This is a genomic window from Pseudomonas sp. JBR1 (assembly GCF_028198185.1).
Classification (GTDB): domain Bacteria; phylum Pseudomonadota; class Gammaproteobacteria; order Pseudomonadales; family Pseudomonadaceae; genus Chryseomonas; species Chryseomonas oryzihabitans_E.
Map to the genome: position 1 here is coordinate 4633501 of NZ_CP116340.1, position 56465 is coordinate 4689965.

Annotated in this window: 51 protein-coding genes (2 of these 51 only partly in view); 26 read left to right on the forward strand and 25 right to left on the reverse strand. The window is 66.7% G+C overall.

All coding sequences use genetic code 11. The annotated features are described in order from the left end of the window. The 8 genes from mrdA to lipA all read left to right on the forward strand — a co-directional run. On the forward strand, positions 1-289 hold the 3' portion of the coding sequence (mrdA, locus tag PJ259_RS21425; RefSeq protein WP_059313889.1) for a penicillin-binding protein 2. It extends 1619 nt beyond the left edge of the window; 289 of the gene's 1908 nt are visible here — the last part of the coding sequence; its start codon lies beyond the left edge, outside the window; it ends in the stop codon at positions 287-289. Positions 290-333: 44 nt separating this feature from the next. Next, positions 334-1437 (forward strand): rod shape-determining protein RodA, encoded by a 1104-nt coding sequence (rodA, locus tag PJ259_RS21430; RefSeq protein WP_271655909.1) that lies wholly within the window; start codon positions 334-336, stop codon positions 1435-1437. A gap of 20 nt (positions 1438-1457) precedes the next feature. Beyond that, positions 1458-2480, forward strand: coding sequence for a lytic murein transglycosylase B (mltB, locus tag PJ259_RS21435; RefSeq protein WP_059313891.1), 1023 nt, complete (start codon positions 1458-1460; stop codon positions 2478-2480). Then, positions 2480-3469, forward strand: a complete 990-nt coding sequence (locus PJ259_RS21440) for a septal ring lytic transglycosylase RlpA family protein (protein ID WP_271655910.1) — start codon at positions 2480-2482, stop codon at positions 3467-3469. The genes mltB and PJ259_RS21440 overlap by 1 nt, the downstream gene beginning before the upstream one ends. Positions 3470-3595: 126 nt before the next feature. Beyond that, positions 3596-4756, forward strand: a complete 1161-nt coding sequence (locus PJ259_RS21445) for a D-alanyl-D-alanine carboxypeptidase family protein (RefSeq protein ID WP_059313893.1) — start codon at positions 3596-3598, stop codon at positions 4754-4756. A gap of 73 nt (positions 4757-4829) precedes the next feature. Further along, positions 4830-5105 carry a DUF493 domain-containing protein gene (locus PJ259_RS21450; RefSeq protein WP_271654106.1) on the forward strand — a complete coding sequence of 92 codons (276 nt, stop codon included), beginning with the start codon at positions 4830-4832 and terminating at the stop codon, positions 5103-5105. Beyond that, positions 5105-5761: a lipoyl(octanoyl) transferase LipB gene (gene lipB, locus PJ259_RS21455; protein WP_271654107.1), complete on the forward strand. Its 657-nt coding sequence runs from the start codon at positions 5105-5107 to the stop codon at positions 5759-5761. The genes PJ259_RS21450 and lipB overlap by 1 nt, the downstream gene beginning before the upstream one ends. 1 nt (position 5762) lies before the next feature. Then, a complete protein-coding gene (gene lipA, locus PJ259_RS21460) occupies positions 5763-6764 on the forward strand; it encodes a lipoyl synthase (protein WP_271654108.1) in 1002 nt (333 codons plus the stop codon). 131 nt (positions 6765-6895) lie between these two features. Here lipA and pgm read toward each other — a convergent pair whose 3' ends face one another. Together pgm and PJ259_RS21470 are read right to left on the reverse strand one after the other, a co-directional pair. Continuing rightward, positions 6896-8560, reverse strand: coding sequence for a phosphoglucomutase (alpha-D-glucose-1,6-bisphosphate-dependent) (gene pgm, locus PJ259_RS21465; protein ID WP_271654109.1), 1665 nt, complete (start codon positions 8558-8560; stop codon positions 6896-6898). Between the two features lie 158 nt (positions 8561-8718). Continuing rightward, entirely contained in the window at positions 8719-9468 is a 750-nt protein-coding gene (locus PJ259_RS21470) for a TSUP family transporter (protein WP_271654110.1), read from the reverse strand. A gap of 28 nt (positions 9469-9496) precedes the next feature. Here PJ259_RS21470 and PJ259_RS21475 point away from each other — a divergent pair, with 28 nt between their 5' ends. Continuing rightward, entirely contained in the window at positions 9497-10480 is a 984-nt protein-coding gene (locus PJ259_RS21475) for a LysR family transcriptional regulator (protein ID WP_271654111.1), read from the forward strand. 46 nt (positions 10481-10526) lie between these two features. Here PJ259_RS21475 and PJ259_RS21480 read toward each other — a convergent pair whose 3' ends face one another. From PJ259_RS21480 to leuS, 5 genes are all read right to left on the reverse strand, one after another. After that, a complete protein-coding gene (locus tag PJ259_RS21480; RefSeq protein ID WP_271654112.1) occupies positions 10527-11849 on the reverse strand; it encodes a lytic murein transglycosylase in 1323 nt (440 codons plus the stop codon). Positions 11850-11922: 73 nt separating this feature from the next. Beyond that, positions 11923-12084 carry an alternative ribosome rescue factor ArfA gene (gene arfA, locus PJ259_RS21485; RefSeq protein WP_059313899.1) on the reverse strand — a complete coding sequence of 54 codons (162 nt, stop codon included), beginning with the start codon at positions 12082-12084 and terminating at the stop codon, positions 11923-11925. A gap of 83 nt (positions 12085-12167) precedes the next feature. Continuing rightward, entirely contained in the window at positions 12168-13211 is a 1044-nt protein-coding gene (gene holA, locus PJ259_RS21490) for a DNA polymerase III subunit delta (protein ID WP_059313900.1), read from the reverse strand. 48 nt (positions 13212-13259) lie between these two features. Beyond that, on the reverse strand, positions 13260-13874 hold the full coding sequence (locus PJ259_RS21495; protein ID WP_059313901.1) for an LPS-assembly lipoprotein LptE: 615 nt from the start codon (positions 13872-13874) through the stop codon (positions 13260-13262). 25 nt (positions 13875-13899) lie between these two features. Beyond that, on the reverse strand, positions 13900-16563 hold the full coding sequence (leuS, locus tag PJ259_RS21500) for a leucine--tRNA ligase (protein WP_271654113.1): 2664 nt from the start codon (positions 16561-16563) through the stop codon (positions 13900-13902). A gap of 177 nt (positions 16564-16740) precedes the next feature. Between leuS and PJ259_RS21505 the strand changes: the two genes are divergently transcribed. Then, a complete protein-coding gene (locus tag PJ259_RS21505; protein ID WP_237140571.1) occupies positions 16741-17064 on the forward strand; it encodes a hypothetical protein in 324 nt (107 codons plus the stop codon). A gap of 41 nt (positions 17065-17105) precedes the next feature. After that, positions 17106-17867: a YdcF family protein gene (locus tag PJ259_RS21510; RefSeq protein ID WP_271654114.1), complete on the forward strand. Its 762-nt coding sequence runs from the start codon at positions 17106-17108 to the stop codon at positions 17865-17867. On the opposite strand, the gene lnt is transcribed toward PJ259_RS21510, so the two are convergent. From lnt to PJ259_RS21540, 6 genes are all read right to left on the reverse strand, one after another. Beyond that, positions 17858-19405: an apolipoprotein N-acyltransferase gene (gene lnt, locus PJ259_RS21515; RefSeq protein WP_059313905.1), complete on the reverse strand. Its 1548-nt coding sequence runs from the start codon at positions 19403-19405 to the stop codon at positions 17858-17860. The genes PJ259_RS21510 and lnt overlap by 10 nt on opposite strands. Before the next feature lie 322 nt (positions 19406-19727). Further along, a complete protein-coding gene (locus tag PJ259_RS21520) occupies positions 19728-20567 on the reverse strand; it encodes an HlyC/CorC family transporter (RefSeq protein WP_059313906.1) in 840 nt (279 codons plus the stop codon). Between the two features lie 7 nt (positions 20568-20574). After that, complete coding sequence (gene ybeY, locus PJ259_RS21525) at positions 20575-21030, reverse strand: rRNA maturation RNase YbeY (protein WP_271654115.1); 456 nt, start codon at positions 21028-21030, stop codon at positions 20575-20577. After that, positions 21020-22036 carry a PhoH family protein gene (locus PJ259_RS21530; protein ID WP_271654116.1) on the reverse strand — a complete coding sequence of 339 codons (1017 nt, stop codon included), beginning with the start codon at positions 22034-22036 and terminating at the stop codon, positions 21020-21022. Before PJ259_RS21530 ends, ybeY begins: the two co-directional genes overlap by 11 nt. 100 nt (positions 22037-22136) lie before the next feature. Beyond that, a complete protein-coding gene (miaB, locus tag PJ259_RS21535) occupies positions 22137-23510 on the reverse strand; it encodes a tRNA (N6-isopentenyl adenosine(37)-C2)-methylthiotransferase MiaB (RefSeq protein ID WP_156428991.1) in 1374 nt (457 codons plus the stop codon). 86 nt (positions 23511-23596) lie between these two features. Next, the gene (locus PJ259_RS21540) at positions 23597-24001 is read right to left on the reverse strand and encodes a RidA family protein (RefSeq protein WP_059313910.1); all 405 of its coding nucleotides are present in this window, start codon (positions 23999-24001) and stop codon (positions 23597-23599) included. Between the two features lie 120 nt (positions 24002-24121). Between PJ259_RS21540 and PJ259_RS21545 the strand changes: the two genes are divergently transcribed. Both PJ259_RS21545 and PJ259_RS21550 read left to right on the forward strand, forming a co-directional pair. After that, positions 24122-25045: a LysR family transcriptional regulator gene (locus PJ259_RS21545; protein ID WP_271654117.1), complete on the forward strand. Its 924-nt coding sequence runs from the start codon at positions 24122-24124 to the stop codon at positions 25043-25045. A 51-nt stretch (positions 25046-25096) separates the two neighbouring features. Next, entirely contained in the window at positions 25097-25432 is a 336-nt protein-coding gene (locus PJ259_RS21550) for a DUF1820 family protein (RefSeq protein ID WP_059313912.1), read from the forward strand. Positions 25433-25483: 51 nt separating this feature from the next. Here the strand turns inward: PJ259_RS21550 and PJ259_RS21555 are convergent, their stop codons facing one another. The 4 genes from PJ259_RS21555 to PJ259_RS21570 form a co-directional block, all read right to left on the reverse strand. After that, the gene (locus PJ259_RS21555) at positions 25484-26029 is read right to left on the reverse strand and encodes a tetratricopeptide repeat protein (protein WP_059313913.1); all 546 of its coding nucleotides are present in this window, start codon (positions 26027-26029) and stop codon (positions 25484-25486) included. 197 nt (positions 26030-26226) lie between these two features. Beyond that, positions 26227-27513 (reverse strand): glutamate-1-semialdehyde 2,1-aminomutase, encoded by a 1287-nt coding sequence (gene hemL / locus PJ259_RS21560; RefSeq protein ID WP_271654118.1) that lies wholly within the window; start codon positions 27511-27513, stop codon positions 26227-26229. Between the two features lie 20 nt (positions 27514-27533). Next, positions 27534-28163 (reverse strand): thiamine phosphate synthase, encoded by a 630-nt coding sequence (thiE, locus tag PJ259_RS21565; RefSeq protein ID WP_271654119.1) that lies wholly within the window; start codon positions 28161-28163, stop codon positions 27534-27536. Continuing rightward, positions 28160-28957: a bifunctional hydroxymethylpyrimidine kinase/phosphomethylpyrimidine kinase gene (locus PJ259_RS21570; protein ID WP_271654120.1), complete on the reverse strand. Its 798-nt coding sequence runs from the start codon at positions 28955-28957 to the stop codon at positions 28160-28162. The genes thiE and PJ259_RS21570 overlap by 4 nt, the downstream gene beginning before the upstream one ends. A gap of 179 nt (positions 28958-29136) precedes the next feature. Here PJ259_RS21570 and PJ259_RS21575 point away from each other — a divergent pair, with 179 nt between their 5' ends. The 7 genes from PJ259_RS21575 to PJ259_RS21605 all read left to right on the forward strand — a co-directional run bounded on the left by PJ259_RS21575 (position 29137) and on the right by PJ259_RS21605 (position 41629). Beyond that, positions 29137-30870, forward strand: a complete 1734-nt coding sequence (locus PJ259_RS21575) for an ABC transporter ATP-binding protein (protein WP_271654121.1) — start codon at positions 29137-29139, stop codon at positions 30868-30870. Next, positions 30867-32612, forward strand: coding sequence for an ABC transporter ATP-binding protein (locus PJ259_RS21580; protein WP_271654122.1), 1746 nt, complete (start codon positions 30867-30869; stop codon positions 32610-32612). Before PJ259_RS21575 ends, PJ259_RS21580 begins: the two co-directional genes overlap by 4 nt. Before the next feature lie 72 nt (positions 32613-32684). Next, a complete protein-coding gene (amn, locus tag PJ259_RS21585; protein WP_059313919.1) occupies positions 32685-34157 on the forward strand; it encodes an AMP nucleosidase in 1473 nt (490 codons plus the stop codon). A 676-nt stretch (positions 34158-34833) separates the two neighbouring features. Continuing rightward, complete coding sequence (locus PJ259_RS21590; protein ID WP_059313920.1) at positions 34834-35997, forward strand: type III PLP-dependent enzyme; 1164 nt, start codon at positions 34834-34836, stop codon at positions 35995-35997. 180 nt (positions 35998-36177) lie between these two features. After that, positions 36178-38394 carry a TonB-dependent receptor gene (locus PJ259_RS21595; RefSeq protein WP_271654123.1) on the forward strand — a complete coding sequence of 739 codons (2217 nt, stop codon included), beginning with the start codon at positions 36178-36180 and terminating at the stop codon, positions 38392-38394. Positions 38395-38456: 62 nt separating this feature from the next. Then, entirely contained in the window at positions 38457-39140 is a 684-nt protein-coding gene (locus PJ259_RS21600) for a Fe2+-dependent dioxygenase (RefSeq protein ID WP_271654124.1), read from the forward strand. Then, positions 39125-41629 carry a sulfite reductase flavoprotein subunit alpha gene (locus PJ259_RS21605; protein WP_271654125.1) on the forward strand — a complete coding sequence of 835 codons (2505 nt, stop codon included), beginning with the start codon at positions 39125-39127 and terminating at the stop codon, positions 41627-41629. Before PJ259_RS21600 ends, PJ259_RS21605 begins: the two co-directional genes overlap by 16 nt. A gap of 2 nt (positions 41630-41631) precedes the next feature. Here PJ259_RS21605 and PJ259_RS21610 read toward each other — a convergent pair whose 3' ends face one another. Beyond that, the gene (locus PJ259_RS21610; RefSeq protein ID WP_271655911.1) at positions 41632-42081 is read right to left on the reverse strand and encodes a DMT family transporter; all 450 of its coding nucleotides are present in this window, start codon (positions 42079-42081) and stop codon (positions 41632-41634) included. A 192-nt stretch (positions 42082-42273) separates the two neighbouring features. Further along, a complete protein-coding gene (locus tag PJ259_RS21615) occupies positions 42274-43137 on the reverse strand; it encodes an MBL fold metallo-hydrolase (RefSeq protein ID WP_059313924.1) in 864 nt (287 codons plus the stop codon). Positions 43138-43353: 216 nt separating this feature from the next. Between PJ259_RS21615 and PJ259_RS21620 the strand changes: the two genes are divergently transcribed. Together PJ259_RS21620 and PJ259_RS21625 are read left to right on the forward strand one after the other, a co-directional pair. Then, positions 43354-43716 carry a GtrA family protein gene (locus PJ259_RS21620; RefSeq protein ID WP_271654126.1) on the forward strand — a complete coding sequence of 121 codons (363 nt, stop codon included), beginning with the start codon at positions 43354-43356 and terminating at the stop codon, positions 43714-43716. After that, positions 43713-44654: a glycosyltransferase family 2 protein gene (locus PJ259_RS21625; protein WP_221433793.1), complete on the forward strand. Its 942-nt coding sequence runs from the start codon at positions 43713-43715 to the stop codon at positions 44652-44654. Before PJ259_RS21620 ends, PJ259_RS21625 begins: the two co-directional genes overlap by 4 nt. Here the strand turns inward: PJ259_RS21625 and zapE are convergent. Continuing rightward, complete coding sequence (zapE, locus tag PJ259_RS21630) at positions 44651-45751, reverse strand: cell division protein ZapE (RefSeq protein WP_271654127.1); 1101 nt, start codon at positions 45749-45751, stop codon at positions 44651-44653. The genes PJ259_RS21625 and zapE overlap by 4 nt on opposite strands. 160 nt (positions 45752-45911) lie before the next feature. On the opposite strand from zapE, the gene PJ259_RS21635 reads away from it, so the two are divergent. Beyond that, on the forward strand, positions 45912-47132 hold the full coding sequence (locus PJ259_RS21635; RefSeq protein WP_271654128.1) for a pyridoxal phosphate-dependent aminotransferase: 1221 nt from the start codon (positions 45912-45914) through the stop codon (positions 47130-47132). Here the strand turns inward: PJ259_RS21635 and PJ259_RS21640 are convergent, their stop codons facing one another. The 5 genes from PJ259_RS21640 to PJ259_RS21660 all read right to left on the reverse strand — a co-directional run bounded on the left by PJ259_RS21640 (position 47133) and on the right by PJ259_RS21660 (position 53155). Next, positions 47133-47912, reverse strand: a complete 780-nt coding sequence (locus PJ259_RS21640) for a hypothetical protein (protein ID WP_271654129.1) — start codon at positions 47910-47912, stop codon at positions 47133-47135. A 153-nt stretch (positions 47913-48065) separates the two neighbouring features. Then, entirely contained in the window at positions 48066-49403 is a 1338-nt protein-coding gene (locus PJ259_RS21645) for a sigma-54-dependent transcriptional regulator (protein WP_271654130.1), read from the reverse strand. Then, entirely contained in the window at positions 49388-50833 is a 1446-nt protein-coding gene (locus tag PJ259_RS21650) for a sensor histidine kinase (protein WP_271654131.1), read from the reverse strand. The genes PJ259_RS21645 and PJ259_RS21650 overlap by 16 nt, the downstream gene beginning before the upstream one ends. A 72-nt stretch (positions 50834-50905) precedes the next feature. Further along, entirely contained in the window at positions 50906-52057 is a 1152-nt protein-coding gene (locus tag PJ259_RS21655; protein ID WP_271654132.1) for an L-talarate/galactarate dehydratase, read from the reverse strand. A 63-nt stretch (positions 52058-52120) separates the two neighbouring features. Then, the gene (locus PJ259_RS21660; protein ID WP_271654133.1) at positions 52121-53155 is read right to left on the reverse strand and encodes a LacI family DNA-binding transcriptional regulator; all 1035 of its coding nucleotides are present in this window, start codon (positions 53153-53155) and stop codon (positions 52121-52123) included. A 150-nt stretch (positions 53156-53305) separates the two neighbouring features. Here PJ259_RS21660 and PJ259_RS21665 point away from each other — a divergent pair, with 150 nt between their 5' ends. The 3 genes in view from PJ259_RS21665 to PJ259_RS21675 are tightly spaced (at most 17 nt apart) and all read left to right on the forward strand, a layout consistent with a single transcriptional unit that may run on beyond the window. Continuing rightward, the gene (locus PJ259_RS21665) at positions 53306-53905 is read left to right on the forward strand and encodes a LysE family translocator (protein WP_271654134.1); all 600 of its coding nucleotides are present in this window, start codon (positions 53306-53308) and stop codon (positions 53903-53905) included. 17 nt (positions 53906-53922) lie between these two features. Continuing rightward, on the forward strand, positions 53923-54858 hold the full coding sequence (locus PJ259_RS21670; protein WP_271654135.1) for an AraC family transcriptional regulator: 936 nt from the start codon (positions 53923-53925) through the stop codon (positions 54856-54858). 15 nt (positions 54859-54873) lie between these two features. Continuing rightward, positions 54874-56465: the 5' portion of a BCCT family transporter gene (locus PJ259_RS21675; protein ID WP_271654136.1), read on the forward strand. 382 nt of this gene lie beyond the right edge of the window; the window shows 1592 of its 1974 coding nt (coding positions 1-1592); its start codon is at positions 54874-54876; the stop codon falls past the right edge of the window.

Genomic DNA, 56465 nt, shown 5'->3' on the forward strand with positions numbered 1-56465 from the left:
TACCGCCCAGGTGGTCGCCATTCGCCAGAACGAGAGGTACAACTCGGCGGCGCTCAAGGAGCGGCACCGTGACCACGCCCTGTTCGTGGCCTTCGCCCCGGCGGACAATCCGCAGATCGCCGTGGCGGTGATGGTCGAGAACGGCGAGTCGGGTAGTGGCGTAGCCGCCCCGGTGGTGCGCCAGGTCCTCGACGCCTGGCTGCTCGATGACCAGGGCCATCTCAAGGCGGAATACGCCAAGCCCAGTACCGCTGCAGCCACTGCCGCCGCGACCAAGGTGCAGCCATGAGTCTTGCCCCCAACTTTGATCGCACCATCCCCGAAGGGGACGTGATGAAGCGGCGCGCCACCCTGCTGCAGCGCCTGCATATCGACGGTCCCCTGTTGATCCTGCTGCTGATGCTGGGCGCGACGGGCCTGTTCGTCCTCTACTCCGCAGGCGGTCGCAGCCTCGACTTGCTGTTCAAGCAGGCCAGCTCCTTTGGTCTCGGCCTGGTGGCCATGGCCATCGTCGCCCAGCTGGAGCCGCGTTTCATGGCGCGCTGGGTGCCGCTGGGCTACGTGATTGGCGTGGCCCTGCTGGTGGTGGTGGACGTCATGGGCCACAACGCCATGGGCGCCACTCGCTGGATCAACATTCCCGGGGTGATCCGCTTCCAGCCGTCGGAATTCATGAAGCTGCTGATGCCCATGATGATGGCCTGGTACCTGTCCAAGCGCAGCCTGCCACCGAACTTCAAGCACAGCCTGATCAGCCTGTCGCTGGTGGTGGTGCCCTTCGTGCTGATCCTCGACCAGCCCGACCTCGGTACCGCCATGCTGGTGCTGGCCTCGGGTGGCTTCGTGCTGTTCGTTGGCGGCCTGCAATGGCGCTGGCTGATCGGTGCGGTGAGCGCCGCGGTCCCCCTGGCGGTGGCCATGTGGTTCTTCGTCCTGCACGACTACCAGAAGCGCCGGATCCTGACCTTCCTCGATCCGGAAATGGATCCGCTGGGGGCCGGCTGGAACATCATCCAGTCCAAGGCCGCCATCGGCTCGGGTGGGGTGTTCGGCAAGGGCTGGCTGCTGGGTACCCAGTCTCATCTGGATTTTTTGCCGGAAAGTCACACGGACTTTATCATTGCCGTGCTCGGTGAAGAGTTCGGCATGGTGGGCGTCTGCCTGCTGCTGGTGCTCTATCTGCTGCTCATCGGTCGCGGGCTGACCATCACGGTGCAGGCCCAGACGTTGTTCGGCAAGTTGCTCGCCGGCGGCGTGACCATGACCTTTTTCGTCTATGTCTTCGTCAACATCGGCATGGTCAGCGGGCTCTTGCCCGTGGTGGGCGTACCGCTGCCTTTCATCAGTTATGGCGGCACCTCGGTGGTTACCTTGTTCACCGGGTTCGGAGTTTTGATGTCGATCCACACGCACCGCAAGTGGATCGCCCAGGTTTAACACGCAACACAGAGGGTTAGATGCCGACAATGGGATGGATGCATCGCTGCCTGCAGAGCCTGGGGCTCGCGGCGGCGATGGGCGTGACGACCGGTGTCGTCGCGGGTGACTACGACACGGCACCGCTGACGCGCGACTTCATCGCCGAGATGAGTCAGAGTTACGGCTTCGCCCCGGAACAGCTGCAGGCGCTGTTCGGCGAGGTCGAGCGCAAGCAGGCCATTCTCGACGCCATCTCGCGACCGGCCGAGCGGGTCAAGCCCTGGAGCGAATACCGGCCCATCTTCATCACCGACCGTCGCATCGCTCAGGGCGTCGAGTTCTGGAAGGCCCACGAAGAGGCGCTGGCCCGTGCCGAGCGCGAGTACGACGTACCGGCCCAGTTCATCGTCGCCATTATCGGCGTGGAAACCTTCTATGGGCGCAACACCGGTAACTACCGGGTGCTGGATGCGCTCTCGACGCTGGCCTTCGATTATCCGCCGCGTGCACCTTTCTTCCGCAGCCAGCTGCGGGAATTCCTGTTGCTCGCCCGCGAACAGCAGGTCGATCCCCTCAGTCTCACCGGCTCCTATGCCGGTGCCATGGGGCTGCCGCAATTCATGCCGGGCAGCTTCCGCGCCTATGCGGTGGATTTCGACGGCGACGGCCACATCAACATCTGGTCCGACCCCACCGATGCCATCGGCAGCGTGGCCAACTACTTCAAGCGCCACGGCTGGTCCGGCCGCGGGCCTACTGCCATCCGTGCCCAGGTCAGCGGTGACCGGGTGGAGGAGGGCGTGGTGGCCGGGATCGAGCCGGTCAAGAGCGTCGCCGAGTTGCGCGCCCTGGGCTGGAACGCCCAAGACCCTGCCCTGCGTGACGATTTGCGTGTAACCTCGTTCCGCCTCGACGGAGACAAGGGACCGGAGTACTGGATGGGCCTGCCCAATTTCTACGCCATTACCCGATACAACCGCAGCGTCATGTACGCCATGGCGGTGACCGATCTGGCGACCGCCATTGCCGAGCGCCATGCCGCGGAGGGTGCCAAGCCGTGATGCGTCTGACTGCCATGGCGCGCCTGGCCGGCTGCCTGGGCCTCGGCCTGCTGCTGGTGAGCTGCTCCAGCCAGGCGCCCAAGTCGACCAGCAAGGGCGTCGCGGGGCCGGGTGGCTACCTGCGTCCGCACCGTGACGGCGCACCCTGGTGGGACGTGGACGTCAGCCGCATTCCCGATGCCGTGCCCATGCCCTACAACGGGCCGCTGAAGAACAACCCCTACACCGTGTTGGGCAAGACCTACTTCCCGCTGACCGACTCGCGCAACTACCGCGCGACCGGTACGGCTTCCTGGTATGGCACCAAGTTCCACGGCCAGGCCACCGCCAACGGCGAGACCTACGACCTCTATGGCATGACCGCTGCGCACAAGACCCTGCCGCTGCCCAGCTATGTACGGGTCACCAACCTGGACAATGGCCGCAGCGTCATCCTGCGCGTCAACGACCGCGGTCCCTTCTACTCCGACCGGGTCATCGATCTGTCCTTTGCCGCCGCCAAGAAGCTCGGCTATGCCGAGATCGGTACCGCGCGGGTCAGCGTCGAGGGTATCGATCCGCAGCAGTACTGGGCCCAGCGCGGTCAGGCGGTGCCCATGGTGCTGGCGCAACCGCGCCAGGCGCCGGTGGCCCAGAAAACTACCGAGACGCAGACCTTCGGCGCCATCGAGACCTATACGCCACCGGTCAACCAGCACGCCGAGCCGGTGACCCCGGCCATCGTCGACGCAAAAAAAAACGTTTCTGTCCCAGCCGCTGGGCTCTATCTGCAGGTGGCGGCCTTCGCCAATCCGGACGCTGCGGAACTGCTCAAGGACAAGCTCAGCGACCTGACCGGTGCCCCGGTGTTCATCAGTTCGACGGTGCGCAACCAGCAGACCTTGCATCGGGTCCGTCTCGGACCGGTCCAGCCGGCTGAGGTCGCCCAGCTCCAGAACAGCGTACGCGTGGCCCGGCTGGGTCAGGCGTCTCTCGTGCAACCGGATTGAAGCAAGGATGCTTCATGACGCCCAGTCGCCGACCCCTGCCTTCGTTATCCGCCCCGTGCGGATCGAGGTGGGCCTGGTGTCCTGGGTCCGCTGCTCCTGCCATACCCCAACCTTTCAGAGATTCGGATGACAATCGCAAAAATCGCTCGACGCCTGCTCCTCCTAGTAACGATCGCCTGTGTCCCGGCCGTCTGGGCGGCCGAGACAATGGTCCCGGCAGCGCCCCAGCTGGCCGCCAAGGCCTGGATTCTCATGGATGCCAACAGCGGCGCCGTGCTCACCGAATCCAATTCCGACCAGCGCCTGCCGCCGGCCAGCCTGACCAAGCTGATGACCGCCTATATCGCCACCCTGGAAATCGACCGGGGGCGCATCAAGGAATCCGACATGGTCACCGTCAGCGAGCACGCCTGGCGTACCGGCGGTTCGCGGATGTTCATCAAGGTCGGTACCCAGGTGTCGGTCGGTGACCTGCTGCACGGCATCATCATCCAGTCCGGCAACGACGCCAGCGTCGCCCTGGCCGAGCACATCGCCGGCAGTGAAGATGCCTTCGCGGACATGATGAATACCACCGCGCAGAAGCTGGGCATGCAGAATACCCACTTCATGGACGCGACCGGTCTGCCGGACCCGAACCACTATTCCTCGGCCCATGACATGGCCATCCTGGCGCGCGCCATCATCAATGCCGATGCCCAGCACTACGCCATCTACTCCCAGAAGGAATTCTTCTGGAACAACATCAAGCAGCCCAACCGCAACCTGCTGCTGTGGCGCGACAAGACCGTCGACGGCCTGAAGACCGGCCACACCGACGAAGCCGGCTACTGCCTGGTGGCTTCGGCCGTACGCGACGGCATGCGTCTGGTCGCCGTGGTGTTCGGCACCAACAGCGAACAGGCCCGCGCCGCCGAGACCCAGAAGCTGCTGACCTACGGCTTCCGCTTCTTCGAGACCCAGTCCTTCTACAAGAAGGGCACCGAGCTGGCCAAGGCGCCGGTCTGGAAGGGCGACGCCCGCGAGGTCCAGGCCGGTCTGGCCAATGACCTGACCATGACCCTGCCGCGCGGCCAGGCCAAGAAGCTGCATGCCGAGATGGTGCTCAATCCGCAGCTGACCGCTCCCATCGCCCAGGGCCAGGTGATCGGCAAGGTCGAGGTGAAGCTGGATGACAAGGTGGTGCACACCGCCGACCTGGTCGCCTTGCAGCCGGTCGAGGAGGGTGGCCTCTTCCGTCGCCTGTGGGATAGCATTCGCCTGTTCTTCTACGGATTGTTCAACTGATCCGTTGTTCTGGAAAGGCCCGCGCTCGCGGGCCTTTCGCCCCCTGCCGACAGCGGTCGGCCTGGAAGTCCGCATGACCGAAGACGTACAACCCCCCAAGATCGAATTTCCCTGCCCGCGTTATCCCATCAAGGTGATCGGTGATGCCGCTGCCGATTTCGCCGAGCTGGTGCTTGATATTGTCCAGCGCCATGCGCCGGATCTCGACCGTGGCACCCTGGTGACCCGCGATAGCCGCAATGGTCGCTTCCTGTCGGTGCAGGTACTGATCACCGCTACCGGCGTAGATCAGCTGCAGGCCATTCACCAGGATCTGCGCGCCACCGGCCGCGTACACATGGTGATCTGATGACCATTCCCGCCCCGGTAAGCCTGGGCGTGCGCCGCTGGGGCCTGCGGCCCTACGAGGCGACCCTGGAGGCCATGCGCCGCTTCACCGATGAGCGCAGCGCCCAGACGGTCGATGAACTCTGGCTGCTCCAGCACCCCGCGGTCTTCACCCAAGGTCAGGCCGGCAAGCCCGAGCATCTGCTCGCCGTGGGCGACATTCCGGTGGTGCAGGTCGATCGTGGCGGCCAGGTCACGTACCATGGTCCCGGTCAGCTCATCGCCTATGTGCTGCTGGATGTTCGCCGCAAGGGCCTGGGCGTGAGAGAATTGGTCAGCGCCATGGAAGACAGCCTGATCGCGCTGCTCGCCGATTGGGGTGTGCAGGCCGAGGCCCGGGCCGATGCGCCGGGTGTCTATGTGGACGGCGCCAAGATCGCCTCGCTGGGGCTGCGCATCCGTAATGGGCGTTCCTTCCACGGACTGGCGCTCAACGTTGACATGGATCTGGCGCCCTTCCGCCGGATCAACCCCTGCGGTTATGCCGGCCTGGCCATGACCCAGCTCCGCGATCTGGTGACCGGGCCACTAGCTTTCGACGACGTCCGCGAGTCTCTGGTCCGTCACCTGAGTCTGCGCCTGGGCTACCCCGAACCGATCACCCTGGAATCGGATTGACATGACCACTACAGTACAAGACAGCGTCCAGACCCTTACCCCGCCCGCCCGCCCCAACAAGGTGGAAGCTGGCGTCAAGCTGCGCGGTGCCGAGAAGGTCGCACGCATCCCGGTAAAGATCATTCCTACCGAGGAGCTGCCGCGTAAGCCGGACTGGATCCGCGTGCGCATCCCGGTTACCCCCGAGGTCGAGCGCATCAAGCAACTGCTGCGCAAGCACAAGTTGCACAGCGTCTGCGAAGAGGCCTCTTGCCCAAACCTGGGCGAGTGCTTCTCCGGCGGCACCGCCACCTTCATGATCATGGGTGACATCTGCACCCGTCGCTGCCCCTTCTGTGACGTCGGCCACGGCCGGCCGAAGCCGCTGGACGTGGACGAGCCGAAGAACCTGGCGGTGGCCATCGCCGATCTGGGCCTCAAGTACGTGGTGATCACCTCGGTGGACCGCGACGACCTGCGTGACGGCGGTGCCCAGCACTTCGTCGACTGCCTGCGCGAGATCCGCAAGCTCACGCCCGGCATCCAGCTGGAGACCCTGGTGCCCGACTACCGCGGCCGCATGGACGTCGCCCTGGCGATCACCGAGCAGGAGCCGCCGGATGTCTTCAACCACAACCTGGAGACCGTCCCGCGCCTGTACAAGGCCGCGCGCCCCGGTTCGGACTTCGAGTGGTCGCTCGACCTGCTGCAGAACTTCAAGAAGCGCGTGCCCCACGTGCCGACCAAGTCCGGCCTGATGCTGGGCCTGGGCGAGACCGACGAGGAAGTCATCGAGGTCATGCAGCGCATGCGCGAGCACGAGATCGACATGCTGACCCTCGGCCAGTACCTGCAGCCCTCGCGCAACCACCTGCCGGTGCAGCGCTTCGTCCACCCGGATACCTTCGCCTGGTTTGCCGAGGAAGGCGCCAGGATGGGCTTCAAGAACGTCGCTTCCGGTCCGCTGGTGCGCTCGTCCTACCACGCCGACCAGCAGGCGCACGGCGCCAAGAAGATCAGCTGATCCTCGCGTCGTAATAGAGAAGGGCAGCCACTGGCTGCCCTTTTTCATGCTGGCTGCGCAGCCAATCCCTCACCGACCCGCTTTTAGCGTCCTCTCCCTGAGGGAGAGGGTTGGGGTGAGGGCGCGCGCCATCAGCCGCGCAGCACGCCGTCCACCAGCGCCTTGGCTTCTTCCTGGATGCGGCCCAGGTGGGCTTCGCCCTCGAAGCTTTCCGCGTAGATCTTGTAGACGTCTTCGGTGCCCGAGGGGCGGGCGGCGAACCAGCCGTTCTCGGTGACCACCTTGAGGCCGCCGATGGCGGCGCCGTTGCCGGGAGCCTCGGTGAGGATCGCGGTGATTGGCTGGCCGGCCAGCTCCTTGGCCGTCACCTGGGCCGCGGACAGCTTGCCGAGGCGGGCCTTCTGCTCACGGTCGGCGGCGGCGTCGATGCGCTGGTAGACCGGCGCGCCGACGCGCTCGGTCAGGGCCTGGTAGCGCTCGCCCGGGTCCTTGCCAGTCACGGCGGTGATTTCCGCCGCCAGCAGGCCGAGGATGAGGCCGTCCTTGTCGGTGGACCAGGCGCCGCCAGCCTTGCGCAGGAAGGACGCGCCAGCGGATTCCTCGCCACCAAAGCCCAGGCTGCCGTCCAGCAGGCCGTCGACGAACCACTTGAAGCCTACCGGCACTTCCACCACCTGGCGGCCGATGCCCTGGGCCACCCGGTCGATCATCGAGGAAGACACCAGGGTCTTGCCGATGCCGGCCTGCTGGCTCCACTGGGGTCTATGGGTGAACAGGTACTCGATGGCCACCGCCAGGTAATGGTTGGGGTTGAGCAGGCCCACCGAGCGGGCGACGATGCCGTGGCGGTCATGGTCGGTGTCGCAGGCGAAGGAGACGTCGAATCTGTCCTTGTTCTCGATCAGGCCGGCCATGGCATGGGGCGAGCTGCAGTCCATGCGGATCTTGCCGTCCCAGTCCAGGCGCATGAAGCGGAAGGTCTGATCGACACGGGTCGACAGCACTTCCAGCGGCAGGCCATAGCGCTCGGCGATGCGCGGCCAGTAGTGCACCCCGGCGCCGCCGAGGGGGTCGACGCCAAAGGTCAGGCCGGAGCCACGGATGGCGTCCAGGTCGATGACCTGGCCCAGCCCGCTGACATAGCTGTCGAGGAAGTCGAATCTCTGGGTAGTGGCAGCCTTGAGCGCCTGGCGATAATCCATGCGCTGGACACCTTCCAGACCGTTCGCCAGCAGGGCATTGGCACGGTCCTGAATCCATTTGGTGACGTTGGTGTCGGCCGGACCGCCATTGGTGGGGTTGTACTTGAAGCCGCCATCGGCCGGCGGGTTGTGCGACGGGGTGATGACGATGCCGTCGGCCAGGCCCGAGGTACGGCCGGCGTTGTATTCGAGGATGGCATTGGACAGCGCCGGGGTGGGCGTATACCCCGGCTCACCGTTGGTCTCGGCGCAGCCCGCGTCGATACGGACGTCCACGCCGTTGGCGGCTAGGACTTCCAGGGCGGAGATGAAGGCCGGCTCGGACAGCGCATGGGTGTCCATGCCCATGAACAGCGGACCGTCGACGCCCTGTGCCTTGCGGTACTCGCAGATGGCCTGGGTGATGGCGAGGATGTGCCACTCGTTGAAGCTGCACTTGAGCGAGGAGCCGCGGTGCCCGGAGGTGCCAAAGGCCACCTGCTGACCTGGATCGCTGGGCTCGGGGCGATCGCTGTAGTAGCGCGCCACCAGGCGCGGCAGATGGGTCAGGGTGTTCTCGTCGGGAAGGCGTCCTGCGTTGGGAGCGAGCGTCATGAAAGCGTCCTGTATACGTCGGAAAGAGGCAGCGGTCGGGCATATGGCCTGGTCTGAACGGTAACCGCGGCTAGGTGGTTTTCAGCCAAGCCCATAGACCGTGGCACCGGCCGAAGGTGCAGCCTACACCGGCTGACCCGCATGGCACTGTGACGCGCTCAGCCAAGATAGCCCAAGCGCAGCAGATAATGCAGGACGGCGTAAGCACCCAACAGCAGCAAACCACCAAAGAACAGACGACGGAACAGGTGTTCGTCCAGGCATAGGCGCACGCGCTGGCCCAGCCACATGCCTGCCAGGGCCGGTAGCAGCAGGAGGCTGGAGCCGCCCAGGCGTTCCACGGCCAGCGCGTCCTGCCACCAAAGGCCCATCAACAGCGCCAGGGTGGCCACGGTGAAGGTCAGCCCCAGGGCTTCGACCAGCCGCTCCTTGTCCAGGGCCAGGCTTTGCAGATAGGGCACCGCCGGCAGTACGAAGACGCCGGTCATGCCGGTGATCAGGCCGGTGACGAAGCCTACCAGCGGAGCGATCTTGCCTTCATGGCGACCCGGGGTGGGCGGGCGCCAACCCGTCCAGCCGATCACGCCATAGGCGACCAGTACCGCGCCTAGCCCGGCGGCGAGTCCGGCGCCGTCGCCGCGGGTCAGCAGCGGGATGCTGAGCAGGGTGCCTGGCACCAGTGCCAGTTGCAGCGGCAGCAGGCGCCTGAAGCTCTGCCAGGGGGCCGGACCGGCGCAGAATTGCCAGACATTGGTAAGCAAGGAGGGGATCAACAGCAGGGCAGCGGCTTCGGTCGGGGTCATCAGCAGCGCCAGCAGACTCATGGCGACGGTGGGCAGGCCCAGGCCGAGCAGTCCCTTGGTCAGCCCTGCCAGCAGAAAGATCAGGGTGCAGAGCAGCAGGGTCATGGTCGTCTCCGTGGGTGGAGGCGTTACCATGCTGCCCAGGACCGTGGGTGAGAAGCCGGGATTGGCGAAGGCTGCCTATGGTCGCGACAGAGGCTTCCTCGCCATGCGCTACGACCTGCTAGATCTCCGTCTCTTCGCCAATGTCGTCGCGGCGCGCAGCATCACCCTGGGCGCCGAGCGCACCCACCTGGCGTTGCCCTCGGCCAGCGCTCGTATCAAGGGCCTCGAAGAAAGCCTAGGTACGCCGCTGTTGATACGTCACGCTCGCGGTGTACGACCCACGCCCGCCGGCCTGACCCTGGAGCGCCATGCCCGGGCGATCCTGCAGCGGTTGGACGAGATGACCCAGGATCTCGTCGGCGCGGTGGCGGACAGCCGTACGCAGGTGCGGCTGCTGGGAAATGGCACGGCGGTGATGGAGCACCTCGATGAGCCGTTGGCGAAGTTCCTTCAGGCGCAGCCCACGGTGGATGTGGAGGTCGAGGAGCTTTCCAGCCCACGCATCGTGCTGGCGCTACGCGAAGGCCGCGCTGACCTGGGAATTTTCGTCGCGGCACCGGGTTTGGAAGATCTGCAGGTCCGGCCCTTCAGGACGGACCCGCTGATGCTGGTCGCCGCTCCAGGTAGCCTCCCCTTCAGGGAAGGGGAGGCGGTCGACTTCGCGCGACTACTCGAGCAGCCCTTCGTAGGCCTGTCCCGTGGCAATGCCTTGCAGCTCCATGTGGAGGCCCAGGCAGCGCAATGGGGCCGGGAGCTGGCGATCCGTATCCGGGTGCCGAGTCCGGCCCAGGCCTGTGCGCTGGTCGCGCTCGGTCTAGGCGTGACTATCCTGCCGGCCGCGAGCCTGACGCGGGTGGCGAGGGGATCGGCGCTGATCAGTCATCCGCTGAGCGATGCCTGGGCGCGCCGCGAGCTGGTGGCGGGCTGTCGGGATTTCGCCGAGCTGTCGTCGGCAGCGGCAGCCTTGCTGGAGACGTTGGTGCAGGGGCAAAGCGACAAGGCCGAAGACTGATGATCGACGACCCGACCTCGGTTGAGGTGCGGGTCGTCGCCAGGCTCTAGCCGCGCAATTTTTCCAGCAGCTGATGATTGGGATAGCCGTCTGCGGGCCAGCCCTGGGACTGCTGATAGGCGCGGATGGCCTTGCGGGTGTTGGCGCCGATAATGCCATCGGCGCTGCCCGGGTCCAGGCCGAGCGCGGCCAGGCGCTGCTGCAGTTCGACACGCTCGCTGCGGCTCAGCGGCAGGTCGTCGGTGGGCCAGCTGCCAGCGATCTGGCCGGCGTCGCGATAGCGCTCCGAGAGCAGCGCCACGCCCAGGGCGTAGGAGCTGGAGTTGTTGTACCTGAGGATGGTGCGGAAGTTGTTGAACACCAGGAAGGCCGGGCCGCGATGGCCGGCGGGCAGCAGCAGCGAGGCGCTGTCGCTCGGCAGGGCCGCCGGTTGCGGCAGGCCGAGGCCCTGGACGCCCAGGGCGTTCCACTCGGCCAGGGTCTTGCGCACGCCCATGTCGGCCAGGCTGTAGTCGAAGTTGGTGGGCACCCGCACCTCGTAGCCCCAGGGCTTGCCATCCTGCCAGCCGGAGGCCTTGAGGTAGTTGGCGGTGGAGGCCAGGGCGTCGGCAGTGGAGCCCCAGATGTCGCGGCGACCGTCGCCGTCGAAGTCCACCGCGTACTGGTCGTAGGTGGTGGGAATGAACTGAGTCTGGCCCATGGCGCCCGCCCAGGAGCCGATCATGCGGTCGGCGGTGACGTCTCCGTGCTGCAGGATGCCGAGGGCGGCGATGAGCTGGTCCTGGGCGAAGTCCGGGCGGCGACCTTCGTAGGCGAGGGTCGCCAGGGAGCGGATGACGCCCTTGTTGCCCATGTTGTTGCCGTAGTTGCTCTCCATGCCCCAGAAGGCCACCAGACGCGCGGGCTCGATGCCGTAGCGGGCTTCCAGGGAGGCAAGCAACCCTGCTTGTTGAATGAGCAGGCTCTTGCCATTGCGCACGCGCAGCGGCGAGACGGCGGATTCCAGGTATTCCCAGACCGGCTTGGTGAATTCGGGCTGGCTGCGATCGGCGGCGATCACCGCCGGATCGGGCTCGACGCCGGCAAAGGCCTGGTCGAAGGTCGCTGCCGAGACGCCACGGCCCAGCGCCAGGGTGCGGAAACGGCTACGCCACTGCTCGAAGCTCTCGTCCGGCTGGGGCATGGCCTCGGCCGCGTTGGCGGAGGCGTTCGCCGCAGGGGCGGGACTGGGTGAGGTCGGAGAGGAGGACGCCGTGGTGGGCGCCGTCTGAGTCTGGGCGCAGGCGGCCAGGGCGGCGGTCAGCAGGGTGACCAGGGTTCCGGCGAGGAGGCCGCCGGTCTTGAATCCGCGGGTTTTCCCGAATTGCATCTGTCTCCACCGGACGTCTAGGCAGGAAGCCTCACCTTAGCACGGCCCGGGTCCTGGCGTCTGGGCCTAGCTTTCAGGCGGCCAGAAAGACCGAAGCCTTCTCGTCTTGCAACGAGAAGGCTTCGCGGCGGTAGCTGCCTTTGCCCTTGGCGGGTCGCTCCTGGCGTGAGCGAAAACAGGGATCGCTGACGAGGACCTTGGCCTTGTTGGGGCCGCGGCTGTATTTCTTGGCCATGCGTGCGTACTCCGAAGGAGGAATGTCACCCCTTGATGGGGGCATGCCAGTCTATTGCAAGGGCCGGGGATTACAAGGAGCGGCTATGGCGAGGGCTTGGTCAGCGTCAGCCGCTTGCCAGCAAGCATCAGGGCGAGGCTGGCGAGGGTCAGCCAGACATCGCCAGGTGCCTGTCCCTTGATCTGTTCGTCGGCGACCTGGGCGTCCCGCAGCAGGGCTTCCAGACGACGTGCGCCCTGGCGCTGCAGGGCCCGACTGACCAGGGGACGGCGCTTGTCCCACACCGGCGGCTTCACCTGGGTGAAGGCGCGCTCCAGGGGCGTGCCGCTTTCCTGCAGGTAGGCCAGGTTGGCCAGCAGGCGTAGTTCGCGGGCCAGGGCCCAGAGCACCACGGCCGCTTCCACGCCTTCACCGCGCAGGCCTTCGAGGATGCGCACTGCATGCTCGGCATCACCGGCCAGGGCAGCGTCGAGCAGGCCGAAGACGTCGTAGCGGGCGCTGTCGGCCACCGTGGCGCGTACCGTCTCGGCGTCCACCTGGGAGCCCTCGGTGAGCAGGCGGAGCTTTTCGATTTCCTGGGCAGCGGCCAGCAGGTTGCCTTCCACCCGCTCGGCGATCAGCTCGACGGCTTCAGGGGTAGCGGCCAGGCCCAGACGCGACAGACGCTGGTTGATCCACTGCGGCAACTGCGCCAGTTCCACCGGCCAGATCTGCACGAATTGCGCCTGCTCGTGCTCCAGCAGGGCCTTGGCCCACTTGGTCTTCTGGGCCGCGGCATCGAGCCGCGGCAGACTGATCAGCAGCAGGGTGTCTTCGGCGGGGCGGGCCAGGTAGTCGAGCAGGGCGGCGGAGCCCTTGTCGCCGGGCTTGCCGGTGGGCAGGCGCAATTCGAGGATGCGTTTCTGGGCGAACAGCGAAAGGCTGGCGCCGGCCTCGTAGAGACGGCCCCAGTCGAACCCGGCATCGACGTCGAAGACCTCGCGTTCGTCGAAACCCTGGGCGCGGGCCGCGCCACGAATGGCGTCGCTGGCTTCCTGGCAGAGCAGGGGCTCATCGCCGCTGACGGCATAGACGGCGGCCAGCGAGCCCTGGAGCTGCTTGCCCAGCTGGTTGGCGTTGAGTTTCATGGTGAACCGGGATGGCAAACCGGAGCCTTGCGGCTCCGGGTGCGGCGCTTAGCGCGCAGGGGTGGGGATTTCGATGGGCGACTGCTGCGGCGGGGCGGACTCGCGGGCGCGGCGGTCGGCTTCGGCCTTGGCGGCGGCGCGGGCGTCGGCGTCGCGTTGCAGCTTGTCCAGACGCTCGGGCGTCAGGGCCTGCAGGCGAGCGGCCAGCTGCTGCACCAGTTCGCGGCGCATCTCGCGGCGCAGCTGGTCCTTCTGCTGTTCGGAACCGACGATGTTGTTCTGGTCGGTCACGTAATAGCGCTGGGTTTCCAGGTAGTCGCTGACCAGCACCGCCTGGTTCTTGCCGACGATGGTGTAGGGCTGACGGGTAGTCAGCTCCACTTCGGCACTGCGGGCGCCGCTGGTGTAGCTGGCCGTGCGCTCGCTCTGGGCTTCGCCACCCAGATCCAGGGTGTAGGGCGCACCCGAGGTGATCCGGACATGGGCGTCTTCGAGCATGTCGCGCACGTCCTTGACGGTCTGGCCGTAGGCGTCGCGCGCCGTCAGGTTCAGCTCGTTCACGGTCAGGCGCGTTTCACCGGTGCCGCGCAGCTGGAAGCCGCAGGCCGTGAGCAAGGTCGCCAGGCCGACTACCGCAAGGCCGGGGAGAATCCGTTTCTTCATCTGTTGTCTGCTCCGTTCGCGTGTCTTAGTTGGCGACGATGTTGACCAGTTTACCCGGGACCACGACGACCTTGCGGATGGTCAGGCCCTCGGTGAAGCGCGCCACGTTCTCGTTGGCGCGGGCGGCGGCCTCGATGGCCTCGCGGCTGGCGTCGGCCGGTACTTCGATCTGGCCGCGCAGCTTGCCGTTCACCTGGATGACGATCTGCAGGCTGTCCTGCACCAGGGCGCTTTCGTCCACCTGCGGCCAGCGGGCATCGATGACCGCGTCGCTGTGGCCCAGCTGCTGCCAGAGACCGTGGGCGATGTGCGGGGTGATGGGCGCCAGCAGCAGGGTGACGGCCTCCAGGCCTTCCTGCAGCAGACGGCGATCGGTATCGCTGTCCTGGGCGGCCTTTTCCAGCACGTTCATCAGGGTCATGACCGCGGCGATGGCGGTGTTGAACTTGTGATGCTGACCGATATCCTGGCTGGCCTGGCGGATGGCCAGGTGGATGGCACGGCGTACGTCCTTCTGGGCGGGCGACAGCTCGCCGAGGGCGCCGGCGCTCGGCAGCCCCTGGCCCACATGGGCCTGGGCCAGACGCCAGACACGACGCAGGAAACGGCTGGCGCCTTCGACGCCGGAGTCGGACCATTCCAGGCTCATGTCCGGCGGCGAGGCGAACATCATGAACAGGCGGCAGGTGTCGGCGCCGTACTGGTCGATCATCGCCTGAGGGTCGACGCCGTTGTTCTTCGACTTGGACATCTTCTCGACGCCGCCGATTTCCACCGGCTGGCCATCGCTCTTCAGGCGCGCGCCGATCACCTTGGCCTTGGCATCGCGCTCCACCTCGACATCGGCCGGGTTGAACCAGTCCTTGCTGCCGTTGGGATTGGTGCGGTAGTAGGTCTCGGCCACCACCATGCCTTGGGTCAGCAGGTTCTCGAAGGGCTCGTCGGAATCGATCAGGCCCTGGTCACGCATCAGCTTGTGGAAGAAGCGCGAGTAGAGCAGGTGCAGGATGGCGTGCTCGATGCCGCCGATGTACTGGTCGACCGGCAGCCAGTAGTTGGCTTCTTCCTTGTCCAGCATGCCGCCGGTGAAATTGGGCGAAGCATAGCGGGCGAAGTACCAGGAGCTTTCGACGAAGGTATCCATGGTGTCGGTTTCGCGGCGGGCCGGCTGGCCGTTGCGCGGATCGACGGTCTCGTAGAACTCGGGCATGCGCGCCAGGGGCGAGCCGGCGCCATCGGGTACCACGTCTTCGGGCAGCACCACCGGCAGCAGATCGGCGGGCACCGGGATGTCGACGCCGTCGTCACCGTGGATGATGGGGATCGGGCAGCCCCAGTAGCGCTGGCGGCTGATGCCCCAGTCGCGCAGGCGGAACTGGGTGCGCGGCTGACCCAGGCCCTTGGCCTGCAGATCGGCGCCGATGGCGTCGAAGGCGGCGTCGTAGGCGAGGTTGTCATAGGCGCCGGAATTGATCAGGAAGCCTTCCTTGCTGCCGTACCAGTCCTTCCATTGCACCGGGTCGAACTGGTAGCGCTCGTATTCCGCCGGGCTGTAGTCGTCCGGATTGGCCAGCACACGGGTGGCCTCTTCGGTATCCACCACCTGGACGATGGGCAGCTGGTACTTGTTGGCGAATTCGAAGTCACGTTCGTCGTGACCGGGAACGGCCATGACCGCACCGTCGCCGTAGTGCATCAGCACATAGTTGGCGACCCAGACCGGCAGGCGGGCATCGGTCAGCGGATGACGGACGAACAGGCCGGTATCCAGGCCTTTCTTCTCCTGAGTGGCGATGTCGGCCTCGGCGACGCCGCCGCGCTTGCACTCGTCGATGAAGTCCTGCAGCTGGGCATTGCCCTGGGCGGCCTGGGTGGCCAGCGGGTGTTCGGCGGCCACGGCGACATAGGTGGCGCCGAGCAGGGTGTCGGGGCGGGTGGTGAAGACCTTCAGGGTGCCTTCGGCGCCGATGCTCTCCTGGTCATAGGGGAACTGCACCTCCATGCCGCGGGACTTGCCGATCCAGTTGCGCTGCATGGTCTTGACCTGCTCGGGCCAGCCGGGCAGGCCATCGAGGGAGGTCAGCAGCTCTTCCGCATAGTCGGTGATGCGGAAGTAGTACATGGGGATCTCGCGCTTCTCGATCAGCGCACCACTGCGCCAGCCGCGGCCGTCGATGACCTGCTCGTTGGCCAGTACGGTCTGGTCCACCGGGTCCCAGTTCACCGTACCGTTCTTGCGGTAGATGATGCCCTTCTCGAACAGCTGGGTGAACAGCCACTGCTCCCAGCGATAGTAGTCGGGCTTGCAGGTGGTGACCTCACGGGACCAGTCGATCGCCAGACCCAGGCTCTGCAGCTGGGACTTCATGTAGGCGATGTTCTCGTAGGTCCACTTGGCCGGGGCCACGCCGTTCTTCATGGCGGCGTTTTCGGCGGGCATGCCGAAGGCGTCCCAACCCATGGGCTGCAGGACGTTCTTGCCCAGCATCCGCTGGTAGCGGGCAATGACGTCGCCGATGGTGTAGTTGCGCACGTGCCCCATGTGCAGCTTGCCGCTGGGGTAGGGGAACATCGACAGGCAGTAGAACTTCTCCTGGCCCGGGCGCATGGTGGCCTTGAAGGACAGATTCTGGTCCCAGAAGGACTGGGCGGCGGCTTCTATTTCGCGGGGCTGATAGTGTTCTTGCATGGGCGTGTCGAGGGCTGCAGAGGCGTTTGATCGAGCCGCCAAGCATACATGACCCCCCGAGCGCGGGGAAATGTCCCGGTCCGCCGCTTGTTTCGCATTCCGGGGGAGGCAGGGTCCAGAGGGCCGTACTAGGCTATTCGAACGCCTGTTCAATTATCCGGGAGGATGATCGCCATCATGGGAAAGTTTCGACGCGAGTCCGAAAAGCTGCCCGTCGACGTACGCCTGCAACGCCGCCTGGCCCTGGCGCTGGATGAGGCCGCCACCCAGGAGCGCCTCTACGACAGCGCTGACGGGGAAATAGAGGTGCAGGGCCTGAGTCCGGCCGAGTATGCCCTGATCAGGCGCTGGCTGGAACGTCACCAGGCGACGGAGGCGGCCATGGCCTGCTGCCTGGGCTGCGGACGGGTACAGCCGGTGGGATCCTTCTGCAGTCACTGCCAGGGACGCCAGGTCCTGGTCGAGAGTCCTTCTGCTCGGGTTCGCGCTCCCCTACACTGAGCGCCGCCGCGACCTGGAGGTCGCCACCGACCGGAGGGACCATGGGTCTGCGTTATTTCTTCAAGCAACTGCTGCTGCCACCGGGCGGCCTGCTGTTGCTCCTGCTCTGTGGCTGGTGGCTGCGTCGTCGTCATCCGCGACTGGGGCTGGCCTGCTTCCTTTGCGGTCTGCTAGGCCTCTGGGCCAGTACCCTGCCGGCCATGGTGGAGTTCGGCGGTCGTCTGCTGGAACGCGATGCCGCCCTGCCCGAAGCCCGCTGGGCGGGCCTGGCGCAACAGGCGGATGCCATCGTGGTACTTGGCGCTGGCCGCGAGGTGGACGATCCCGGCTGGGGAGGCGATGCCGCCAGTCACCTGGCGGTGGAGCGACTGCGCTATGCGGCGCGCCTGGCCAAGGCCAGTGGCCTGCCGGTACTGATCACCGGTGGTTCGCCCCATGATCGCCCGCTGAGCGAGGCGGCGCTGATGATCGAGGTGATGGAGCGCGACCTGGGGGTTCCGGTGCGCTGGCAGGAAGGGGCCAGCCGTACCACCTGGGAGAACGCCACCCTGAGCGCGCCGCTGCTGCGCGAGGCCGGGGTCAAGCGGGTGGTGCTGGTGACCCAGGCCTACCACATGGCCCGTTCGCGCTGGTGCTTCGAGCGCCAGGGCTTCCAGGTGGTCGCCGCGCCCATGGGCTTCATCGGCATCCCCAACGGCCGGCCCTTTGGTGGCTGGTTGCCGGAAGCCAAGGCGGTCGAGCAGACCGCCCAGTTGCTCAACGAGACTGCCGGGCTCTTGCTCTATCCGCTCGCCTATCGCTGAGTCACCACCAGCGGTGCTTCTTCCGGACGATCCTGCCGCCGCAACAGCAGGCCCCACAGCAGCACCAGGACGGAAAAGATCGCCAGCGGCCAGAGGCGGTAATGCAGGTAGGGCGTCAGGCCATCCATGGGCACCACGGTGCCCTGCAGCACGCCGACCTGGAAGGCCGGGATCTGCCGGCTGATACGCCCGAAGGGATCGACCAGGGCGGTGATGCCGTCGTTGGTGACCCGTACCAGCCAGCGACCGGTTTCCAGGGCACGCATCTGCGCCATCTGCAGGTGCTGTTGCGGACCGATGGACTTGCCGAACCAGGTGTCGTTGCTGATAGTGAGCAGCAACTGGCTCTGGGCGGCCAGGTCGGCGACGAACTCCGGATAGACCACCTCGTAGCAGATGTAGGGCGCCACCCGATAACCCTTCACCAGCAACGGCTCCTGATGCTCGGGGCCGCGGACGAAGTCGGACATGGGCAGATCGAAGAAGCCGATCAGGCCCCGCAGGTATTCCTGCAGCGGCACGTATTCGCCAAAGGGCACCAGTTTCTGCTTGTAGTAGGTGCCCGAGCCGTTGCCGACCGCGGTGATGCTGTTGAAGTAGCGCGAATCGCCATCGGCATCGCGTTCGCGGGCGGGGAGGCCGGTGACCAGGGCCCCGCCATGGGCGGCCACTTGCGCCCCTTCGGCGGCGAGGAAGTCGCCGACGTATTCACGCAGCACGGGAATGGCGTTTTCCGGCCAGACCACCAGGTCGGCATCGGTCTGCTCGGCGGTATGGTCGCGATAGAGCGCCAGGGTGGCCCGTGCATGGTCCGGATTCCACTTGAGTTCCTGGGCGATGTTGCCCTGGACCCCGGCGACCTTGAGCGGAGCACCGGCCGGTTGCGTCCACACCTGGCCCTTGAAGACATCGCCCGCGACCCAGGGCAGGGTCACCAGCACCAGGGCCGCGACCAGGGCCACCGGCCGCAGGATCAGCCGTGGGGCATTGACCAGCAGGGCCGCAGTAAAGGCCAGCACGGCCGAGATCAGCCAGACGCCGCCCAGGGGCGCCAGGCCCTGCAGAGGGCCGCTGAGCTGGCTGTAGCCGAGCAGCAGCCAGGGAAAGCCGGTCAGTGCCCAGCTGCGGAACAGCTCCAGGGCGAACCACAGGCCGGCGAAGGTGAGGGCATCGCCCAGGGGTGCCTGGTTGCGTCTCAGGCACAGCGCCCAGAGCCAGGCCGGCAGCGCGAAGAACAGCGCGATGCCGGCGCAGAAGCCCACGGTAAGCAGTAGCGCCAGGGGTACGGAGGCGGCGCCGTAGTCGTGGATGCTGACGTAGATCCAGCTGGTGCCGGCGAGGAAGGCGCCGAAGCCATAGCACCAGCCGCGCAGCAGGGCACGCCAGGCGGTGAGGCCCTTGAGGCCCAGGTAGAAAAGACCGGCCGACAGCAGGGCCAGTGGCCAGATATTGAAAGGGGCCAACGCCAGGGGCGTGAGGGCGCCAGCGAAGAGCGCCAGAAGGTTGCCCTTCCAGCCAGGTTGAGAGATCCAGCGCATCGAAAATCCTTGGTCCGATCGAGGCTGCGCAAGCTTACTCGCCAGCGCGAGTCAGTGCCAAAGGCGCTTGAGGGAGAGCGAGCCAGGTCGCAGTTGGGGAGGGGGTGGTAAAGGCTATCGCGGCCATGGCGATCCGTCGGTTGGGCTAGGACGACTCTATCGTCGAAGCCCAACAGTCGTGCAGTCGAGGCAAGGCCTGCTGGGCTTCGCTGCGCTCAACCCAACCTACGGCGGTCCGTAGGAGGGCGTGCGATGCGGGTTGCCTAGGCAGAGACCGGCCTTCACCCCAACCCTCTCCCGGAGGGAGAGGGGGCAAACGCGGCTAGCGGTTGACCGGGGTGACCCGCAGCAGGTGGATGCGGCGGCCGTCGGCGTTGAGGACGCGGAAGCGGAAGTCGTCGATCACCGTTTCCTCGTTGCGCTTGGGCAGGTGACCCAGGCGATTCATCACCAGGCCGCCGGCGGTGTCGGCGTCGGTGTCGGCGAAGCGAGTCTCCAGGGTCTCGTTGAGCGTCTCGATGGGCGTGAGCGCCTTGACCACGAAGTCGCCATTGGGCAGCGACTTGATGAAGCTCTCTTCCTCCACGTCGTGCTCGTCCTCGATCTCGCCGACGATCTGCTCCAACACGTCCTCGATGGTCACCAGGCCGGCGACGCCGCCGTATTCGTCCACCACGATGGCCATGTGGCTGTGGGTGGAGCGGAATTCGCGCAGGAGCACGTTGAGGCGCTTGGACTCGGGCACGAAGGTGGCCGGGCGCAGCACCGCCTTGAGGTCGAAGGGGAGCTCGTGGTCCAGCAGCAGCAGGGGCAGCAGGTCCTTGGCCAGCAGCAGGCCGAGGACGTCGTCAGGGCCGTCGCCGATCACCGGATAGCGGGAGTGGGCGGCCTCGATCACCGCCGGCAGGAATTCCGCCGGGGTCTGGTGGGCACGGATGCTGATGATCTGGGAGCGCGGCACCATGATGTCGCGCACCTGCAGGTCGGCTACCGAAATGGCGCCCTCGACGATGGACAGCGCCTCGCTGTCGAGCACCTTGTTCTCGTGCGCTTCACGCAGCAGTTCCAGCAGCTCCTGGCGGCTCTTGGGTTCATGGGCAAAGGCCTGGACGATGCGTTCCAGCCAGGAACGATGCCCATTGCCTGATCGATCTTCGTTCATGTGTGTGTCATTCACCGTAGGGATCGGGATAGCCCAGTTCAGCGAGCAATTGGCGTTCCAGGTCTTCCATCTCCTCGGCTTCGTCATCTTCCAGATGATCGTAGCCCAGCAGGTGCAGGCAGCCGTGGATGACCAGGTGCGCCCAGTGCGCCTTGACGGGCTTGCCTTGCTCGGCGGCTTCGCGGGCCACCACGGGGGCGCAGATCACCAGATCGCCGAGCAGGGGAATATCGAGGAATTCGTCCGGCACGTCGGCCGGAAAGGACAGCACGTTGGTGGCGTAGTCCTTGTGCCGCCAGGTGCGGTTGAGCTCGCGGCCCTCGTCTTCGTCCACCAGGCGAATGGTGAGCTCCGAATCGCCCTGGCGGGCGCGCAGGGCCAGTTCACACCAGTGGCGTAAGTCCGGCTCCTCGGGAAGATCGGCCGCCTCGCTGGCGACCTGGACGTCCAGCTCAATCGCCATGGCGATCCTCACCGTTGCCGCGCGGCTTGTCCTGCAGCGCTTCGAAGCGGTCATAGGCCTCGACGATGCGCTGCACCAGCGGATGGCGCACCACGTCCTTGGACTCGAAATGGGTGAAGCCGATGCCGGGCACGTCACGCAGGACCTCGATGACATGCTTGAGGCCCGACTTGGTACCACGCGGCAGGTCGACCTGGGTCACGTCACCGGTAATCACCGCGGTGGAGCCAAAACCGATCCGGGTGAGGAACATCTTCATCTGCTCGAGGGTGGTGTTCTGGCTTTCGTCGAGAATGATGAAGCTGTTGTTGAGGGTCCGGCCACGCATGTAGGCCAGCGGCGCGACCTCGATGACCTGCCGCTCGATGAGCTTGGCCACCTGCTCGAAGCCGAGCATCTCGTAGAGGGCGTCGTACAGGGGTCTCAGATAGGGGTCGATCTTCTGCGCCAGATCGCCGGGCAGGAAGCCGAGCTTCTCGCCGGCTTCCACCGCCGGGCGTACCAGCAGGATGCGGCGGATCTGCTCGCGCTCCAGGGCGTCCACGGCGCAGGCCACGGCCAGGTAGGTCTTGCCGGTACCGGCCGGGCCTATGCCGAAGTTGATGTCGTGATCGAGGATCGACTTGACGTAGCGCTGCTGGTTGGCGCCACGCGGACGGATCATGCCCTTCTTGGTGCGCAGGGCCACGCTGGTGTCGCCGCCGCTACGGTGCTCTTCCTGCAAGGCTTCCAGGCCGGACTCCTGCAGATAGAGGTGCACCAGTTCCGGCGCCACCGCCGTGCCACTGGCGGTCTCGCGATAGAGGCGCTGCAGGAGGTTCTGGGCCGCGCGGGTGCGCTCGGGATCGCCGACCAGTTCGAACTGGTTGCCGCGGTTGCGGATCTCGATGCCAAGACGCCGTTCGATCTGGCGCAGATTCTCATCGAGCTGGCCGCACAGGTTGGCGAAACGGTCGGCGTCGAAGGGTTCGAGGGTGAAATGCTGGAGCGTCTGGGGGGTATTCAAGGTGTGCTGGGAGACCCTTTGGATTGGCTTTACGAAAACTTGACGTAGCGTGAGAGTAACCTGCGTCGCGCCCTTGGCAAAGGGCGCGTGCGACCATCCATCAGGCCAGGGCGGCGGCGACGGTCGGGCGGGCGCCGTTGGCGACCGGAGCGAGCAGGGTGCCACGCAGCGAGTGCGGCAGGGCTTCGTCGATGTGCACCTGGACGAACTGGCCGATCAGGCTGGCGTCGCTGCAGCGGAAGTTGACGATGCGGTTATTCTCGGTACGGCCCTGCAGCATGCCGGGATCGCGCTTGGAGAAGTCGCTGACCAGGATGGTCTGGACGCTGCCAGCCATGCGCCGGCTGATCTCGAAACCCTGCTGGTGGATACGCGTCTGCAGGATCTGCAAGCGCTGCTTCTTGAGCTCGTCCGAGGTGTCGTCGACCAGGTCGGCCGCCGGAGTGCCAGGACGCGCGCTGTAGATGAAGGAGAAGGAAAAGTCGAAACCGACGTCCTCGATCAGCTTCATGGTCTGCTCGAAATCCTTCTCGGTCTCGCCGGGAAAGCCGACGATGAAGTCCGAGCTGATGCAGATGTCGGGCACCGCCGCCTTGAGCTTGCGGATGCGCGACTTGTATTCCAGCGCCGTGTGGTTGCGCTTCATGGCGGCCAGGATGCGATCCGAACCGGCCTGCACCGGCAGGTGGACGAATTTCACCAGTTCCGGGATCTCGGCGTGGGCCTGGATCAGGGCGTCGGAGAACTCCAGCGGGTGCGAGGTGGTGTAGCGGATGCGGTCGATGCCGTCGACCGCCGCCACCACATATAGCAGCTCGGCGAAGTCGGCGATGCGGCCGTCGCCGGTGGCGCCGCGATAGCCGTTGACGTTCTGGCCCAGCAGGGTCACTTCTCGTACCCCGTGCTCGGCGAGGTGGATGATCTCGGCCAGGACGTCGTCCAGCGGCCGGCTGACCTCTTCACCACGGGTATAGGGCACCACACAGAAGGTGCAGTACTTGCTGCAGCCTTCCATGATGGAGACGAAGGCGCTGGGGCCGTCGATGCGCGGCTCGGGCAGGCGGTCGAACTTCTCGATCTCGGGGAAGGAGATGTCCACCTGAGGTGCCCGGGTGGTGCGCGCGGCGTCGATCATTTCCGGCAGCCGGTGCAGGGTCTGGGGACCGAAGACCACGTCGACATAGGGCGCGCGGTCGCGAATGGCAGCGCCTTCCTGACTGGCCACGCAGCCGCCGACGCCGATCACCAGGTCGGGATTTTCCAGCTTGAGTTCGCGCCAGCGACCGAGCTGGGAGAACACCTTCTCCTGCGCCTTCTCGCGGATCGAGCAGGTGTTGAGCAGGATGACATCGGCCTCGGCCGGATTCTGGGTGACTTCCAGCGGCTCCCGTTCGCCGAGCAGGTCGACCATGCGCGACGAATCGTATTCGTTCATCTGGCAGCCATGGGTTTCGATATAGAGCTTCTTGGACATGCGCGGCAGGGAGTCGGTGGCGAGTGGACCGCGCATTATAATGATGGCCTTCCGCACGGGGAAGAGCCGCCCGGAAGGCAGCCGGCCTAGCCCTGGGCGCTGCCCTCCGGTAGTCGGGCGATGACCTTGATCTCGAAGCGAAAGCCGGCCAGCCAGGTGACGCCGACCGCGGTCACCGTGGGGTAGGGCGCCGTGCCCCAGTGCTCCAGCAGCACCGGCCAGATCCGTTCGAAGCTGGCCTCGGCATCGACCATGAACAGGGTGACGTCCACTACGTCGGCGAAGGACGCGCCAGCGGCGGCAAGAATGGCGTCGAGGTTGGCGAAGGCCAGGCGGACCTGGTCTTCCAGCTCCGGCTCAGGCGAGCCATCGGCACGGCTGCCGACCTGGCCCGAGACGAAGAGAAAGCCGTTGGAACGGATGGCCGGCGAATAGCGGTGCTGTTCGTAGAGGGCGTGGCGCTGGGCGGGAAAGACGACGTCACGGGTCATGGTGGTGCTCCGGTAGGGATCGATAAGGCCACCTTAGGCGCCGGCCCGCCAAGAGATAAACCAGGCCTGGCGGTCAGCATTGTTTGTACAATCCAAACAATCCTCTTTCCAGGAATCGGCATGGACCTGTTCGCTGCGATGCAGACCTTCGTGCGGGTGGTGGAAGCCGGCAGCTTCACCCGCGCGGCCGAGACCCTGGGCAGCAGCCGGACCCGCGTCACCCAGCAGGTGCAGCAGCTGGAAGCACGCTTGCAGGTGCGCCTGCTCAATCGGACCACCCGGCAGGTGCAGGTCACCGCCGATGGCGCAGCCTATTACCAGCGCTGTCTAGGCGTGCTGGCCGCGGTGGATGACGCCGAGACAGGCCTGTCGGTCGCCACCCGCACGCCCCGGGGTCGCTTGCGGGTGGATGTGCCCAGCCCTCTGGCGCGCCTGATCCTGATCCCGGCGCTGCCGGAATTCTTCGAGCGTTATCCGGACATCCAGCTGGACCTGGGCGTCAGCGATCGCCAGGTGGATCTGATTGGCGACAACGTCGATTGCGTGATCCGTGGCGGGCGCATCCGCGAGCAGTATCTGGTGGCTCGCCCGCTGGGCGCGCTGCGGCTGGGTTGCTATGCCGCGCCGGCCTACCTCGCGACGCATGGTGTACCGGATCATCCCGCGGTGCTGGCCGAGGCGCCGCATCGGGTGGTGCGATTTCTCTGGGGGACGGGCACGGGCTTTCCCTATGCCCTGCAACGCGGCGCCGAGCGCCTGGAGTTGCAGGGGCGCCACAGTCTGGAGGTAGACGACGGCAATGCCTGCCTGGCGGCGGGGCAGGCGGGGCTGGGGGTGGTCTGTCTGCCGCACTACCTGGCAGCGGAAGCGGTGTCCCGCGGCGAGCTGAGGACCCTGTTCGAAGACTGGCAGGTAGCACCCCTGCCGCTTTATCTGGCCTTTGCCCCCAATCGCCATGTCAGCGCCAAGATGCGGGTGTTCATCGACTGGGTCAGTACCGTGGTGGCGCAGCGGGCACGGTTGGAAACCCCTGCTGATGGCTGACCGCCATGCTATGCTCGCAGCCCTCTTTTTCCGTTGAAATTCGCGTCCGCCATGAGCTCATCCCCGAACAAGCCGGCCATCTACAAGGTCATCTTCGTCAACCAGGGTCAGGTCTTCGAGATCTATGCCAAGCAGATCTTCCAGAGCGATCTCTGGGGCTTCCTGGAAATCGAGGAGCTGGTGTTCGGCGAGCGCACCCAGGTGGTGGTGGATCCGAGCGAGGAAAAGCTCAAGGCCCAGTTCGAAGGCGTGGTGCGCAGCTTCGTGCCGATGCATTCGATCATCCGCATCGACGAGGTGGAGCGTCTGGGTCAGCCCAAGATCAGCGAAGCCAAGGGTGGCACCAACGTCATGCCGTTCCCCATGCCGATGCCCGACAAAAGCTAGGTATGGCCAAGTAGGTTCGCGCTGGCGAGCAGTAGGGCCGGCGCCGGACCGCTAGTTCTGCGGCGGCTGGAAGGGATTGAGATTGCCCGCGGTCTGCATGTCCTGCAGATAGTCGCGAAAGATCTGCCCCAGTACCTGGGTGGCCATCTCCAGCTCGTCACGACGCATCTGGGCGCTGACCAGGTCGGCGGTATCCATGGCTTCGTCGTTGCCATTGATGGCGGCCATCTTCAGGACGATATAGGCCTGGATATTGTTGGGCGGAACGCCCTCGCCGCGAAAGAACATGTTGCCGAGTCGATTCTGCGCATCGGCGTTGCCCTTGAGCGACGCCTGCTCGAACCACAGCCGCGCCTGGTTGAGATCCTTGGGCGTCTGCTTGCCTTCGTAATAGAAGTCGCCGAGTTCGTACTGCGCCTGGGCGTCGCCGTCATGGGCGATCTGCTGGCAGCGGGCGATCGCCTGTGCCAGGGCTTCGTTGGCCAGATTCAGGTTGCAACGGCTGGTGCTGGGGACGAGCAGCGAATTACCACCGGCCAGGGCGACCAGGGGCATCAGGATTAGGGCTGCGCACAGGGTACGGCCAGCGCGGTGCATGAAGCGCCTCCACGAGCGAGGCAGGTTCAAAGAACCCGGTCGGCGAAACGCGCCGACGTCTCATTATGGGTCAAGCCGACGCACGCTTTCAAAACCTTTACGCGTAATGGCGGAACTTTTTTATCTGTGACGCCGGCCTCTCAACTAGGTGTGAGGCCGGCGCGGCAGAGAGGTTCCTCAACCGAGACGGATGGTACCTAGTCGTTGAAGGTGGCGAAGGCGCGCTCGGCGGCGTCCAGGGTGATGCGCAGCTCCTCGTCGCCATGGGCGATGGACGTGAAGCCGGCTTCGAAGGCACTGGGCGCCAGGTAGACGCCGCCGTCCAGCATTAGGTGGAAGAAGCGCTTGAACCTCTCGCTGTCGCTGGCCATGACGTCGCTGAAGGTGACGATGTCTTCGGCGCCGCTGAAGTAGAGACCGAACATGCCGCCCGCCTGGGTGGTGACGAAGGGCACACCGGCGGCATCGGCGCGATCCTGCAGGCCCTGCAGCATGCGTGTGGTGTAGTCGCTCAGCTCGGCGTGGAAACCGGGCCGGCGGATCAGTTGCAGGGTGGTGAGCCCCGCGGCCATGGCCAGCGGATTGCCCGACAGGGTGCCGGCCTGGTAGACCGGACCGAGCGGGGCGATCTTTTCCATGATCTCGCGCTTGCCGCCAAAGCAGCCCACCGGCATGCCGCCGCCGACGATCTTGCCAAAGGTGGTGAGGTCCGGACGGATGCCGTAATGCGCCTGGGCGCCGCCCAGGGCGACGCGGAAACCGGTCATGACCTCATCGAAGATCAGCACTACGCCGTAGCGATCGCAGAGGCTGCGCAGCCCTTCCAGGAAGCCCGGCGCCGGCGGCACGCAGTTCATGTTGCCGGCCACCGGCTCGACGATGATGCAGGCGATCTGGTCGCCGACCCGGGACAGGGTTTCTTCGACTTCGGCCAGGTCGTTGTAGGCCAGGGTCAGGGTGTGCTGGGCGAAGGCCGCCGGGACGCCGGGGGAACTGGGTACGCCCAGGGTCAGGGCGCCGGAGCCGGCCTTGACCAAGAGGCTGTCGGAATGGCCGTGGTAGCAGCCTTCGAACTTGATGATGGTGTCGCGCCCGGTGTAGCCGCGCGCCAGGCGGATGGCGCTCATGGTGGCCTCGGTACCGGAGCTGACCATGCGCACCATTTCCATGGAGGGGACGATCTCGCAGATGAGATCGGCCATAGTGGTTTCCAGGGCGGTCGGGGCGCCGTAGGAAAGGCCATGTTCCAGTTGACGACGCACGGCGTCGAGCACGTCCGGGTGGCTATGACCAAGGATCATCGGACCCCAGGAGCCGACGTAGTCGACATAGCGCTTGTCATCCTCGTCGACGATGTAGGCGCCCTGGGCGTGCTTGAAGAACAGCGGCGTGCCGCCGACGCTCTTGAAGGCGCGGACGGGCGAGTTGACGCCGCCGGGGATGTGGCGCTGGGCTTGGTCGAAGAGTTGTGCGGAACGGGACATGGAGGTCTCCTCAAAGGGGATCAGGCCGCGAACAACCGAGCGAAGGCGCGCGCACGGCGCTCCACTTCGCCCGCGCTGGCGGCGGAAAACAGGGTATGGACGACGGCGAGCAGGTCGACGCCGTGGGTGAGCAGGCGCGGGGCGTTGTCCAGGGTGACGCCGCCGATGGCGCAGAGCGGCAGGCTGAAACGGCTGCGTGCCTGGTCAAGCACGTCGAGAGGGGCTGGTGGGGCATCCGGCTTGGTGCTGGAGGCGAAGAAGCGCCCGAAGGCCAGGTAGCTGGCCCCCGCTACGGCCGCGACTTCGGCCAGTTCCAGGCTGGCGTGGCAGGTGCCGCCGAGTATGGCGTCAGCGCCCAGGTCGGCACGGGCTGCGGCAAGGGAGCCGTCTTCCTGGCCCAGGTGCAGGCCGACGCCCAGCTGGCGGGCCAAGGGCAGGTCGTCATTGATGATCAGCTGGGCGTCATGCTGCCGGCAGAGTTCGGCGAGGGCTGCGGCTTCGTCCTGGCGACGGCTGGCGTCTTGCGACTTGTCGCGGTACTGCACCAGGCGGGCACCGCCCTGCAAGGCGGCCTCGACATAGGGCAACAGGCGACCCTCGGCGAGGAGGGCGTTGTCGGTGATGGCATAGAGGCCGCGCAGGGTGCTCATGAGCAGAAGTCCAGTGGCAGGCGACGTGGCACGTACTGGCCGCGGCCAGGGCGCTCGGCGTCCCTCAGGGTACGCCAGGTGTAGTCCAGGGCGCTGCGCACGGCGCTGGGCAGGGCTTCGCCCAGGGCCAGGCGCCCGGCCAGGGTGCTGGCCAGGGTGCAGCCGGAGCCATGGTAGCTACCAGGCAGGCGCTGGCAGACGTGGGTCTCGCAGTTACCGGCGCGGTCATAGAGACGGTTGTGCACCTCGTGTTCTTCGCCATGACCGCCGGTGATCAGCAGATGGGCACATAAAGGCAGCAGGCGCTCGGCGCATTGCTCCGGGGTGCCCTCGGGCAACTCGGCGAGGATGCGCGCCTCCGGCAGGTTGGGTGTGGCGATGGTGGCACGGGGCAGCAGGCGCTCGCGGATGGCGTAGCCGACTTCGTCCTTGCCCAGGGCGCCGCCACCACCGGCGCGCAGCACCGGATCGCAGACCAGGGGCACGCCAGGCAGGGATTCCATGATCTCCAGCACCGTCTCGACCATTTCCACCGAACCGAGCATGCCCAGCTTGACCGCCGCCACCGGCAGGTCGGCGATGATCGCTCGGGCCTGGGCCAGTACCCACTCGCGATCCAGCACCCGGAAGTCCAGCACGTCGACGGTGTCCTGCACGGTCAGCGCGGTGACCGCCGGAGCGGCGTGGCAGCCCTGGGCGATCAGGGCTTCGATGTCGGCCTGCAGCCCGGCGCCACCACTCGGATCGTGGCCGGACAGGCAGAGGACGACGGGACGTTGGGGTTCGAGGGTCATGGACGTCAGCCTAGCAAAGGGAAAAGGGGCGCAGCGGCCGGGTGCCGCAGGGAGTGGCACCCTACAACGACCTCGCGCCCTGCGCCACCCGTTGACATGGGACCCGGATCGGGACGAAGGAACTCCGCTGCCCCTTGGGTAGCCGATATACTGCACCTTTGCTCGGGACAGGCGGTTTTATGGCGTTGTGGCGGTTGTTGCGTGATTTCTTCCTGCGCCAACGGCGTGCCTACGGGACCGCCATCTTCTGTCTGCTGGGCGTTGGCCTGCTCAACCTGACGCTACCCTGGTGGATCGGCAAGGCCATCGACGCCCTGCGCGCGGGCGAACTCGACCAGAGCGGGCTGCTCTGGCGCGTCGCCCTGATCGTGGCGGTCGGCTGCGGCCTCTATGTACTGAGGTACCAGTGGCGGGTGCGGCTGTTCGGCACTTCCTACCAGGTCGGGGTGGAGCTGCGTGACACCTTCTTTGCCAAGCTGGCGCGACTGGACCCCGGTTTCTTCCAGTCCAGCCGCACGGGCGATCTGCTGGCCCGCGCCACCCAGGACATCGACGCCGTGGAGACCGCCGCTGGCGAAGGGGTGCTGGCCAGCTTCGACGGCATGATGACCCTGCTGCTGGTACTGCTGGCCATGTTCATCGGCATCGATGCGCCCCTGGCCGCCCTGGCGCTCCTACCCTTTCCCTTCATGGCCTGGGGCTTCTATCGCGTGGCGCAGCGGGTGCAGCAGCGCTTCGGCCTGGCGCTGGCGGGCTTTTCCGCCCTCAACGACCGTACCCAGGAGGCCCTGAGCGGCCTGCGCATGCTGCGCCAGCATGCCCTGATCGAAGCCGAGCTGGACGATTTCGACGCCCGCGCCCGCAGCGTCGCCAAGGCCGACTACCAGGTACAACGCACCGAGGCGCGCTACGAGCCGATCATCTTCGTCGCCCTGAGTCTCGCCACCCTGCTGACCCTGGTCATGGGAAGCTGGCGCTATCTCGACGGCCATATCACCCTGGGCCAACTGACCAGTTTCAGCCTCTATCTGGTGCAGTTGATCTGGCCGATGTTCGCCATCGGCTGGTGCCTCAATCTGTTGCAGCGTGGCGAAGCCGGGGCGCGGCGCCTGGAAGAGGTGTTCGCGGTCACCGAGCGCATCCGCGACGAGGGCACCCAGACGCCGCCGGACCAGGCGGACCTGTCGGTCTACATTCCGGCCTTCACCTATCCCCAGGCGCGCCAGCCAGCGCTACGGGACGTGGTCATCGACCTGCCCGCGGGCGATACCCTGGGTATCGTCGGCGCCACCGGCAGCGGCAAGAGCACCTTGCTCCGCCTGCTGCTGCGCCAGTTTCCGCTGGAGCAGGGCTGTATCCGCCTGGGCGGGGTGCCGCTGGAAGACTATCGGCTGGCCGACCTGCGTGCACAGTTCGCCTATGTACCCCAGGATCCCTTCCTGTTCGCCCGCACCCTGGGCGAGAACGTTGCCCTCAGCCGCCCGGATGCCACGGCTGGGGAAATCCGCGAAGCCCTGGACGCCGCCGCCTTCGGCACCGACCTGGCGGCGCTGCCGCAAGGGCTGGATACCCCGGTGGGTGAGCGGGGCCTGACCCTCTCGGGTGGCCAGCGCCAGCGCGTGGCGCTGGCCCGGGCGCTGCTCTCGCCAGCGCCCATCCTGCTGCTGGACGACACCCTCTCGGCGGTGGATACCGCCACCGAGGCCCGGCTGCTGCGTACCCTGGCGGGGCTGCAAGGCCGGACCACCCTGATCGTCAGCCACCGCCTCTCGGCCGTGCAGCATGCCGACGAAATCATCGTCCTCGACCAGGGCAGCCTGGTGGAGCGGGGCCGCCATGGCGAGCTGCTCGCCGCCAGCGGGCTCTATGCCCGACTCTGGAATCTGCAGCAGGCGGAGGAGGCCAGCCAATGACCAGGACCCGCGTGCTTTCCCTGCTGCTCAAGCCGGTACTCGCCAATCCGCGCAAACTGGCCGGCACCCTGGCGATCCTGGTCGTGGCGACGCTGTTCGACGTGCTGGGTCCCTGGCTGACCAAGCACTACCTCGACAACTACCTGGTGCCCCACGACCTGCGCCTCTGGCCGCTGGTGGGCCTGGTCGCCGCCTATGTGGTTTCCCAGGGGCTGGCCGCCTATGGCCGTTACCTGCAATCGCTACGCTTCGCCGAGATCGCCATGGACGTGGTGCTCCTGCAGCGGCGGCGACTGTTCCGCCATGTGCTGAGCCTGCCGCAGAGCTTTCATGATCGCACCGCCACCGGCGAGCTGGTGGCGCGAGTCACCAATGACACCGATGCCTTGCGCGAACTCTATGTGGCCTTTCTCGGCAACATGGTCGGCAACATCGTGCTGCTGATCGGCATCCTGGTGGCCATGGCGCTCTTGGACGTTCGCCTGATGGCCATCGCCGTGCTGCTGATTCCGGCCGCGGTGCTGATCGTCTGGGCCTACCAGCGATACAGCGGCGCGGCGGCCATGGAGGTGCGGATGCTACGCGCCGAGCAGAGCGCCCGGCTGGGCGAGGCCATCGGCGGCATGGGTCTCTTGCAGGCCTTCAACCAGACCGAACGCTTCCGCCAGGATTTCCAGCGGCTCAATCAGGCGCAGTACGGCGCCCGCATGCGCACCATCCGCGTTTCCGGCCTGCTGCTGCGCTCGGCGCTGGACCTGGTCAGCGTGGCGGTCCTGGCGGTACTGCTGCTGGTCTACGGCCTGGGTCATCTGCAGGGTGGTGCCGAAATCGGCGTGCTCTATGCCTTCGTCACCTACCTGGGCCGGGTGACCGAGCCGTTGATGGACATTACCCAGAGATTCAACCTGTTCCAGCAGGCCTCGGTGGCTGGCACGCGCCTGCTGCACCTGCTGGAGGAAAAACCGGCGTTGAGCGGCGAGGACGACCGGCCCATCGAGACCGCGCACTTCCATCTCGACGCCGTGCGTTTTCGCCATGCCGGCGCGGGGCACGACACCCTGCACGGCATCGACCTGGACATCCCCCCGGGGACCTTTCTCGGTATCGTCGGCCCCACCGGCAGCGGCAAGTCGACCCTGCTCGACCTCTTCGCCGGACTGCAGCCGGTCACCGGCGGCAGCCTCTGCCTGGACGGGCGCGAGCTGGGCGGCCTCACCCCGGAAGTGCTGGGCGCCGCCCTGGCCAGCGTGCCCCAGGAGCCCTTCATCCGTTCCACCAGTCTCAGGGACAACCTGCTGCTGGGCAGCCAGGTATCGGATGAACGCCTGCGCGAGGCCCTGGCCGCGGCCCATATGGACGACCTGGTGGCGCGCCTGCCGGAAGGCCTGGATACCCTGCTGGGCGAGCGTGGCTTCACCCTTTCCACCGGCGAGCGGCAGCTGCTGGCGCTGGCCCGGGCACTCCTGCGCGAGCCCAAGGTACTGCTGCTGGACGAGGCCACCGCCAGCATCGACAGCGCCACCGAGGCGCGGCTGCAACAGGCACTGGACGAATTGCGCGGCCAGGTCACCCTGATCGTGGTGGCGCACCGGCTGTCCACCATCCGCCATGCCGATCGCATCCTGGTGCTACGCGACGGCCGCAAGGTGGAGGAGGGCAGTCACGAGGCGCTGCTGCAACGGCCCGAAGGGCATTATCGTCGCCTGTGGGAGCAGCATGCCCAGGGTGAAAAACCGCTATGACCGGTCGCAGCCGTTGTCACCCAGGGGTGTTAGGGTGTCAGCTATAGCCAGTGTCCCAACAAGGAAACCCGCATGACCTCCGTACCCGAGGATTTCACCTCTGTTGCCACGGCCAGCGAGGCGGTCGACCGTCTCGCGGCGCTGCACCTGGAGGCTACCCAGGCCCTGGATGCCGCGCTCAAGCGCTATCTCAAGGATCGCGTCGAGCCCAGCGCCGCCGAGCGCGAGCTGTTCCGCTATCCCGAGATCCGCATCCGCTACCGCGCGCCCGGCGTGCCGCCGGCCACCACCCGCGCCTACGCCAAGATCCAGCTGCCCGGCACCTATGTGGCCACCGTGACCCATCCGGCGGCCTTCCGCGGCTATCTGCTGGAGCAGCTCGAACCCCTGATGCGCGACTACGACCTCCAGGTCGAGATCGGTCGCAGTCGCCAGGACATCCCCTATCCCTATGTGGTGGAGCAGGGCGACGAACTGGCCGGCAGTGGCGTGACCGCCGCCGAGCTGGCACGGGTCTTCCCCAGCACCGATCTCTCCGCGGCCCACGATGACATCGCCGACGGCCACTATGACTGGGAGCGCATCGATCCGCTGCCGCTGGCGCTGTTCGACGCCGCCCGCACCGATTTCTCGCTGCGCCGCATCGTCCACTACACCGGCAGCGACTGGCGTCACGTGCAGCCCTGGATCCTGCTCACCAACTACCATCGCTACGTCGACCAGTTCATCCAGCATGGCCTGGAGCAACTGCGCAACGACCCGCGCTTCGAGCGCCTGGTCCTGCCCGGCAACGTCGTCATCGAGCGCGACATGGATCCCAGCGAGGCCCAGGCGGTCATCGCCGCCATCGCCTGGCACCGCTTCCAGATGCCGGCCTACCACCTGATCGCGAGCGACGGCCATGGCGTCACCCTGGTCAATATCGGCGTCGGCCCATCCAATGCCAAGAACATCACCGACCACCTGGCGGTGCTGCGCCCGCACTGCTGGCTGATGATCGGCCACTGCGGCGGCCTGCGGCAGTCGCAGACCATCGGCGACTACGTGCTGGCCCATGCCTACATGAGGCGCGACGGTATCCTTGATCGCGTGGTGCCGCCGCATATCCCCATTCCTGCTCTGGCCGAGGTGCAGGTGGCGCTGCAGGAAGCCGCCGCCAGCGTCACCGGCGAACGCGGCGAGGCACTCAAGCGCCGCCTGCGTACCGGTACGGTATTGACCTACGACGACCGCAACTGGGAGCTGCGCTGGGCGCAGGAGCGCCCGCTGATCAACCTGGCGCGCGCCGTGGCGGTGGACATGGAAAGCGGCACCATCGCCGCCCAGGGCTATCGCCTGCGGGTGCCCTACGGCACCCTGCTGTGCGTGTCCGACAAGCCCCTGCACAGCGAGATCAAGCTGCCGGGCTCGGCCAACGCCTTTTATGCCCGCGCCGTCAGCCAGCACCTGGCCATCGGCATCGCCGCCCTGGACCAGCTGCGCACCCAGCTCGACTCCCTGCACTCGCGCAAGCTGCGCAGCTTCGACGAGCCGCCGTTCCGCTAAGGCGCTGGGGTTGGGCGTGTTGGGCTTCGCTGCGCTCAACCCAACCTACGGACGGCGATGAGCCTAGATCGATTGGTTTCACAGTCGCTCGGATGGCTCCCTCTCCCGCTGGGAGAGGGCTGGGGTGAGGGCGCCCTTGCAGCGAATGCCTCCGTGGAAAAGGCTGCGCCGTTTTCCACGCTACGGTGATAAGGGACTGATCGCGGTCATGGCGGTCCGCCGATGCGGCCGCTCCTACGGTATCGGACCTGTAGGAGCGGCCCATGGCCGCGATAGTACAGCGCCATCGTCAAGGCCCGACGATGGCGTTATCGGGCATCTTGATTCCCCACTCGGAAACACCCTGTCATCGCCCCCCAGGAACATCTCGGCGCCCGCTCCGGTCGGTTGCAGGAGAGGGGTGAGTCCGCACGCGTCACCGTTCGGTAAAGATCATGGATTTAACATTGATCTTCAGGGCGTCTGGCCCTAAAGTTCGCGCCCGAACGTCCATGCTGGAAACGATCCATCCGGCTCAAGTACCGACGACGAGACAGCGAGGTCAACGCCAGTACGCGTTGACCTTTTTGCTTTCGGCGATGTGCCTTGGGAAGTAGGCGAACCAAAGTGGGGAAACGGATTAGGCGTTCAGAACACCCCCTCCTTCAATTTGTTCTGCCCATCGGGAGCCCGACGCATGTCCATCAAGGTCGAAGATTACTATTCTCGCGAAACCTTCCAGAAGATGAAGGCCTTCGCCGACCAGCATGAAACCCCCTTCGTCGTCATCGACACCGCCACCATCGCGCGGGCCTATGACGATCTCGTTGGCAACTTCCCGTTCGCCAAGATCTACTACGCGGTCAAGGCCAACCCGGCCATCGAGATCACCGAGCTGCTGCGTGACAAGGGCTCCAACTTCGACATCGCCTCCATCTACGAGCTGGACAAGGTGCTGTCCACCGGTGTCGGCCCGGAGCGCATCAGCTACGGCAACACCATCAAGAAATCCAAGGACATCCGCTACTTCTACGAGAAGGGCGTGCGCATGTTCGCCACTGACTCCGAGGCCGACCTGCGCAACATCGCCAAGGCCGCTCCGGGCTCGCGCATCTATGTGCGGATCCTCACCGAGGGCTCCAACTCGGCCGACTGGCCGCTGTCGCGCAAGTTCGGCTGCCAGCCCGACATGGCCCTGGACCTGCTGATCCTGGCCCGCCAGCTGGGCCTGGAGCCCTATGGCATCTCCTTCCATGTCGGCAGCCAACAGCGTGACATCGACGTCTGGGACGCCGCCATCGCCAAGGTCAAGGTGATCTTCGAGCGCCTCAAGGAAGAAGACGGCATCACCCTGAAGATGATCAACATGGGGGGTGGCTTCCCGGCCAACTACATCCATCGCACCAACAGCCTGGAGACCTATGCCGAGGAAATCATCCGCTTCCTCAAGGAAGATTTCGGCGACGAGCTGCCGGAAATCATCCTGGAGCCGGGCCGTTCGCTGATTTCCAATGCCGGTATCCTGGTCAGCGAAGTAGTGCTGGTGGCGCGCAAGTCGCGTACCGCCGTCGAGCGCTGGGTCTATACCGACGTCGGCAAGTTCTCCGGCCTGATCGAAACCATGGACGAGTCCATCAAGTTCCCGATCTGGACCGAGAAGAAGGGCGAGATGGAAGAGGTGGTGATCGCCGGCCCGACCTGCGACAGCGCCGACATCATGTACGAGCACTACAAGTACGGCCTGCCGCTGAACCTGGCCAGTGGCGACCGCCTGTACTGGCTGTCCACCGGTGCCTACACCACCAGCTACAGCGCGGTGGAATTCAACGGTTTCCCGCCGCTGAAGGCCTTCTACCTCTAACGCCTTCCCGCGTTGATCGAGCCCGTGTTCCGCAAAGGACGCGGGCTTTTTCATGCCTGTCGATAAGGGATTTGTCAGACTTTTTGTAAGTTGTTAAGAATAGTTTACATTCGCTATGGATTTGATAATCGTTTGCAAATAGAATCGCGCCGCATTCAAGAAAGGAGGCGGCTCGCCATCATGTCCAAGGAAATGTCCTCGCTGTCCCAGCGTCGTTTGCTGGTTTCCACGTTCAGTGTCGCTGTTGCCTCGCTGTCTCTGGGAGCCCAGGCCGAAGAGGCCAGAGAGCCGGTGACCCGGTTGGAAAGTCTGACTATCGAAGGTCAGGCGCAGCAGGAAGGCTTCAAGGCCGAGCAATCCGCCTCGCGCAAGTACACCGCTCCCTTGCTGGATACCCCGCAGACCGTCACCGTGGTGCCGACGCAGGTGATCCAGGATCAGCAGGCGCTGAGTCTGAGATCGGTGCTGTCCAACGTCTCCGGTATCACCTTCAACGCCGGTGAGGGCGGTGGCGGCTCCGGCGACAGCATCAACATCCGTGGCTTCAGCGCCAACTCGAACATCCAGATCGATGGCCTGCGCGACAGCACCCAGACCAACCGTACCGACACCTTCAACCTGGAATCTGTCGAGGTCATCAAGGGCCCCAACTCGGTGTTCGGCGGCGCCGGCACCACGGGTGGCTCCATCAACCTGATCAGCAAGAAGCCCCAGGAGCGCCAGTTCACCCGCATCGGCGCAGGCCTGGGCACCGACAGCTATCGTCGCCTGACCCTGGACACCAACCAGCCGCTGCAAGGCGTAGGTAACGACAGTGCCTTCCGCCTGAACCTGATGGCCCACGAGAACGACGTGCCCGGCCGCGACCAGATCGACCGCGAGCGCTGGGGCATCGCGCCGTCGCTGGCCCTGGGCCTGTCGGACGACACCCGGCTGACCCTGAGCTACTTCCACCAGACCGACAACAACCAGCCCGACTACGGGGTGCCGGCGCTCAACGGCAAGCGTCTGGGCGGGGTGGATCGCGACGCCTACTTCGGCTTCAAGAACATCGACAAGGAAGACATCAACAACAATGTCTTCACCGTAGAGCTGGAGCACCGCTTCAGCGACAACCTGAGCCTGCAGAACCTGACCCGCTACAGCCGCATCGAGCGCGACACGGTGATCTCGGCATCCCACGTCAACCTGGGCGGCGTGGCCGCGGGTCGCTATCGCCCTGCCGGTCCCCAGGGCTATGGCCGCGACGTGACCTCGGAGATGTGGATCAACCAGACCAACCTGAGCGGCGATTTCGACACCTTCGGCCTGGGCCATTCCTTCGTCCTAGGCGCCGAATTCTCCCGCGAGGATTACGACCGCGATACCTACAGCCATGGCCTGACCTTCCCGGCCGCCGGCTATTCCCTGGCCGCGCCGCCGGAGCGCTATGACGGGGCGACCAACAAGCAGACCTCGGCCATTGCCAACAATGTCCTGACCGACAAGGCGCTCTATGCCTTCGACACCATCGCCCTGAGTCAGTACTGGGATCTGAACCTGGGTCTGCGTTACGACTGGTTCGACGGCGACAGCGACACCACCCCGGTCGCCAACGGTGTGCGCGGCGCCAAGACTCACCTGAGTTCCGATGACGCCAAGTTGAGCGGGCGCGCGGGCCTGGTGTTCAAGCCGGCACCGAACGGTCGGGTCTATGTCGCCTATGGCACCTCCTTCAACCCCTCGGCGGAAAGCCTGACCTCTACCGGCGGCGGGCTGAGCGCGGCCAACCAGGATCTGGGGCCGGAAAAGAACAAGACCTGGGAACTGGGCACCAAGTGGGAATTCCTCGACAAACGCCTGGAGCTGGACGGCGCCCTGTTCCGCGTCGAGAAGAGCAACGCTCGGGAAACCCTGGTGGACGGCAGCACCGCGCTGGCCGGCGAGCAGCGCGTGCAGGGCATCGAGCTGGGTGCCACCGGGCGTCTCACCCCGCAGTGGAACGTCTACGCCAACTTCACCTTCCTCGACAGCGAGACGCTCAAGGCCGCCGATACCCTGGATGGACGCAATCGCGAGGGGCAGGCGCTGGCCAACACCCCGCCGCGCTCGCTCAATCTCTGGACCACCTACGAGCTGCCGGCTGGCTGGCGGGTGGGCTATGGTGCGCGCTATGTCAGCGAGCGCAACGTCACCTCCAGCAACGACGGCGCCAAGCTCGACGCCTACTGGCTGCACAACGCCATGGTCGGCTACCGCGTCAACCGCAACGTCGACCTGCAGCTCAACGTTAACAACGTCTTCGACAAGGACTATGTGGAGCGGGTGCGCTCGCAGCTCGGCGCCACCACGCGGTCCTCGGCCATCGAATATGGCGATGCCCGTTCCGCCATCCTGACCGCGACCTACAGCTTCTAAGGTCGAACGCAAGACACCGAGGCCCTGCGCGCGCAGGGCTTTCGGCGTTAGAGGGGATTGCCATGATGATCAGCGTTCCGGGCGTGCTGACGCCCGACCAGGTAAGGGACTGCCGCCAGCGGCTGGAGGCCGCGGCCTGGGCCGATGGCAAGCACACCGCCGGCTTCCAGTCGGCCATGGCCAAGGACAACCTGCAATTGCCGGTGGACGCGCCGGCGGCGCGCGCGGTGGGCGAGCTGATCCAGCAGGCGCTGGCGCTGCATCCGCTGTTCGTTGCCGCCGCGTTGCCGGCGCGAGTCTTTCCGCCACTGTTCAATCTCTACCAGGGCGGCCAATCCTTCGGCCTGCACGTGGACAACGCCCTGCGTCCCTTACCGGATGGCAGCGGCTATCTGCGCACCGACCTGTCGGCCACCCTGTTCCTGTGCGAGCCGGACGAGTACGACGGTGGCGAACTGGTGGTGGAGGACACCTATGGCGCCCACAGCGTCAAGCTGGCGGCCGGCGATCTGATCCTCTATCCGGCCAGCAGCCTGCATCGGGTGCTGCCGGTTACCCGTGGCATGCGGCTGTGTTCCTTCTTCTGGATCCAGAGCCTGGTGCGCGATGCCGGCCAGCGCAGCCAGCTGTTCGAACTCGACCAGGGCATCCAGCGGGCCGCCGCCGAGCTGGGGCAGGGCCATGAGGCCTGCCTGCAGCTGACCGGCGTCTATCACAACCTCCTGCGACAATGGGCCCAGCCCTGATCCGCAGGGGCCTCTTCCAGCTGCACAGCCTGCTCGGGCTGGCGGCTGGCCTAGTACTGGTGGTGCTAGGGGTGACGGGTGCGCTCTACAGTTTTCAACTGGAATTGCTGGAGCTGCTCAATCCGCCGCCAAGCGCCGCGACTGCGGACCGGCGTCCGCTAACGCTGCCGGAGGTGCGGCAGCGCCTCGTTCCTCCGGGCCGGGAGTTGAGCTTCGTCTCCAGCATGGCGGGGGAGGGCTACGGCCTGCTCGGCCTGGCACCGGCCAGTGGTCAGGGCCGTAGCGAGGTGCAGCTGTTTGATCGCTACACGGGCGAGGTGCTGAGTTCGCCTCGCGGCCAGGCGTTCTTTCGCCTGGTCCTGGACCTGCACCGCTCCCTGGCCCTGGGGCCGGTAGGCAAGGCCCTGACCGGCGCGGCCACCCTGATCCTGCTGGTGCTCTGTCTGTCTGGGCTGTACCTGCGCTGGCCGCGTCAGGTACGCCGCTGGCGCACCTGGCTGACCCTGGACTGGGCGCGCCGTGGGCGCAGTTTCCACTGGGACCTGCACGCCGTGGCGGGCACCTGGTGCCTGCTGCTCTATCTGCTGGCGGCCCTGACCGGTCTCTATTGGTCCTATGACTGGTACCGCGAGGCCAGCGAGCGCCTGCTCGGCGCCGCCCCGGAACCCCAGACCACGGGGGCGGTGGCGCGCCAGGACGTGGATCTGGACGCGCTCTGGCAGAGCTTCCGCGCAGAGACCGGTGGGCGCGTGGAGGGCTACGGCCTGCTGCTGCCCAATCCGGCGCGCAAGGTCAGTCATCCGACGCTCTGGTACCTGCCCGACGATGCCGAGCACATCCGCGCCCTCAATCGCCTCGTCTTCGACGGCCAGGGGCGGGTGCTCGATCATCGTCGTTACCGCGAGCAGCCGCTGGGTGCCCGGCTGTTGCTCAGCGTCTATGCCCTGCATTCGGGGGAGTACTTCGGCCTGGCGGGACGGATCGCCCTGCTACTCGCCAGCCTGGCCATGCCGCTGTTCATGGTGACCGGACTCTGGCTCTATCTGGATCGCCGGCGCAAACGCCGCCAGGCGCGCCAGGCGCAGAGCCGGCTCACACCGGCCGCGGCAGGGAACGCCGACTGGCTGATCGGCTATGCCAGCCAAAGTGGTCAGGGCGAGGCGCTGGCCTGGCAGGCCGCCGGCCAGCTGCAGGCGGCGGGGCTGAGCGCCGAGGTGGTCGCGCTCGGGCGTCTCTCGGTGGAGCGGCTGCAGCAGGCCACCCGGGCGCTGTTCGTCGTCGCCACCCACGGCGACGGCGAGGCCCCGGATGCCGCGCGCGGCTTCGAGCGGCGGATGCTGACCCAGGCGGCAACGCTGCCAAGCCTGAGCTATGGGGTGCTGGCCCTGGGCGACCGGCGCTATCCGGCCTACTGCGCCTTCGCCCAACGGCTGGACGCCTGGCTGGGTGGACGGGGCGCCCGGTCGCTGTTCGCGCCGGTGGAGGTGGACAATGGCGACCCCTTGGCGCTTGCGGTCTGGCAGGGTCAGTTGCAGGCCCTGGGCGCCGCGCGTATCGAACCACCGACCGAGCGTCCGTTGCAGTCCTGGCAGCTGGCGTCGGTGCAGCGGCTCAATGCCGGCAGCCCCGGCGGGCCTGCTTTCGAGCTGCAGCTGCGGCCACTGCCTGGAAGCCACTGGGCACCAGGTGACCTCCTGGAAATCGCGCCACGCCAGCGCCCCGAACGCGTGGCAGCCTGGCTGCAGCCCCTGGGCCTGGCCGCTGACAGCAGGGTCGAGATCGGCGGTGTGACGCTCAAACTGGCGACGGCCCTGGAAACCCGTCTGCTGCCGGAAGACCAGACTGCGCTGCGGGGCCTGGACGCCCAGGCCCTGGTCGACGCCCTGGTGCCGCTCGCCGTACGCCAGTACTCCATCGCCTCGCTGCCCGGCGAAGGCGCCCTGCGACTGCTGGTGCGCCAGGAGCGCAAGGCGGATGGTCGCCTGGGTATCGCCTCCGGCTGGTTGACCACGGCGCTACGGCCCGGTGACCAGGTGCAGGCGCGGCTACGCACCCATCCCGGCTTCCGGCCACCGCTGGACGAGCGCCCGCTGATCCTGATCGCCGCCGGGACCGGTCTTGCCGGGGTACGGTCCCTGCTGGCCGCACGCATCGCCGCCGGGCACAGACGCAACTGGCTGCTGTTCGGCGAACGCACGGCGGCGCACGATGATTTCTACGGTACTGAATTGCAGGCCTGGCAGGCCCAAGGCGGGCTGGCCCGGTTGGACCGGGTGTTCTCGCGTGAGGGCGATGGCTATGTGCAGGGGCGGCTGGAGGCGCAGCGCGACCTCTTGTTCGACTGGCTGGCGGCCGATGCCGTGATCATGGTCTGCGGCAGCCTGCAGGGCCTGGGGCGCGGTGTCCAGGCCACCCTGCAGGCGTTGCTCGGTGAGGCCGGGGTGCAACGGTTGCTGGATGAAAACCGCTACCGTCGCGACCTCTATTAGCGCTAGGCGCGGGTGATGCACCAGACGCCGGCGCCGATCAGCACCACGCCGGCCAGCTTGCCGAGGGTAACCGGATCCTGGCGAAAGCCGGCCCAGCCGAAGTGATCCAGGCTCAGCGACATGGCCAGTTGGCCGGCGATCACCAGCGCCATGAACAGGGTGGCGCCGATGCGCGGACCGGCGAAGGCGGCCATGGCGATAAAGAACATGCCCAGCAGCCCGCCACACCAGTGCCACCAGTGCAACTCGCGCAAGGCGCCCAGGGTAGGGACGCCGCGCTGCCAGAGGGTCAGGCCCAGCAGGGCGAGCAGGCCGACCATGAAGGAAATGGACGCCGCGGCGAAGACACTGGACAGCTGGCGGGCCAGTTGACCGTTGATGCCGGCTTGCAACGGCAGGCAGGCGCCGGCGATGAAGGGCAGGACGAGTAGCCACCAGACGGGCATCGACAGGACTCCAGGCAGAAAGGGGCCGCGCAGTATGCCGCAGGGGATGGCGAAGCGGTCGAACCGGCGACTCGCGGTTGGGCTGCTGCTCCCTGGGAGCCCTCGCCATGGCACCACGGGTGAACAGGGCGACCTGCCTGGCCGGCCCGGGAAGGCCTGGGCCCAGCGGCTGTGGCTATCCCGTTGGACGACGCAGGGCTAGAAGCCGTCGATGGGAATCTTCAGGTAGCGTCGACCGTTGGCCTCGGCCGGCGGCAGGGTACCGGCGCGGATGTTCACCTGGATCGCCGGCAGGATCAGGGTCGGCATGGACAGGGTGGCGTCGCGGCGGGTGCGCAGGGCGACGAAGGCGTCTTCGTCCACGCCATCGCGAACGTGGACATTGAGGGCACGCTCTTCGCCCACGGTGGTCTCGTGACGCGCTTCGCGGCCCGCTGGCGGATAGTCGTGGCACAGGTAGAGGCGGGTGGCTTCCGGCAGGGTCAGCAGGCGGCGGATCGAGCGATAGAGGTCACGGGCACTGCCACCGGGAAAGTCGCAACGGGCCGAGCCGACATCGGGCATGAACAAGGTGTCGCCGACGAAGACGTGCTCTTCTTCCACCTGATAGGCCATGTCGGCCGGGGTGTGACCGGGCACGTGCAGGGCGCGGGCGCTCAGGGCACCGATGTGGAAGACCTCGTCGGGCTGGAACAGGTGATCGAACTGGGAGCCGTCGAGGCGAAACTCCGGCTCCAGGTTGAAGACGTCCTTGAAGGCGCCCTGGACGCGGCGGATGCCTTCGCCGATGGCGATGCGGCCGCCCAGCTGCCGGCGCAGATAGGGCGCGGCGGAGAGGTGGTCGGCGTGGGCGTGGGTCTCCAGCAGCCACTCCACCGTCAGCCCCTGGTCGCGCACGAAGCGAGCGACGCGATCCGCCGAGAGGGTGGCGGTGCGGCCCGAATGCGGATCGTAGTCCAGCACCGAGTCGACGATGGCGCAGCGACTGCCGGGCGCCTCGTAGATCACATAGGTGAAGGTGGACGTGGTGGCGTCGAAGAAGGGTTCGATGCGCGGAGTCATGACCGGGCCTCGTGAAGAGAAAGGACGTCCCACCTTAACACGGGGCCCTGCTGCCCCGTGGCGTGCCTCGTCGCCGCACCTGTTGCGACGGCATCGACCGCTGGTCGCCATATGACGGAATTGCAACGGATGCAACAGGATGTTTCGACGCTGGCAGGTTAACGTTCGCCGGTCTCTAGTGCTGCGCCGAGGTCTAGCGTGTCTTCATCCGGTTCCTTGGCTAAGTCTGCAGGTAAGCCCCTGCGTTTCGCCCTGGTCGGTGCCGCCGCCACCCTGGTGCATATGGCTGTCGCTACCCTGCTGCTGGGTCTCTGCAGTTGGCCGGCCTATCCCGCCAATCTCGGCGCCTTCCTGGTCGCTTTCGGCGTGTCCTACCTGGGTCACCGGCATATCACCTTCGCCCGCGCTGGATCGCCTTGGCGCTTCCTGCTGGTCGCGCTCGCCGGCTTCGGTCTCAACAACCTGTTGCTGACCGGTTTGCTTGCCTGGGGCGTGCCGCCCCTCTATGCGCTGCTCGCCGCCACCGCGCTGGTGCCAGTGTTCAGCTATCTGCTGTCGTCCCTGTGGGTGTTCAGATGAGTGATGCCGTAAAGCTGTCCCTTGTAGTGCCGGTGTTCAACGAAGAGTTGGCCATCGAACTCTTCTATCACGCGGTCTGCGCTCATCCGGAACTGACCCGTCACGACCTGGAACTGCTGTTCGTCGACGATGGGAGCCGCGATGGCAGTGCGCGGGTGCTCGAACGCTTGCGTCAGGGGGATCCGCGAGTACTGGTGCTGCAGCTGTCGCGCAATTTCGGCAAGGAGGCCGCCCTGTTCGCGGGCATCGAGCATGCCAGCGGCGATGTGGTGGTACCTCTGGACGTCGACCTGCAGGATCCCTTGGACGTCATTCCCCGGCTGCTTGAACAATGGCGCCAGGGCGCCGAGGTCGTACTGGCCAAGCGCATCGACCGGCGCAGCGACAGTCCGCTCAAGCGGCTGACAGCCGAGGGCTTCTATCGCCTGCACAACCGCATCGCCCAGACGCCCATTGAGGAGAACGTCGGCGATTTCCGCCTGATGAGTCGGGAGGTGGTGGATGCGATCAGAGAACTGCCGGAGCGCAACCTGTTCATGAAAGGCATCCTCTCCTGGGTTGGTTTCGAAACCCGGGTGGTGGAGTACGAACGCGCCCCGCGCAGCGCCGGCAGCAGCAAATTCAATGGCTGGAAACTATGGAACCTGGCCCTGGAGGGCTTCACCTCCTTCAGCACCGTACCGCTGCGCCTTTGGACCTACCTCGGCGGTTTCGTTGCTCTGGTGTCCCTGGCCTATGCCGGCTATCTGATCTTCGAGAAGCTGGCCTTCGGCAATCGGGTACCGGGTTATCCCTCACTGATGACCGCCATCCTGTTTTTCGGTGGCGTGCAGTTGATCGGCATCGGTGTGCTCGGCGAATACATCGGTCGCATCTACATCGAAACCAAGCGCCGGCCGCGCTATGTGCTCAAGCGCGGGGCGAGGCGCGACGCCTAGTACCGCGCCTGCTGCATCTCCCTGAGCCGGCTCAGGGTGCGGCGGAAAGGAAATTCCAGAAAGCCGCGGGTATACAGCTGCTCCAGGGGTACGGCGGCGTTCAGGTAGAGCGGGCGGCGGCGGTCGTAGGCTTCGTCGACCAGGGCGATGAAGCGGCGCACGGCGTCGTCTTGGGGCGCCAGGCGCGGCAGCTCGCGGTCGCCGGCCAGGACGCGTTGCGCGCCGTCTTCGGTGCCGCGGGCGATGCGGCCTGCGCGGGGATCGCCGGATAGGCAGGGCACGCCGCCTAGCAGCAGGGCGGGGAAGCGGGTGCAGAGATCGATGTAGTCGGTGGTCGCCCAGGCGCCCTGGCAGAGGGTGGCGAAGTCCAGCCAGATCGCCCCGGGTACACGCTGGATAACCGGCAACAGGCGCTCGCCGAGGGCGAGGGGCTCATTGGTCGCGGCTTGGCCGGCGGTGAGCTGGGCGAAGGTCGCGGCCAGCGCGGCGGTATCGTCCACCCAATAGCGCGGTTCGGCCTCGCCTTCATGCAGACGGTGGTCCTGGCCGCCGTCCATCTCCAGCACGTCCAGCTGCGCCTGGAGCGCGGCGATGGCCGGCAACAGGCGCTCGCGATTGAAGCCGTCGGCATAGAGCTGCTCCGGCGGCTGGTTGGAGGTGACCACCAGCACCAGGCCCTGGTCCAGCAGGGCGCGCAGCAGGCCGCCCACCAGGATGGCGTCGCCGATGTCGCTGACGAAGAGTTCGTCGAAGCACAGCACCCGCACCTCGGCGGCCAGTTCCCGGGCCAGCACCTGCAGGGGATCGCGGGTGCCGGCCAGCTGGAACTGGCGCTGGTGCACCCAGCGCATGAAGTGGTGGAAATGCTGGCGGCGGGCGGGCACCGGCAGGCTGGCGTGGAACAGGTCCAGCAGCCAGGTCTTGCCGCGCCCGACCGGACCCCAGAGATAGAGACCGCGTGCCGGACGGCCGGCCAGCAGCGCCGCGTGGCAGGCTTCCAGCTGGCGCGCAGCGGCCTCCTGGGCGGCATCGGGCAGGCGGTCCCCCTGGGCCAGGGCTTGGCGGTAGGCGGCGAGGGGAGAGAAGGCGTTCGACATGGCCGCCACTCTAGCGCCCGTGCAGTCAGCAGACCATGCCCCGGCGGAATGACATGAGTCCTTTATAGCGTTTGAAGGCCGGCCGCAGCGGTTCGATAGTGCGAGACGACCCTGCCGGACGCCGCCGGCACCCGCTTTCATCTCTGCCTGGAGCCCTGTCATGGCCGCCGATTCCACCCTGCATATCGCCCAATGCCTGTCGTCCGTGGGCGTCTCCGAAATCCTCAAGATCACCGAGCGCGCCAACGCCTTGCGCCGCCAGGGCGCCGATCTGCTGGTACTGGGTGCGGGCGAGCCGGACTTCGATACCCCGGAGCACATCAAGGAAGCGGCGATCCAGGCCATTCGCGCCGGCCAGACCAAGTACACGGTGCTCGACGGCAGCCCGGCGCTCAAGGAAGCCATCCGCCGCAAGTTCGCGCGGGAGAACGCGCTGGTGTTCGCCCAGGACGAGGTGACGGCCTCGGCCGGTGCCAAGCAGGTGATCTTCAACGCCATGATGGCGACCCTGGATCCGGGCGACGAGGTGATCATCCCGGCACCCTTTTGGGTGACCTATGCCGACATCGTCGCCATCCTCGGCGGCACGCCGGTGGTGCTGCCCTGCCGGGAGGAAGACGGCTTCCGTCTGACTGCCGAGGCACTGGAGGCGGCCATCACTCCACGTACCCGCTGGGTGATGCTCAACTCGCCGTCCAACCCCTCGGGGGCGGCCTATGGCGAGGAACACTATCGTCCGCTGCTGGAGGTGCTGCTGCGCCATCCGCAGGTCTGGCTGATGGTCGACGACATGTACGAACACATCCTCTACGACGGTTTTCGCTTCGTCACCCCGGCGGCGCTGGAGCCACGGCTGCGCGAGCGGACCCTGACCATCAACGGCGTCTCCAAGGCCTACGCCATGACCGGCTGGCGGCTGGGCTATGCCGGCGGACCGAAGGCGCTGATCCAGGCCATGGCCAGTGTGCAGAGCCAAGTGACCTCCTGCCCCTGCTCGGTCAGCCAGGCCGCGGCCATCGCTGCCCTGGATGGGCCGCAGGACATCGTGCACGAGCGCTGCGAGTTGTTCCGCGAGCGGCGGGATCTGGTGGTGGATGCCTTGAACGCGGTGCCGGGGCTGTCGGCACGGCGGCCCGAAGGGGCCTTTTATGTCTACGCCAGTTGCGCGGGGGTATTGGGTCGGCGGACGCCGAACGGGGAGGTGATCGACAGCGATACGGCCTTTACCCGCTACCTCATGGACGAGGGCGGGGTGGCGGTGGTGCCAGGCTCGGCCTTTGGCCTGGCGCCTTACTTCCGGGTTTCCTATGCCACCTCCCGCGAGGTGCTGGAGGAAGCCTGCCGCCGGATCGCCGAGGCGACCCAGCGGCTGCTGGCCTGATCAGCCAGCCGGCGGAGCGGGGGGAGCCGGCGGTTGGGCACCCGGGGCGACCGGCTGGACGCCAGGGGGCGGGGGCGGCGGCAGACGACCGGGGCCGCGGGGCGCCGGCGGGGTATCCAGGGTCTGCAGCGAGTTGGCGTCGGCGCCCAGGGCGCTGACCCGGAAGGCACGCCCCTGGGCATTGGCCACCAGCTCGCCGCGCACGGCCACGTTCTGACCCGGCTTGAGCAGGGCTTGCAGGCGCAGGGCTTCATGGGGCGGCAGGCGCAGGGCGGTACCGTCCTGCAACAGGGCGCCGTTCACGTCGCCACGGGGACCGTGCAGCAGCTGGACGATCTGGCCCTGGAGGCTGTCGCCATCGCGCTCGGTGCCAGGTGCCGGGGGCGCCGGCGGACGGCGACCGCCTACGCGGTCGGGACCTTCATCGGTGACCGTCTTGCCGGTCTGGACATTGGTCAGGGACACCGCCTGGACCAGCGGCAGGCTGGCGGCGCGCAGGCCGGCGACGTTGATGCTGTCACCCGGCTTGAAGGTGGCGGCCAGTTGCTCGGACAGGTGCGGCGGGGTGTTGACCTCGGTGCCGTCGGCCAGGATCAGGCCGTCGATGTCGCCGCGGGGGTTGAGCAGGAACTGCTTGAGCTGGCCCTGCTGGGTGGGAATCTGGGCGCTGGCAGCGGTGGTCGCGGTGCCGGTGGCCGGCGCGGTCTGTGCCAGGACGAGGCCGCTGACGGACAGCAGGGCGAAGGTCCCGATCACGAGGGTTTGGGTCTTGGTAGGCATGGATGGCTCCTGCGGTGGTTGACGATCAGACTATTGCAGGGCCTGTGCCAACTTTTATTTTCGTTATCAATCAATGGCTTGGTACTTTTAGCGGCTATCCGGGCCAGGCATTGCGTCCGGCTTGCGGACAGCCCTGTCGGCAAAGCGGACAGCCTAGGCGGGGTTGTCTTCTTCGCCGACACCCAGGCCCAGCCGGCTCAGCTTGGTGTAGAGCAGCTGGCGATGAATGCCCAGACGCCGCGCTGCTTCGGCGCGATTGCCGCCGCTGCGTTGCAGGGCCCGCTCGATCAGCAGGCGTTCCAGGCGCGCGGTGGCTTCGGCCAGGGTCTCTTCCGGCCAGCTGGCATCGATAGCCACCGCATCCGAGGTCTCGCCCTGCAGAAAGGCCAGGTCGGCGGCGACGATGCGCTCGCCCTGGGCCAGGGTCGCGGCGCGCTGGATGGCGTTGCGCAATTCCCGCACGTTGCCTGGCCAGGGGTGGCGCAGCAGCAGGGCGGCGGCATCGTCCGCCAGCACCCGGCCGCTGGGCGCGAGGAAGTGCTCGGCCAGGGGCAGGATGTCGGCGCGGCGCTCGCGCAAGGCCGGCAGGTGGATGGGCACCACGTGCAGGCGATAGAAGAGGTCTTCGCGGAAGTCGCCACTGGCGACACGCTGGGCCAGGTCGCGGTGGGTGGCCGCCACCAGCCGCACGTCCAGGCGCACCGGTGCGCCACCCACCGGGGTCACCTCGCGTTCCTGCAGGGCGCGGAGGATCTTGGCCTGCATCGGCAGTGGCATGTCGCCGATCTCATCGAGAAAGAGAGTGCCGCCCTGGGCTTCGCGAAAGGCGCCGAGGCGATTGGCGTTGGCCCCGCTGAAGGCCCCGCGCATGTGGCCGAAGAGTTCGCTTTCCAGCAGATCCGGCGGGATGGCCGCGCAGTTGACTGCCACGAAGGGCGCGCCGCAGCGCTTGCCGTGCTCGTGGATGGCGCGGGCCACCAGTTCCTTGCCGGTGCCGGTCTCGCCGGTGACCAGTACCGTGGCCTCGCTGTCCACCAGGCGGCCGATGGTCTTCTGCACCTGGCGCAGGGCATCGCTGCCGCCCACCAGGGTATGGCTTTCGACCGAGGCTGGCGGTGCGCTGGCGGGGCCGCGCTGGGCAGTCATGCCGGCCAGTACCCGGATCAGGTCATCGCGGCCAATGGGCTTGGTGAGGTGGTCGAAGGCGCCGAGGCGCATGGCCTCGATGGTGTTGCCGGCGCTGGCGAAGGCGGTCAGCACCGTAACTGCCGGCGGCTCGGGGCGGGCGCGAATGCGCGCCAGCACCTCCAGGCCATCCAGCCCGGGCATGCGCAGGTCGAGCAGCACGGCGTCCACCGTCTGCCGGTCGAGCAGCGCCAGCCCCGCTTCGCCTTGATCCGCCTGCAGCACCTGGTAGCCCTGATCCGCGGCGGTTTCCGCCAGGGCGTCGCGCAGACCAGCGTCGTCGTCGATGATCAGCAGGGTTGGCATGGCAAGAGGATCTCGAAACGGGTGGAAGGGGAGGGTTCGGCTAGGCGCGCCTCGCCGCCATGGGCGCGGGCGGTTTCGCGGACCAGGGCCAGGCCAAGGCCGGTGCCTTCGGGGCGACCGGTGACGAAGGGTTCGAAGAGCTGCCCGTGCAGTTCGGCAGGTGGCCCCTGGCCTGCGTCTTCCACCGCCAGCACCAGCCAGTTGTCACGCCGGCTGACGTCCAGGCGGATCTCGCTGTCGGCCGGAGCGGCCTGCAGGGCGTTGAGCAGCAGGTTGTCCAGGGCACGACCCAGGGCGTCGCGGTCGAAACAGCCTTGATCGACTCCCACCCGGGCGACCAGGCGGATGCCACGCTGGCCCGCCTGGTCTTCGTGACTGGCCAGTACCTCGCGGCAGAAGGTCGGGAGATCGACGGCAGTCGGTTGCAACTGCGGCGGCTGGGTGAGATCGAGCAGGCGGCGCAACAGGCTGTCCAGGCGGGCGATCTGCGGCAGGATGGCGTCCAGGGCGCGCCGCTGGCGCTCGGCATCGCCGGCCAGGGCGTTCTCGGCCTTGAGCCGCATGGCAGCCAGGGGGTTGCGGATCTCGTGAGCGACCCCGGCGGCCACCCGGCCCAGCGCCGCCAGCCGCTCGCTGGCGTGGACCTGGGTGGTCAGGCGCTGGGCTTCGGCGCGGGCCTGGGCCAGGCGCTGGCCGGCCTGGTTGAGCGCGGCGAGCACCCGGTCCAATTCGCGTTCGCCGGTAAGGGCGAGGGTGGGCAGGTCCTGGCTGGCGCTCGTCCCTAGATCACGTTCGACCCGGGTGACATGCCGCGACCATTGCCAGGTGAGCCGGCCGAGCAGCAGGGTGGCCGCCAGCATGGCCAGCAGCAAAAGGCCGAGGCCCAGTTTCAACTGGCGCTGGCCGCTGCCCTCGGCAAAGGTCAGGCGGGTCAGGGTCCAGGCGGCGAGATCGGGGATGGGGCCGGACAGCGGACAGGCCGCCACCAGCACGGTGGCGCCGTCGACGCTGAAGCTGTCGCTCAGGCTGCGCGCCTCGGCCAGGGCGGCGGCGGCGAGATCGGCCAGATGCCGACGCTCGGCATCGGTCAGGCTGAAGGGACTGGCGTCGGCCAGTATCCCCGCCTGCTCCTGCCAGAGACCGCCGCCCATGCCGCGATAGCGTAGCAGGGCGACACTGGCCACGCCGGTGAGACCCTGGCGCAGCGCCGGATCGGCGAGGCCGGCGGTGGGGCCGGACCAGCCGTTGCTGTAGAAGCGATAGCTGCTGGCGATGGCCTGGCAGGCCTGCTCGGCTTCCACCGTGGCCTGGCCGAGCTGGGCGCTTTCCGACTGGCGCAGCAGCAGGATCATCAGCCAGCCGACCCCGACGGCCATGCCGCCGAGCATCAGCAGCAGCGCGATCAGACGGCTGCGCAGCGATCCGAACATGGGCATTCTCTTCCAGGCCTTGGCCTGGATAGAGTGCCATACCCCGGCGGAGTTCGAGTGCCAGAGCGGGTGTCAGCCACGCTGGCCGAATTCCGCTTCCTGCGCTGTCCAGCCGGCCACCCTTTCGCTGAGGGACAGGCCCAGGCCCGGGCGGGTCGGTACCAGCATCCGCCCATCACAGGTTTCCAGGCGTTCGTTGAACAACGGCTCCAGCCATTCGAAGTGTTCCACCCAGGGCTCGGTGGGATAGGTGGCGGCCAGATGCACGTGCAATTCCATGGCGAAGTGCGGCGCCAGCATCAGTCCAGCCTGTTCGGCCAAGGCGGCCACCTTGAGAAAGGGGGTGATGCCGCCAACCCGCGGGGCATCGGGCATCAGGAAGTCGGCGCCGCGCAGGCGAATGAATTCCTGATGCTCGGCCACGCTGGTCAGCATCTCGCCGGTGGCGATGGGCGTGTCGAAGGTGGCGGCCAGGGCGGCGTGGCCTTCGGCGTCGTAGCAGTCCAGCGGCTCTTCGATCCAGATCAGGTCGAATTCCTCGAAGCGGCGGCACATCCGTTGGGCGGTGGGTCTGTCCCACTGCTGGTTGGCGTCCACCATCAACGGAAAGCTGTCGCCCAGGTGCTGCCGGACGCGGGCGACGCGCTCCAGGTCCACCGCCCAGTCCGGCTGGCCGACCTTGAGCTTGATGCCGCCGATGCCCTGCTCGCGGGAGCGGTCGGTGTTTTCCAGCAACTGCTCCAGCGGCGTGTGCAGGAAGCCACCGGAGGTGTTGTAGCAGCGCACCGAATCACGCTGGGCGCCAAGCAGCCGCGCCAGGGACAGGTTGGCTCGACGTGCCTTGAGATCCCACAGGGCCACATCGAAGGCGCCGATGGCCTGGGTGGCGAGGCCGCTGCGACCCACCGAGGCACCGGCCCAGCAGAGCTTGGTCCAGAGCTTCTGGATGTCGCTGGGATTCTCGTCTAGCAGCACCGGGGCGATTTCCCGGGCATGGGCGAACTGCCCGGGGCCGCCGGCGCGCTTGGCGTAGCTGAAGCCCAGGCCGCGCTGGCCGTCGCGGGTCTCGATCTCGACGAAGAGGATGGCGATCTCGGTCATCGGCTTCTGCCGGCCGGTGAGCACCTTGGCGTCACTGATAGGATTGGCCAGCGGCAGGAATACGGAAGACAGGCGGACCCAGGCGATGCGGTCCTGGTCGGCGCTATAGGAGTTATCGGACATGTCAAGGACTCTTGGCGAGACAGGAGTCATGGACGCTAAGCTGATTACGCAATCATTCAAGCGTTAGCGCGTACTCTCGCGCATGATCAATTCAAAGCCGGTATCCCGTTGTCGCGGCGCCTCGGCGCCCGCCAGGCGGGCGAGCAGGGCCGCGGCCGCATGGGTGCCCATGTCGGCACCACGCACGTCCACCGTACTCAGCGCCGGAAGCAGATGAGCGGCGCTGGCCAGGTTGCCGAAGCCCATCACGGCCAGGTCCTCTGGGACCCGCAGGTTGCGGGCATGGGCCTCGGCTAGCACGCCATGGGCCAGGGTGTCGGAACTGCAGACCACCACCTCCGGGTGTTCGCCGGCATCCAGCAGGCGAGCCAGGCCCTCGCGCCCCAGTACCGGCGTGGCCGGTGGCGGCAGGCTGACCTCGGGCGGCGTGCCTAGTCCCTGGCGGGCCAGTTCGGCACGGAAGGCATCGCGGCGCAGGCGTCCCCGGGGATCATCCAGGGTCAGGCTGGCGAAGCGGCGATAGCCGCGCTCCAGCAGTTGTGCGGCGATGGCGCAGCCCACCGCCGCATGGGAGAAACCCACCAGCATGTCCAGCGGCCGCTCGCCTTGGTCCCAGCATTCCACCAGCGGGATGCCGGCCTGGGAAAGACGCAGGCGGCTGGCTGCCGTGTGCAGGGTGCCGGTCAGTACCATGGCATCGGGACGGCGGCGCAGCAGCATGTCCAGCAACTGCTCCTCACGCTCCGCGGAATAGTCGGTCAGGCCCAGCAGGGTCTGGTGGCCGGCCTCGGTCAGGGTCTGCATGAGCGCCTGCACGGTGTCAGCGAAGATGGAATTGACGATGGTGGGCACCAGCACGGCGATCAGCCGGCTGTCCTGGGGCATCGCCCCGGTAGTCAGCATGGCCGGCTGGTAGCCGCTCTCGCGCACCGCGCGGAAGACCTTTTCGCGCAGCACCGGACGGACGATTTCCGGTTGGTTGAGGGTACGGGAGACAGTGATCGGCGAGACCCCGGCCAGGCGTGCGACGTCCTTGAGGGTCGGTGGCTTGCCGTCGGCGCGACCACGCCAGGGCAGGGCGCTGCGATCACTGGACAAGGGAGGCCTCCGCTACGGATGAGAGCCTCGATTCTGCCGGGTTGTATGATGACCCTCAAGGTGAAGCCGCGGACAGCCACGAACGTACAAGCCAGGGACCTGGGGCACTGGCTAGCCTGGGCCTCCCTTTCGATCTCTGGCAGGTGTCCCTTGGAAATCATCCTCTACGCCCTGAGCGTCATGTACAGCCCCGGCCCGGTCAACGCCCTGGGCCTCAACGCCGGCCTGCAGGGCCAGGCCCGGCAGGCCCTGGGTTTCTATGCCGGGGTGGGCTGCGCCATGCTGATCCTGTTCCTGGCGCTGGGTTACGCCGGTGCGGCCCTGGTCTCGGGCGCCTTGCTGCCCTGGTTGGCGCTGCTGGGCGGCGGCTACTGCCTGTACCTCGGCTATCGCATCGCCCGGGCCGCACCACCAACGGCGGACGAAGAGGGCGGGGCGACGCGGCTGACCTTTGCTAGCGGCCTGCTGATCCAGGGACTCAATCCCAAGGGCTGGCTGGCGGTGCTGCCCATCGCCACGGTGATGTTTCCGGCAGCTCAGGTGACCGGTGGCAAGATCGTCCTCTGGTCGCTGCCCCTGGCTCTGTCGGCGGGTGGCGCCCCGGCGAGCTATGCCTTGCTCGGGGCGCTGCTCGGGCGCTACCTGGTGCAAGGACGCGGCTTGCGCGGGGTGAACCTGCTGCTGGGGCTGAGCCTGGTCGGCTGCGCCCTGCTGCTGTTCCATGATGCGTGGCGCGGTCTGCTAGGCTGAGCGCCGGAGGAGTCGCCATGAGTACCCAGATCGAACTACCCGGTGCCACGGACTGGGTACGCCACGCTCCGGCCTTCGATGAGCTGGAATCCATCGAAGCCTTTTTCAGCGGCCACGCCTTCAATCCCCATCGTCATGCGACCTACGCCATCGGTCGCACCCTGGCCGGGGTGCAGAGTTTTTCCTATCGCGGCGCCAAGGCCAGCAGCCTGCCGGGCGAGACCATGGTCTTTCACCCGGATGAGGTCCACGACGGCCGCGCCGGTGCCGCCTGCGGCTTTCGCTATCGGATGCTCTATGTGCCGCCGACCCTGGTGCAGGACATCCTCGGCGGGCGGCCCTTGCCCTTCCATCGCGAGGGCGTTTCCCTGGATCCGCGCCTGGCGCGGGCTACCGATGCGGTATTCGCCGCCCTCGACGAGCACCCCGATGCCCTGGGGCGCGACGATGCCCTCTATGGACTGGTCGCCACCCTGGCGGAGGTCTGCCAGGCCTGGCCCAGTCGTGGCCGGGTCGACTTCGTTGCCGCGCTGCGCGCCCGCGAATACCTGGAGGACCATCTCGACCAGGCCGTCACCCTCGATGACCTGGCACAGTGCACCGGACGTGATCGCTGGAGTCTGACCCGCGATTTTCGCGCCTACTTCGGCACCAGTCCGCACCGCTACCTGACCCTGCGTCGTCTGGACCGGGTGCGCCTGGAGGTCCGCCTGGGCCGCAGTCTCGTCGACGCAGCGGTGGCGGCGGGCTTCTGCGATCAAAGCCATATGAACCGGCATTTCCGCCAAACTTTCGGCATGGCGCCGTCGCGCTGGTATCGTGGCCTGGCTGCGAATCCCGGCGCCCCTTTGCCAGGTACAGGCTACGACGCTAGACGCCTTCATGACCGACATCCAGGCGCGGCGAGCGAAACGATTGGTGGCGATGGGGGTCAACCTGTGCGCACTTCATGAACAGGAGCTCAGTCTATGAACGGCCAAGGAGAATCCGCCGCTCGCAACACCTTCAGTCCCCCCGTGTTCTGGACCTCGACCGGCATCCTGCTGGTTCTGGTGCTCTACGCCAGCGTTTTCCAGGCCAACGCCCAGGAGGTGTTCGGGACGGTCCAGACCTGGATCATCGGCAATCTCAGCTGGTTCTACATTCTCGCGGTCGCCATCATTCTCGGCACCGTGGTCTTTCTGGGTGTCAGCAGGTATGGCGACATCAAGCTCGGCCCCGACCATAGCGAGCCCGATTACAGCAGCACCACCTGGTTCGCCATGTTGTTCTCGGCGGGCATGGGCATCGGCCTGATGTTCTTTGGCGTCGCCGAACCGGTGATGCACTTCCTCTCGCCGCCCGTGGGCGCTGGCGGTGGTATCGATGCCGCTCGTGAGGCGATGAAGATCACCTTCTTCCACTGGGGCCTGCACGCCTGGGCGATCTACGCCATCGTTGCGCTGATCCTGGCCTACTTCAGCTATAGACACGGTCTGCCGCTGACCCTGAGATCGGCGCTCTATCCGCTGATCGGCGAGCGCATCTACGGGCCTATCGGCCATGCCGTGGACATCTTCGCCATCATCGGCACCGTGCTCGGGGTCGCGACGTCGCTCGGCTTTGGCGTGGCCCAGATCAACACCGGGCTCAATGCCCTGTTTGGCGTGCCCATCTCGGTGCCGGTGCAGATCGGCCTGATCATCATCACCACCGCCCTGGCTACGCTGTCGGTGGCGACCGGTCTGGATAAGGGCGTCCGCCGACTGTCCGAGCTGAACCTGGGGTTGGCGCTGCTGCTGATGATCTCGGTGATCGTGCTCGGTCCTACCGTGCTGATCCTGCAGACCTTCGTGCAGAACACCGGTGGCTACCTCAGCGAAATCGTCAGCCGCACCCTCAACCTCAATGCCTACCAGCCCACCGACTGGATCGGCGGCTGGACGCTGTTCTACTGGGGCTGGTGGCTGGCCTGGTCGCCCTTCGTCGGCCTGTTCATCGCCCGTATCTCCCGGGGTCGGACCATCCGCGAATTCGTCTCCGGCGTCCTGCTGGTACCGGCCGGTTTCACCCTGCTGTGGATGACCGTGTTCGGCAATACCGCCATTCACATGATCCTCACCGACGGCTTCACCGATCTCGCCGCCGCGGTAAACAAGGACAGCTCCCTGGCGCTGTTCGCCTTCCTGGAGCATTTCCCGCTGCACAGCGTGATCTCCATGGTGGCCATCGTCATGGTGGTGGTGTTCTTCGTCACCTCGGCCGACTCGGGCGCCATGGTGGTGGACATGCTGGCCTCGGGCGGGAAGGACCAGACGCCGGTCTGGCAGCGAGTGTTCTGGGCCTCCAGCATGGGCTTGGTGGCCATCGCGCTGCTCCTGGCCGGTGGCCTCAAGGCGTTGCAGACCGCCACCATCGCCAGTGCCCTGCCGTTCACCATCGCGCTGCTGTTCAGCATGCGTGGCCTGCTCAAGGCCCTCAAGCTGGACGCTACCAAGCGTGGCCTGCGCCACCAGGCGCTGAGCATTTCACCGCCGACCATGAGATCGCCCGGTGGTTGGCAGCGCCGCCTGCGTGGCCT

Coding starts and splice junctions, on each gene's coding strand:
- rodA (WP_271655909.1), top strand. CDS start 334: ATGAAGCGGCGCGCCACCCTGCTGCAGCGCCTGCATATCGACGGTCCC.
- mltB (WP_059313891.1), top strand. CDS start 1,458: ATGCCGACAATGGGATGGATGCATCGCTGCCTGCAGAGCCTGGGGCTC.
- PJ259_RS21440 (WP_271655910.1), top strand. CDS start 2,480: ATGCGTCTGACTGCCATGGCGCGCCTGGCCGGCTGCCTGGGCCTCGGC.
- PJ259_RS21445 (WP_059313893.1), top strand. CDS start 3,596: ATGACAATCGCAAAAATCGCTCGACGCCTGCTCCTCCTAGTAACGATC.
- PJ259_RS21450 (WP_271654106.1), top strand. CDS start 4,830: ATGACCGAAGACGTACAACCCCCCAAGATCGAATTTCCCTGCCCGCGT.
- lipB (WP_271654107.1), top strand. CDS start 5,105: ATGACCATTCCCGCCCCGGTAAGCCTGGGCGTGCGCCGCTGGGGCCTG.
- lipA (WP_271654108.1), top strand. CDS start 5,763: ATGACCACTACAGTACAAGACAGCGTCCAGACCCTTACCCCGCCCGCC.
- pgm (WP_271654109.1), bottom strand. CDS start 8,560: ATGACGCTCGCTCCCAACGCAGGACGCCTTCCCGACGAGAACACCCTG.
- PJ259_RS21470 (WP_271654110.1), bottom strand. CDS start 9,468: ATGACCCTGCTGCTCTGCACCCTGATCTTTCTGCTGGCAGGGCTGACC.
- PJ259_RS21475 (WP_271654111.1), top strand. CDS start 9,497: ATGCTGCCCAGGACCGTGGGTGAGAAGCCGGGATTGGCGAAGGCTGCC.
- PJ259_RS21480 (WP_271654112.1), bottom strand. CDS start 11,849: ATGCAATTCGGGAAAACCCGCGGATTCAAGACCGGCGGCCTCCTCGCC.
- arfA (WP_059313899.1), bottom strand. CDS start 12,084: ATGGCCAAGAAATACAGCCGCGGCCCCAACAAGGCCAAGGTCCTCGTC.
- holA (WP_059313900.1), bottom strand. CDS start 13,211: ATGAAACTCAACGCCAACCAGCTGGGCAAGCAGCTCCAGGGCTCGCTG.
- PJ259_RS21495 (WP_059313901.1), bottom strand. CDS start 13,874: ATGAAGAAACGGATTCTCCCCGGCCTTGCGGTAGTCGGCCTGGCGACC.
- leuS (WP_271654113.1), bottom strand. CDS start 16,563: ATGCAAGAACACTATCAGCCCCGCGAAATAGAAGCCGCCGCCCAGTCC.
- PJ259_RS21505 (WP_237140571.1), top strand. CDS start 16,741: ATGGGAAAGTTTCGACGCGAGTCCGAAAAGCTGCCCGTCGACGTACGC.
- PJ259_RS21510 (WP_271654114.1), top strand. CDS start 17,106: ATGGGTCTGCGTTATTTCTTCAAGCAACTGCTGCTGCCACCGGGCGGC.
- lnt (WP_059313905.1), bottom strand. CDS start 19,405: ATGCGCTGGATCTCTCAACCTGGCTGGAAGGGCAACCTTCTGGCGCTC.
- PJ259_RS21520 (WP_059313906.1), bottom strand. CDS start 20,567: ATGAACGAAGATCGATCAGGCAATGGGCATCGTTCCTGGCTGGAACGC.
- ybeY (WP_271654115.1), bottom strand. CDS start 21,030: ATGGCGATTGAGCTGGACGTCCAGGTCGCCAGCGAGGCGGCCGATCTT.
- miaB (WP_156428991.1), bottom strand. CDS start 23,510: ATGTCCAAGAAGCTCTATATCGAAACCCATGGCTGCCAGATGAACGAA.
- PJ259_RS21540 (WP_059313910.1), bottom strand. CDS start 24,001: ATGACCCGTGACGTCGTCTTTCCCGCCCAGCGCCACGCCCTCTACGAA.
- PJ259_RS21545 (WP_271654117.1), top strand. CDS start 24,122: ATGGACCTGTTCGCTGCGATGCAGACCTTCGTGCGGGTGGTGGAAGCC.
- PJ259_RS21550 (WP_059313912.1), top strand. CDS start 25,097: ATGAGCTCATCCCCGAACAAGCCGGCCATCTACAAGGTCATCTTCGTC.
- PJ259_RS21555 (WP_059313913.1), bottom strand. CDS start 26,029: ATGCACCGCGCTGGCCGTACCCTGTGCGCAGCCCTAATCCTGATGCCC.
- hemL (WP_271654118.1), bottom strand. CDS start 27,513: ATGTCCCGTTCCGCACAACTCTTCGACCAAGCCCAGCGCCACATCCCC.
- thiE (WP_271654119.1), bottom strand. CDS start 28,163: ATGAGCACCCTGCGCGGCCTCTATGCCATCACCGACAACGCCCTCCTC.
- PJ259_RS21570 (WP_271654120.1), bottom strand. CDS start 28,957: ATGACCCTCGAACCCCAACGTCCCGTCGTCCTCTGCCTGTCCGGCCAC.
- PJ259_RS21575 (WP_271654121.1), top strand. CDS start 29,137: ATGGCGTTGTGGCGGTTGTTGCGTGATTTCTTCCTGCGCCAACGGCGT.
- PJ259_RS21580 (WP_271654122.1), top strand. CDS start 30,867: ATGACCAGGACCCGCGTGCTTTCCCTGCTGCTCAAGCCGGTACTCGCC.
- amn (WP_059313919.1), top strand. CDS start 32,685: ATGACCTCCGTACCCGAGGATTTCACCTCTGTTGCCACGGCCAGCGAG.
- PJ259_RS21590 (WP_059313920.1), top strand. CDS start 34,834: ATGTCCATCAAGGTCGAAGATTACTATTCTCGCGAAACCTTCCAGAAG.
- PJ259_RS21595 (WP_271654123.1), top strand. CDS start 36,178: ATGTCCAAGGAAATGTCCTCGCTGTCCCAGCGTCGTTTGCTGGTTTCC.
- PJ259_RS21600 (WP_271654124.1), top strand. CDS start 38,457: ATGATGATCAGCGTTCCGGGCGTGCTGACGCCCGACCAGGTAAGGGAC.
- PJ259_RS21605 (WP_271654125.1), top strand. CDS start 39,125: ATGGGCCCAGCCCTGATCCGCAGGGGCCTCTTCCAGCTGCACAGCCTG.
- PJ259_RS21615 (WP_059313924.1), bottom strand. CDS start 43,137: ATGACTCCGCGCATCGAACCCTTCTTCGACGCCACCACGTCCACCTTC.
- PJ259_RS21625 (WP_221433793.1), top strand. CDS start 43,713: ATGAGTGATGCCGTAAAGCTGTCCCTTGTAGTGCCGGTGTTCAACGAA.
- zapE (WP_271654127.1), bottom strand. CDS start 45,751: ATGTCGAACGCCTTCTCTCCCCTCGCCGCCTACCGCCAAGCCCTGGCC.
- PJ259_RS21635 (WP_271654128.1), top strand. CDS start 45,912: ATGGCCGCCGATTCCACCCTGCATATCGCCCAATGCCTGTCGTCCGTG.
- PJ259_RS21640 (WP_271654129.1), bottom strand. CDS start 47,912: ATGCCTACCAAGACCCAAACCCTCGTGATCGGGACCTTCGCCCTGCTG.
- PJ259_RS21645 (WP_271654130.1), bottom strand. CDS start 49,403: ATGCCAACCCTGCTGATCATCGACGACGACGCTGGTCTGCGCGACGCC.
- PJ259_RS21650 (WP_271654131.1), bottom strand. CDS start 50,833: ATGTTCGGATCGCTGCGCAGCCGTCTGATCGCGCTGCTGCTGATGCTC.
- PJ259_RS21655 (WP_271654132.1), bottom strand. CDS start 52,057: ATGTCCGATAACTCCTATAGCGCCGACCAGGACCGCATCGCCTGGGTC.
- PJ259_RS21670 (WP_271654135.1), top strand. CDS start 53,923: ATGAGTACCCAGATCGAACTACCCGGTGCCACGGACTGGGTACGCCAC.